Raw genomic sequence first — 57,671 nt, 5'->3', positions numbered from 1 at the left:
AATCAACTCTAACGCTTCACCAAATAATACGATATCTCCTGCCGTTTGACGTACCATTTTTAGCGTACTGTCTACCTGCGCAAACTCTTCAAACAACTTTATATTCAAATCAACCGTTTCGACATCAAAGCTTGGTTTTTTATAGTCCTTTAGGTTGATTTTACTCGGTGCTTGCGGTGGCACGTCTGGCATATCAGCATTGATGATTTGAGCATCAGTTTCAGCAGTAGACATATAAATTCCTATTATTTTTTATGATATAAATATACAAATGGTATTGGTACAAGAGCTTGTTAGACTTATAACTAAATTGACCTGAACGGCCAAATTTCAAGTGCAGGTCTAAAGATTATAGCATTCAGAAGAAATGCAGATGTATATGTGGTACTTCAAGCTAGGTTAAGACAACTTGTGTTAATCAACCATTGGATAATGATGCTTAAAATGATTTAATAGATTCACTACTGATCACTATTTAATTAACGGCCTATTATATGACAAAGCATACTGCCCGTCGTTCAGACATTACTTTACCATTACTTATAGATTACGTTGATGCCCTACTACCATCGTTAGTAACGCAAGAAGACACACCGGAAATGATTGAACAGCTCAACGATATCACTGAGTTATTATGGGTGGTACAAGACAAAAATGCACGCATGGCATTAAAGACAGAACTAAAAGAATATCTCAGTAATAAAGACAGCAATAATGAAATGGAACAGGTTGAAGCGCTACAGATAGTAACGTTATCAGAGCTTACACAGCAGCAACTGCCTGAACGGTATGAGCTCGCCTGTTTTTGGTTACCTGCATTGTCATCCGAGCTACTACAGCAATATATTCCACTACTGATGCGCTATCGTGATCTGTATGCTGCGCATCTGCTCATCGCACTTGAGAGCAGCATAAACCTACAAGCTTATGGCTTTACACCATTTGATATTTTGAATGAGCAACCTTCAGATATTAGCTTAATGGACCAAAAAAATTCGCCCGTAGCAACAACAGCCACTCTCTGGCAGTTTAATTTATATGACTATAAACAGCTACCAAATTGGCTCAATGCTGATTACTGGGCTAACCCTGAAAACTGGGGTAAGCATCGGTGGTAGTAAGCCTCATATCTATATGTAAATTCTAGAATTATTTACAGTAAAACTAATTACATAAAGTAACATTTAGTATATTATAGATAGCAATTGCCCAAGTTTTATCCTAAGCAGTTTAAAAAAACAATTTAATTAAAATTTTAGGAGCTCAGCATGTCAACTAACTTTTCTAAGATCGCCGTTCTAACTGTATTAGCAAGCGCAATCGCCATTACTACAGGTTGTGCTACCAAACGCACAAACTCTGAAGTTGTGGTTGCCCCACTAGGTATCCCAGGTGGTCAAGCTGGATATAATGGATCTGTTTCTATGAATAACTCTAGCGCAGTTATTGCTGGTGCTGAAAACCTACAAGCCGTTGTATATTTCGGCTATGATAGCAGCGAAATCACCGCACAATCAGCCAGTGTTTTGAATCAACATGCAAGCCTACTTAGCTCAAACCCATCAGCGGGTGTCGTTATCGCTGGTCACACTGATGAGCGCGGTAGCCGTGAATACAACATCGCATTGGGTGAGCGCCGTGCTCAAGCAGCGCGTAACTATCTTGCGGCCCAAGGTGTGTCTACAAATAACATCCGTGTCATCAGCTATGGCGAAGAACGCGCTGCTGCTGCTGGTAACACTGAAGCTGATTATGCACAAAACCGTCGTGCTGAGCTGTCTTACTAAAAGTCGTACAACCAATCAGAATCAGACAAGCTTAACTTGATTCATAAAAGCCCAGTAATATTGATATTGCTGGGCTTTTTACGTATTACTAAACCAAAAAACTCACATCAATCGATATAACTCATGATGCCAACCTTACGCCTGACGCATATTCAATTTACTCAGCTACAGCCTATGACGTGGTGTGCCACCGCACAGGTGAGTGAGTATCCACGCCTCAAACATCAAGATTTATGGGGCAAGTCGTTGGGGAGACCCATTGATCACGCTACATGTATAGGTACTGATGAATGGTACAAACGTAGTTGGCAATACCGCATACCACCAGATGATTTATCAGTGCGTGATATCGCTCGTGCCCAACGTCAGCGACAGCGTCAAGGCGTGCGTCTGTTGTTACAGCAGTTTCTGGATAAGCTAGCGCTCAGCGATACGTTAGATGAATCCGCATTCCCGTATCGCCTTGTCAAAAGTGGACATTACGTATGCTTCAGTCATACAGGTGGCAAAAGCAAGGCAGTCAATAAACTGTTAAGCAGTATCGTCACCGTGGTGATTAGTCCTCATCGCCCTATAGGTGTGGACGTAGAGGTCAATAATGTTGCATGGCATGTGGCAAAGCGATTTTACTCAGACAATGAGATTATGATCTTGCAATCATTACCCGTGATTCAACGTGACACGATCGCCAAGTTGCTATGGCAGATAAAAGAAAGTTTTATTAAAATCCATCAATACAAACTGGCTCAAGGTCTAGGAATAGATTATTCCTATCTTATTGATGACTTAATAGATGCCAGTAGAGAGCCGTCAGCTTTAACCGTCATAACTGACCATAAGTCACCTTATCAAATTGCCATTTTATCTATACAACAGACGGTCGTTATTTTTTAGATAAGTGATAATTATATTAATTTAGATGGCGATTACTGTTTTAAACAACGACTGCTACTTTATTTTAGACAAAAAAACGACCCTAAAAAGGGTCGTTTTTTTGTGCTTACTTTTCTTCTAATGACAGTATTTAAACTGTGATTAGATTAGAAACGGTAAGTTGCACCAACTTTAACAATTGGTAACCACTCTAACCAATCTTTATCTTCAAGCTCTTGCTCAGCTTTTTTAGCAACATCGCCTGCAGTAGTTGTTTGAGTATCACCATTTGAATCTGTATAGCTAACTACACTGTCTGCATTCACAGCTCGAACAGTTGCGTCAGTTTTACCCATGTAAGCTGCGCCGATTTCACCAAATAGACCGAAGTTATTTGTGATGTTAGGACGGAAACCGATAGTACCATAAGGCGCTAGCTTGTTACGGTGCTCGATAGTACCTTCAAGAGTACCAGTTTGAGCAGCATTGTATTGCTGGCCGTCAACTTTAAAGAAACCACCATCTGCATTAGCAGTTACATCAATATCGTTATCAGGTACGATGATACCAGCACCAACTGTGAACCAGTTACCAGTAGGACGTAATTGTACGCCTAGGTAAGGGTTGCTGAAGTCTGCGTCAACATCATAGTTAACATCGCCAGCATCGAAATCACCGCCGAATAGGTCAGCGACATCGCCACCTGCCCAACCAGCTTGCAATTCAGTGTTCTCATTTAGTGACCAACCGATGTTAGCACCATAACCTAAAGTACCAGCTTCAGCACTTACAGATGCTGGGTTAATAGCGGTGTTGAATAGCGTTTTAGTGCCACCAACGACAGCGCCAGTAGTATTACGGACAGCACCAGCAGTTTTACCGATAACACCAGTGTTAGTAGGTTCTGCTTCATAGGCGACAGCAACTGGCTCAGCTTCATAAGCAACAGCAGCTGGCTCTGCTTCATATACCATTGCATCAGCTTCATCAACAACGATAACTGGTTCAGCAGCGAAAGCAGCAGTTGATGCCATGACAGCAGCAGAGATAGCCGTTAATTTAATAAATTTCATCAATATTCTCCTAAAGAATGGGATAACTCGCCCGTAAAAAAATGATAATTCAGATTTTGATATCAATCATTTTTGTTGAGGAGATTAAAACAATTTTGGCCTTAAAAGTCATCCCTATAGATGCGCTTTTTATTTGCCATTATGTAAAGATTGCATAGGTATTGTAATAATTACTACACCAATCCGTAAAACTTTGAGTTTCTGTTACACAATACTCTTATAGCTACTAAGTAGCGTAAACATTGATATCGAACAGCTTAATGTTCATGTAAGGGTATTACAAAATATGTCATTATAGTGAACGACCTTTCCATTAAACTCAGTAGCGGTTATATAGCTTATTACTACGGTTTGTTGTACTTTGTGAGTTGTTGTAGCCACTGTTGCTTTAGATAGGTTTTTAGACACATGCGTTTATCATGCAAATGTTTCTATATAGTATGAGAAGATAGCGTGCCTAAGACTTGTCTAAGCTTGATATTGTGCTAAATTAGAAGTAGTTAAGAATGTGTGACAAGTCTACGTATTCTCAACTACCTGTCTGATTGATTAAAACTTTGTGATATTTCCTACTGTACTATTTTTATTATTGAGCCATCCATATGCCTAAAGTATCGTCGATTACCCGTGTGTTAGAGATTATCGAAGCCGTGTCTTATGCTTCTAAGCCTCTCTCTCCACTTGAGCTGTCACAGGAATTAGACATTCCTAAACCAACCATGCATAGATTGATCCAGAATTTGGTTGATGAGGGTTTTGTGACCGTCGATATTGGAGGTGGCATCATCCCTGGCAAACGAGTACGCAACTTAAGTGTTGAGCTGTGGCAGCAGCGCCAGTTCTTTAATGAACGACAAATGGTTTTGCACAAATTAGTAGAGGAAGTAAAAGAAACGTGCGGGATTGCTATTCCCTATTATATGGACATGCTCTATACCAACCGTGCACAGACCGCTCTACCGCTACAGATTTATCTGCCCGTAGGTGCCAAGTCACCAATGTGGTGTACCGCTACCGGTAAGCTGTATTTGAGTCAGTTATCTGCTACCAGTCGCAACAAGATACTGCAAAGTCTGCCGCTAGATAAGTTCACAAAAAATACCATCACCGATATCGATGCGTTAAACAAAGAACTGGATCATATTGCTGAAATGGGTGTGGGTATCGACAACGAAGAGTTTATCTCTGAAATGGTAGCTGTGTCCGTCCCTATACTGGATAAAAAGTCGCGCTATCTGGCCTCGCTATATATTCATGCGCCAACCGTACGCCTATCTTTGGACGAGCTACTGACACACGTGCCACGATTACAAGCAGCGGCACAAGATATCCAATCGCTAGTATATGAGCTACAAAGCTAAAGCCGTGACCGTTAAATGACTATCATTAAACGGCTATAATTGAATAACTATAAAAAGGCCTGCGCTAATATCTTAGTGCAGGCCTTTTTATATGGTTGAACACATCTCTTATAATGTATAGTCAGTGAACTACTAAACCGCTAAGGTGTTACCCTCCTTAGATGTACGACTTGTACAATCTGCAGTCGGCTGCCTTGTACCCATTTTAGAGTTCTTTAACTATATTAAACATACTATTTTGAAGCTAATACCATTCACAAAAATTAGAGTAGCAAAGAAAACGAGTGCAAGTACTACGCATTGTAGACTAAACAAGTTTGATACCGCTAATCGTACTTTTGGGGATTGGTTCTAAGACAGTACCGAACTGTCATGACGCGCCATGATACTAGAAAAATCTCTATCGCCATTTTCAACTGTATGCGCTTCATATAACTCCGCAGCTTTAGCGCCCATCGGCGTATCAACGTTTGTATTCTGAGCGGTTTGCAAGGCCAGATTGAGGTCTTTTTGCATCAGCTTACTCATAAAGCCACCTTGATAACCATTGCTCGATGGTACGTTCTCCATGACTTGCGGGTAAGGATTGTACACTTCTAATGTCCAGTTACGACCTGAGCTTTGTAGCATAATATCTGATAGCACCTTGGGATCTAAACCATTTTTGACGCCCAAATTAATCGCCTCTGCTGTCCCAGCCATGAGAATACCTAACAGCATATTATTGCAGATTTTTGCGACTTGTCCGGCACCATGCTCGCCAGCATGAAAGATGTTTTTTCCCATGACCGCTAGTATTGGCTCCGCTTTTGCAAACGCATCAGTACTGCCACCCACGATGAAAGTCAAACTGCCTGCGATAGCGCCGCCCGTACCACCAGAGACTGGCGCATCTAAGAAGTCTATACCCAGCTTGCTTGCTGCCTCTGCCACGGTCCTTGCATCAGCAGCAGCGATGGTACTGCTGTCAATCACCAATGTGCCCTGTGGTAACTCTGCCAGTAGACCATTGGTGCCATCTTCACCTAAATAGACAGAGTGAACATGCTTGCCAGCAGGCAGCATGCTGATGACGACTTGTGCATTGCTTGCAGCAGCTTTAGGACTGTCTGCCACACTGGCACCTGCTTGCTGTAGACGCTGGGTCGCATCCTCAGACAAATCATAGACAGACAATCCATAACCTGCTTTTAACAAGTTCTCCGCCATTGGCGCGCCCATATTACCTAGCCCGATAAAAGCAATATTTGGCTTCGCACTGCCATTATCCGCAGTATTTACATCCTTTGTATTCATCTCATCATTCCTTGATGGTTATATAGTCAGCATGACGCACGCTTGTGTTTTGTGTACGTCATGCCATTATGTCTTTCAGTGTTGTATGTCTAATTAATATAAATAAACTGGTTAATTTAAATTGTTAGCGCACAAACTGGTTGCCTGCTGCTTCAGTACCCAACCAATCATCTAATGGGTGCTCACCGGTCGCATAAGGGTTCACAAAATGCTGTTGGATATATGCCTGCCCCTCTGTATTGAGACAATCGGCTAATGAACGCGACCACTGAGGATTTCTATCTTTATCAATCAACAGCGCGCGTACGCCTTCTTTAAAGTCGGGGTTGGCTGCACAATGTACTGCCACATTGGTTTCTAGATATAAAACTTGCTCTAGCGACAGGTCAGCAACTTTGTGATAAAGCGCATAGGTCAAAGCGACGGTAACGGGACAACCATGTCGATAAGTGGCGACTGCTCGCTGCGTCCAACTGTCTGCTGCAAAGTCTGAATGTAAGGTTGCTAATGACTCATCATTTTGCAATATGGCATCGATATCGCCCAAGCCACCACTATTCATCAACTGCTGGATAGGTTGCCAATATTTTGCTAAATTGCTGGCAGGCAACTCAGCAACTGATTGCGCGGCGAGTACGCGGCTAACGATACTATGCGCACTATTGTTATCGCATTTGTCCATACTATTAACGGCTGATTGCCAGTCACTCTGTTTTAAACTTTGTATGACGGCATCATAATCACTACTAACGACGGCATACTCTGCTAAATTGGCCAATAGCGCATCATTACCATTACACATCGCACCTGTTAGCCCTAAGAACAAACCTGTTTTGGCAGGCATATTCTGCAAAAACCAACTGCCAGAGGCATCAGGGAATAGTCCGATAGTCACTTCTGGCATCGCAAAGCGGGTACGCTCAGTGACCAAACGATGGCTACAACCTGCCATCAATCCCATACCTCCGCCCATGATGATACCGTCACCCCAAAGTATTAGCGGCTTAGCGTAAAAATGCATCTGCCGATAGAGGCTGTACTCATGACTGAAAAACTCTGTCGCATAAGGATTCGGTAACGGTGCACTGGTCGACATACTGTCATACAGCTTACGAATATCACCACCCGCACAAAAAGCCTTATCGCCTGCGCCTTTTAATACCAGAGCGACTATCTGTGCATCACTTGCCCACGCATCTAGCTGCTGTGATAATAGTTTGCACATATCAACACTCAGCGCATTGAGGGATTTTGGCGTATTGAGCGTCATGACGCCAATCAGATGACCACAATTTGTCGGTTCAGTGTTGAACAATACTGGCGCTTCTTGCTCTGTGACTTTTTGATTATTATCTGTTGTTGTAACTGATGTCATGGCGGCTGTCATAAAAAGTACCTACAAAAATTAAAATGAATAAAGTGACTGTTAGCGCATCTTACCTGCAGCCTATTTATTTTGCCAATTCGGTTTGCGCTTCTCTAAAAACGCTTGCACGCCTTCGCGCTGATCGTTGGTATCGAACAACTTAACAAACGCTTCGCGCTCATGGATGAGGTTTTGTGCAGGTGGGGTATTTCTGGCGGCTTGGATAAGTGCTTTAGAATAACTGACGGCAACAGGAGACTGTTTAGCAACTTTTTGCGCTAATGCTTGCGCCACTTTTAACCCTTCTCCTTTGACAGCAACTTCTTCGACAAGACCAATACGTAATGCCGTCTCTGCATCAACGCGCTCACCGCATAAAATCATACGCTTTGCCCAACCTTCGCCTACTAACATAGTTAGGTTTTGTGTACCACCCGCACATGGCAATAATCCCACACCAGTCTCCGGCAATGCCATCTGTGCGTGCGCTTCTGCGATACGAATATCACAGGCTAATGCACACTCAAGTCCGCCACCCATCGCATAGCCGTTTATGACAGCAATACTGACACCACGATACGCTGATAGCGCCTCAAACGCTTCGCCAAAAGCAATCGCCATGCTGATTGCACGACCTTTATCACCATCTGAAAAATTGTTTAAATCTGCACCCGCTGAAAAGAACTTCTCACCATCACCACGAATAATCAAAGAATAAATATCATCATTGGCATTGAGGTCAGTCACCAGCTGTTTGAGTGCAGGTAGACTCTCCATCGTCCATGTATGGGCTGGTGGGTTATTCAATGTCACGGTAGCAGTATGACCGTCAATCGATAACTGAAGATTGGTATAATCCGTCATAAATAATCCTTTATTTTATCTGAATTGGGTATGGTTAAATGGTTAGCCGTTAGGGCGTGTCTTCAATTAAATTGAGAAAATACCCTAATACAATTAACGTAATTGATCCAATGCATCGTCCTGTAATAGCTGACGCGAGACAATCACTCGCATAATCTCATTGGTGCCTTCCAAAATCTGATGCACACGCAAATCTCGTACATGACGCTCAAGTGGATACTCATTTAGGTAGCCATAACCACCGTGTAGCTGTAGCGCTTCATTGGCGACATCGAAGCACAAATCAGTGGATAGACGCTTTGCCATTGCGCAGTAGGTAGACGCTTGGACATCATTGTTATCAACTTTGCTCGCTGCTAGATAAAGCATTTGTCGCGCGCTAATAGTCTGGGTCAGCATATCAGCAAGTTTAAACTGTACAGATTGTAAGTTAGCAATCTGGCTGCCGAATTGGCTACGCTCTTGCACATAATTGGTCGCTGTCTCTAATGCTGACTGCGCTGTACCAACCGCACAGATACCAATATTGATACGACCGCCATCTAAACCTTTCATCGCAATACGAAAGCCTTGACCCTCATCGCCTATCAAATTCCCTACTGGAACTTTGACATCTTTAAAGCTAATCGTGCGTGTTGGCTGCGCTTTCCAGCCCATTTTATGCTCATTTTTACCATATTCGATACCTGCACTATTCGCATCTACCACAAAAGCCGAAACGCCCTTTGCGCCTGCGCCGCCTGTACGCGCCATGACGACTAAGACATCGGTAGACCCTGCGCCTGAAATGAATGTTTTCTCTCCAGTTAGTACATAATGCTCGCCTTGCTTATCCGCTTTGGTACGCAGAGAAGCTGCATCAGAGCCAGCATTGGGTTCAGTTAAGCAATAACTACCCAACCACTCTCCACTTACCATGTTGGGTAGATACTTTTTGCACAAAGTATCACTACCATATTCACCTATCATCCAAGCAGTCATGTTATGAATACTCATATAAGCAGCAACGGCAGTATCACCCCATGCAAGCTCTTCAAATACCATGGCAGAGTCTAAGCGTGGTAATCCCAAGCCATCATATTCTGGATTGGTATACAACCCTAAAAACCCAAGCTCGCCTGATTTTTTGATGACATCGACTGGAAAATGTGATGTGCGATCCCATTCTGCTGCGTGTGGTTTTAGCTCTTTTTGGGCAAACTGCCGAGCGGTTTGGCGGAAGGCAATTTGGTCTTCGGTCAATGAAAAATTCATGAGGTCATCCTTGTGCGTGCATAGCAAATATGGTGTAGAGAATTTTATAAATCGTCAGTCTAATATTGTTCATATAGTATTGGCTATACAGTATAGCAGCGACATAGCGACAATCATAAGATCAGGCTTGGCTGAAATATACCCTAAGCAGGATTGTCGCTATACCGCAAACATGTCGAACGAACGATTAAATTGAAATAGTGGTATTGACACCACGGCTCGCCTCATCGTCAAACCATCGCGCAGTGACGGTTTTGGTTTGAGTATAGAACTGCACGGCTTGCTTACCATAAGGACCGAGATCGCCGAGTTTACTGGCACGTGAACCTGAGAATGAGAACATTGGTAGTGGCACAGGAATCGGTAAGTTAATGCCAATTTGACCGACTTGAATGTCTTGCTGGAATTTATGTGCGGCGGCACCTGACTGAGTAAATATCGCCGTGCCATTACCATGTGGATTGGCATTGAGCATTTCAATCGCTTCATCAAGGTCGGCTGCACGCATGATACACAATACTGGCCCAAAGATTTCTTGTTGGTAAATCTGCATATCGCTTGTGACATTATCAAAGATAGTCGGGCCGACAAAGTTACCTTTCTCATACCCTTCAACAGTAATGCCGCGACCATCTAGAATTAAACTGGCGCCCTCTTCTACCCCAGTACCAATCAAGTGCTCGACACGGGCTTTTGCGGCAGGAGAAATCAGTGGGCCTAGGTCTTTATCATGCTTACCTGCTGATACGACCAATTTTTCTGCTTTGGCTTTAATGTCATCAATCCACTCACCTGCAGCACCGACCAATACCACCACTGACAGCGCCATACAACGCTGACCGGCAGCACCAAAGGCTGCGCCTGCTAGCTGATTAAGCGTTTGTTCTTTGTTAGCATCCGGCAAGATAACACCGTGATTTTTTGCACCCATCATGCACTGGGCACGCTTACCAGATTGACTGGCACGCTCATAGACGTGTTTGCCAACAGCGGTAGAACCTACGAAAGAAACGGCTTTGATATCAGGGTGATCACAAATAGCATCGACGGTAGCTTTTCCGCCATGTACAACGTTTAGCACGCCTTCAGGTACGCCAGCTTCAATCGCTAGTTCAACCAAACGCATGGTGACCATCGGGTCTTGCTCCGACGGCTTAAGAATAAAGGTGTTACCCGTAGCAATTGCCATTGGGAACATCCATAGCGGAATCATCGCTGGAAAGTTAAATGGTGTGATACCAGCGCAAACGCCGAGTGGCTGCCAAATGCTATAAGTATCGACCCCTGACGCAACGTTTTCAACGAAGTCACCAATCTGCAAATTCGCAATACCTGCTGCATGCTCGACCACTTCTAAACCACGGAATACGTCACCGCGAGCATCTGCAATGGTTTTGCCTTGTTCAGCGGTCAAAATCCCTGCTAGCTCATCCATATGCTCGCGTATCAATGCTTGATACTTTAAAAAGATACGGGCACGTGTGGTGATAGGTGTTTTGCGCCACGTTTGGAAAGCGGTCTGGGCAGCGGCAACTGCTTGATTAATTTCATCGTCAGTCGTTTGCGGGACTTTTGCGATAACTTCTTGCGTAGCGGGATCAGTGATATCAATCCATTCGCTGGTATTAGAATCGACGAATTGACCATTGATGAGCTGCTGAACGTGGTGCATAAGATATCCTTATCTTTTTTGCAAAACTACCATATATTTGTATTGATAAAAAATGAAATATTCATCAATAACTACCAAACATGGATAATTTTAAAATGATTTATTATGTATCGTTATTGACTATAACAATAAATCAATTTTAGGGTCAAGCGCTTTATTAAACTTTTATGTTAGGTTATAGCCACCAGTAAATATTATGGAAATTTAAAACCAATACCAATACCAATCCCAAAAAGTACGATTAGCGGTGTCAAACTTGTTTAGTCTACAATAGGTAGTACTTACACTCGTTTTCCTTGCTACTCTAACTTTTGTAAATGGTACAAAAAAGCCCATGATGATTCATGAGCTTTTTACAAAATCGAGTGTCGTTATTGGTCAGCAATCAATAAAGTCACATTCCGCATTGATTAATAATCTTTCATAGACTGCTTGATCGCATCAATCGCGGGTGGATTATCGAGTGTCGACATATCCCCTGTTTCCTTGCCTTCTGCTAATGCACGAATGGCACGGCGTAATATTTTTCCAGAGCGGGTCTTTGGCAACGCTTGCGGGAAATAAATGGCCGCCGGCCTTGCAATACCGCCAAGGGATTTGACCACGGCACCGATGATTTGCTGCTCAATACGGAACCGATTTTCAGTTGTTGCCACCTGTTCATGATCTCTCAGCACACAGAATGCAATGGGCAACTCTCCTTTTAACTCATCCTGAATACCCACCACCGCACATTCTGCCATCTCTGGATGCATGCTGATCGCCTCTTCAATCTCTTGCGTACCAATGCGATGACCAGCGACGTTAATCACATCATCTGTGCGCCCTAAGATATAAAAATACCCATCCTTATCAGTCACCGCATAGTCGGACGTTGAGTATTGTTGTCCATCAAACAAGCCAAAATAACTACTGATGAAGCGCTCGTCATTGCGCCATACGGTAGTGAGACAACCCGGTGGTAGAGGCGCCTTGATTGCAAGCAGGCCTTTTTCGCCAGCAGCACAGGGCTCACCCGTTTCTTCATTGATAACTTGCGCATCATAGCCATACATTGGATAACCAGGCGAGCCTTGCTTATGCGGTTTATGATTGAACTTTGGCGTATTACTTAGAATAGGCCAGCCAGATTCTGTCTGCCAATAGTGATCTAAAATAGGGACACCCAGATGCTTAGTTAGCCAATTGGCTGTTGATTCATCGAGTGGCTCACCTGCCAAAAAGAACGACTTAACGCTTGAGACATCGTAGCGTGTCATCCAAGCTTCATCTTGTTTTTTGAGCATGCGCACACCCGTCGGTGCGGTGAACAAAATATTGACCTTATTGGCTTCGACAATCCGCCACCAGATACCTGGATTTGGTCGATGTGGTAATCCTTCATACATGACACTGGTCATGCCAGCTAGCAATGGCGCATAGATCGTATAAGAGTGTCCAACGGCCCAGCCAATATCAGATATCGCCCAAAACGTTTCACCTGCCTTACCGTCATAAATATAATCCATCGATGTCGTCAGTGCTACGGCATGACCGCCTGTATCACGTTGCACACCTTTTGGCGTACCCGTCGTTCCAGAAGTATAGAGAAGATACGATGGCGTATTGGACTCAAGCCAAACAGGCTCAACAATCGCATTGGCTTCACAACTGACACGGCGCTCGGTTGCATAGTCCACATCGATATCCTGTGGTGCAAATGGCAATACGCCTCGGTTGACGACCAACACATGCTCCGGCTTTGTTGTTGCTTGCTCAACCCCTTGATTGACGAGGCTTTTATAGTTAATGACCTTACCACCGCGCAAACCTGCATCCACCGTGATGACCATTTTAGCTTCGGCATCATCCATACGGATCGCCAAGTTATGTGCAGCAAACCCACCAAACACGACCGAATGCACCGCACCGATACGAGCACAGGCCAACATGGCGTAAGCCGCTTCCAGAATCATCGGCATATAAATAATGACGCGATCGCCCTTGCCGATACCATGACGTTGCAATACATCCGCAAAATAATTGACTTCTTTATATAAGTCATTGTACGTCAAACGGCGCTTGGTATAGTCTGTATAAAACTCGACGTTGTTGCCCAGATCTTTAAACGAATCAACGACGGCGGGAAAGGTTTCGATCAACTCTTGATTAATCTCTGATGACAACCAAATGAATGCGTCCTGCTCTGCGCGCTCTTCGAGGTGGCGATCTACACAGTTATAACAAAGATTGGTCTCACCGCCGACGAACCACTTAGCGAATGGCAGATTACTGTCATCGAGGATTTGCTCAGGCTCTTTATGCCAGTAGATACGCTTGGCTTGCTCAGCCCAAAACTGCTCACGATTATTAATGGAGTCGTGATAGATATCAGCAAAATTCTGAGTGGTATCAGATGGCGCTTGAGAGTTTTGAATAGAGACGTGATTGCTGCTTTGATTAGTACTTTTATTGGTGGCTTGCTCGCTCATAATGGCTGTCCTTAGCGTAAACGATGAGTAATAAGATACTGCTTTATAATATAATACCATTCACAAAAATTAGAGTAGTAAGAAAAACGAGTGCAAGTACTACCTGTCGTAGACTAAACCAGTTTGACACCGCTAATTCTGCTTTTTTGAATCGCAGTTTTTGGAATTAGTATAAGCTCTTATATTGCATATTCTCATAATACAATACTGGCTGTCCTTGCCAAAACTAAAAAACCGATACATTACGTATCGGTTTAAAATGTATCAGAGCTAATGATAAAGGTCAACTACATAAAATTATACTTCAGTCTGATCAGCATACATCTTACGCATGACTTTTTTATCATGTTTACCGACAGAGGTTTTGGGCAGGTCATCCACAAACTTAAACTGACTGGGCACGCCATACTTAGGAATCATACCTCGCTCAACCGCTTTTTCAGCAATGGCTTTGATATCATCAACATTCGTGTCTTGCGCATCAGGTTTTAAGACAATCAAGGCCAATGGGCGCTCGCCCCACTGTTTATCACGAACACCAATGACTGATACATCCGCCACGGCTGGATGCAGTGATAAAATGGTCTCAATCTCTAATGATGATATCCATTCACCACCTGATTTGATCACATCTTTTAGGCGATCGGTAATACCAATGCAACCATCAGGGCGTATGTAAGCGATATCTTGGGTATGCATGTAGCCATTTTCCCATAGCTCCTTACCCGCATCCTCATTTTTCAAGTAGCTTTGGGTCAGCCAAGGTGCCCGCAATACCAACTCGCCTGTATTTTCTTTACCGGTGCCAACTGATTTATTGTCTGTGCCCCAAACTTGGGCATCGACCATCAGCACAGGCTTACCAGTCATACAACGGCGCGCGATATCTTCATCATCAGACATTTCAGGCTCATTAAGACTAAATTCGGTCAAGCTAATAAGCGGCGCGGTCTCTGACATGCCATAACCAGTATAAACTTCGATACCTTGATCCATGGCTACTTTTGCCAAACCTTCTGTCAATCGTGAACCACCAATGATCATCTTTAAACCGTTAAAGCTCGCACCACGATCCTGTGCTTCTTTAAGCACCATTTGTAAAATTGTTGGTACGCAGTGGGTGATACTGACTTTTTCATTAATAATCAAATCGAGCAAACTATCAGGGGCATAACGTCCTGGATACACTTGTTTTAGACCTACCATCGTTGCGGTGAACGGAAAACCCCACGCATGGACATGGAACATCGGCGTCATAGGCATATAGACATCACCATAGCTAACGCCCTGCTTATCAGGAAGCATACCTAAGGTTGCGGCTTCTGCCAAACTGTGCAATACCAATTGACGATGGCTAAAGAACACGCCCTTTGGATCGCCTGTCGTCCCTGACGTATAAAAAGTCGTCGCAATAGTATTTTCATCAAAGTCAGGAAACTCAAACTCACTATTGGCGGCTTCTAATAATGTCTCATACTCACCTTTTACACGATTTTGACTACCACCAAAAACACCTTCATACGATACCCCATCATCATCGAGCCAAATGATGTGCTCGATGCTAGAGTTCTCAAACTGATAGTCTTTAACCAACGGCGCAAACTCAGAGTTCAGCATCAGTACTTTAGGCTTGGCATGATTGATGGTGTAAAGGATTTTATCTGGTGAAAGGCGAATATTAACGGTTTGCAAAATATACTCTGACATCGGTACCGCAAAGTACGACTCCAGATAACGATGACTGTCCCAATCCATCACTGCCACCACATCACCAGCGTCAAGCTTTAAATCAGCTAAAACGTTGGCTAAGCGATTGATACGGCTAAACAGCTCTTTATAAGTGAAGCGTTTTTTATCTGCATAAACGATTTCTTGATCTAGCGATACCGTCTTCGCACGGTTTAATAGTTGCTTTACCAATAGTGGATAATCGTAAGCGGACGGTGCACTATTATAGATATTTGACATAAAATTGACTTCCTTGTTGATCAGAGATAAAGCGTTAACGACTCTCGTTGTTAAAATCTTCTAACAAATTATATTTTTATGAGCAGCCATTACTGTTGCTCCATTACTATTACTAATAGTATTTAAAAAATGCCATCATCGATAGTAAGAAAAAACCCACACCATGTAAAGTATACACGCATAAACACCATGACATTGAGCGTTCGTTTATTCTGGTTTCACGCCTTATCACGTTATGTTAGCGAGCCTTTAGGTTAGTAGCCCTTAGATTATCAGCCTTTATATTAAGCGACACGTGATTTGGTCTTTACCATACCAAAACTGGCAACGAGCAAGGCTAAAATCTGTACAAACACTAGCAGCCATACCGTTAGCGACCACTGCCCACGCGCATAGACGATGCCGCATAGCCATGCCCCTAAAGTCCCACCCGTATAATAGCCTAGATAATACAAACCCGATGCGAGTGAGCGACCTTTCTTCACATTGACCGCAATATAGCTAATAGTAGCCGCTTGGGTAACGAATACACCGGAGGACATAATAGCAAGCCCTACCACCACCCCCCATAATGGTGTCACGAGTGTCAACAACACGCCTATCATAGAGATGAAAATAGCGACTCGAACGGTACGTGCTGACCCGAATCGGCGTAACAGGTTGGTCGATAACGGTGTAATAACGACCCCTATCAGATAGACTGCAAAAATATTGGCCAGTGCCCCCGTACTCAGCTCATAAGGTGTATTGGCCAGATGTAGATTAATAAAGGTAAAACAGCCCACTAGCGAGAACAACACACACGCCCCAAGCAGACAGGCCGTCACGACATAGCGGTTAGTCAAATGCTCTCCAAGCGTCTGTATCGCTGCTCGAAAATTGGGATTGGCCACAAATTGCCGTGAGGACGGTAGCATTTTTCCAACCCACATCGCGCCGACTAGCGTCATCGCTGCCATCACATAATACCCAGCACGCCAGCCAATGAGCTCGTGTAAATGCCCGAGCAAAAACCGACCAAGGAACCCGCCTAATACACAGCCTGACACATAGAATGACATCAGGTCCGTCACTGCTCGCCCTTCAAACTCCTCACCGATATAAGCAATCGTCACGACTGTAATACCTGGCACTGACAATCCTTGCATGAATCGCCAGAGCCCTAGCCAACCAATACTCGGACTCTGCGCGATTAACGCCGTAGGTATCGCCAAAAACAACAGCGCCCCAACGATAAATGGCTTACGCCCCACTGCATCAGAGAGCATGCCTAAAAACGGTGACATAATAGCAATCGCCATTATCGTCGCGCCAACGATCATACCTGCTTGCACTTCGGTCGCCGAAAAGTCCACCATTAGCACAGGTAGCACGGCTTGAATAGAGTACACCTGCAGAAAAGCAAACATACCAATTAGGCCAATTGTGAGCTTTAGCACCCACGATGGCGAATTGGTTTGAGGAGATAGCAATGGGGCGTTATTTTGAGTCTGACTGACAGTATTGTTCACAAGGATGCTGACTATATTAGGCGTCATATGGCTGACGTGAGTGATAGAATTAAAATAGAGTCAATTCATTATAAACAGGTTACAGCGTCAACTTAGCTTGATGTATGAAAACTACCTCTGCGCTCGGTTGCCTTGTACCACTGTTAAATTGAATTAACCATATAAACGTCAGCAATGATAATTGCTTTAGGTTTGTAACGGCAAGCACGTTATGGTATCACAGCCAATCACGCGTGCTGATATCAAAACCTAATACAAACAAAAAACGCCATTAATAACAACGTTAGGGCATGTCCTCAATTCAAACGACATTCATCTAACTGGGCTAAAAATGTCTAAATTTTGCCAAACATCGTCAAATAGTTAGTCAATATCTCGATATTATCTACACTATTTTTCTCGTTTGACGGCAATTTATCTCATTTTTATCTCCATTTTTGAAATCAGGACACACCCTAATCAAAGTTTCACCTTTGTAACAGACTTTGAGTGAGCAAATTGCCATAATCATAAAGCGCTATATAAAGTAGCTGTATAACAATAATCTTATAAATTTAAAAACTAATCATTTAAGGAAGTATATCGATGAGCGATAAAATTCATGATTTAGGGTCGGGTTTTTGGAACATACGCGGATCATTTCGCATTGGTGGTGTACTAAATATCGGTACGCAATGCTCACTAATAAAGCTAGCATCAGGACGCTTTATCTTTTTGGACAGTTATGCCTTAACAGGTGACGTTCGAGACGAAGTGATGGCATTGACCAATAATGGGGAAAATGTCGAGGCTGTACTGAACGTACACCCATTCCACACGGTACATTGTGCACAGATGGCAAAAGACTTCCCAAAAGCAACTTTTTACGGCAGTAGCCGACATCATAAAAAAATATCAGAAGTACAATGGGCAGATGACTTGGTCGAGAGTGATGCGGTCGCTGAACGCTATCCTGAGCTTGAGTTCTCTATGTCAGAAGGCGTCTACTATATCTCGCCTAATGAGATGATTCATGCCGGTTCATTATTGGCCTACCATCCTGCCAGCAAGAGCTTGCACGTCGATGATACCTTTATGAGTCCACCAACTAAATTACTAGAGGCGATATTGCCTGAGCTGATACTACATCCTACGACCAAAAAAGCATTGAAAAACGAACCCAGTGCTGGCAAGGAATATTGTGACTGGGCTACCAATCTCGCCCATGAATGGCGTGACACTCAGAACTTTTGCGCGGCGCATTCATATTTGGTCCAATTCAAAGAAGGCCAGTTTGAAAAAGCACTACTAAAAGCGATTAATAAAGCACGTCCTAAGTTAGAAAATGCTTAGTCGACCACATACTTTAAGAAAGTAAAAACACAAAAGAGGACTACCGTAATAGTAGCCCTCTTTTATTTTGACCTGACACTGTTATTAACAGCACTATCGAAACGATTATCTAAACAACAAATCTTTCAGCTCGTCTTCATTATTAATGATATCTGCCAATGTATAGCGCTCAAGGACGGTAATAAAAGCCCTTAATGCTTCAGAGAATACACTTTTTAGTTGGCATACTGGCGTAATCACGCAGCCTATCGGTTTATCTGTCTTTTCTTCGATAAAGGTAACTGGCAAATCTTTTGATTGAGAGCCTTTATCCTTACTCACTGGTACGGCAAAGCACTCTACCAAATCAAAATCAGGCTCTATTTGTTTAATCAATACACCCAAATTAATCTCTTTAGGTGCACGTGCCAGTCGTATGCCTCCATTTTTGCCACGCACACTTTCTATATATCCTAACTGACCCAGCTGATGAATAACTTTGGTCAAATGGCTTTTGGAAATGTCATAGCTATTGGCAATGTCACTGATATTAGCGAGCGTGTGCGGCTCCGGTTTGACCGCCAGATAAATCAATGAGCGCAGTGCATAATCACTATAATTGGTCAATCGCATTTACGAACACTCCCATTCTAATTCTCATTATTAATCATTTAACCACTAGCTGCTTAACCACTATCTACTTAACCAAACAGGCCATCCGGTCTAGGGCGTGCCAGCATCGGTACGTAGCTGATGCAAAATAACATAAAGCAGGCAATCCATGCACCTTGAGCAATCATAATCCATAATAAGTAATGGCTCATATCTACCAAAGGCAATAGCACGCGACTGGCAAACACTAGCACCATCAAACCATACATCAAAGTTGTCGTTTTAGGCGGACTATGAATACTGCGGCCAGTATGCCCAAGCGATACCCGTGTCATCATCGCTACCGTCATCATGCCAATACCCGAAATCGCGAGCCCATGTACCGCCAAACTATGAGAATAACCCAACCACGGTTGCAATGCGTACAGCATAAAACTCAAACACATGCCTAAAAACGCAATATACAATGACCAAAGCAACGGCTTTTGCCAAATGCCACGATGATACCAACCGACTAGACGAATGATGTTAACGATTGCCACACCGAGCGCCGTTATAGTCAGTAAATATGGATGAGGATAAAGCAGATCAACGATAAAAAAGGCTAAAAATAATAATAAGCTTGCGATATCTTGTACTTTACTATTATACAAGGTAATGGTTTCCGCAACGCCTTTAGCGTTAGTCGTACTAAGACCTCGCTCAATAAAGAATGGTACCACGCGGCGACCAATGGTCAATACTAAGCCAATGATTAAATAAAATCCCAGATACATGCCTATCTTCATGATGCTCATGTCTGCATTGATAATGCCCCAATAGCACAGTCCATTACCTAGCATTAATAACACCAACTTTGCTAAGATGCCCATCTGCTTATATTGCTTTACTTGCCATACTGCTCGGAAAATAGCGAAGGCCATCGATGCAATAAACAAAAAATCAAACACTGCGGCGACGTATAACAACAATGTGCTATTGCCCGCCACCACTATGCCCATCCCAAAAGCAATCCAGCTGAGACGTGCTAACAACCAACAGACAAAGATACCTAACAGTTTGTAGCCGTGCGGCATCATCACCCCTGTCCAAGTCTTGACCGCTGTCAGTAAAAACCCTGCGACCACTGCCAATGCATAACCATAAATCATCTCATGGCCGTGCCAATACAAGGGATTTAATACCTGCGCGTCTATATCTGTATGCCCAGTGAACACAAAGGCCCATAACACCATCGTGACTACCGCGAATAATGCAGCAGCACTGAAAAACAGACGGAAGCTCAAATTAAGAATTGGGTGTGGCGAGCTTGGCGGCTGACTGGGTAGGTTAATAGATTGCATAGTGATCTTCTTAGAGAATATTAATAAAACCGACCTTAAAGATTCATTTTATATGAATGTTATGTGTTAAGCAACGTACTTAGCCAGCTATAGTCGGTGAACGACTAAACCGCTACGGCGTTACCCTTCTTAGATGTACTACTTGTACACTCTGCAGTCGGCTGCCTTGTACCCATGTTAGAGTTCTTTGACTAGGGTCTGTTGAAAAATAGTTTTCAGAAATAAAAAAGCCACCCATATGGTCGCTTCTTATTTTTGGAATACTTAGGATATACTGAGCGAGAAAGGCTATGACAAAATGACTCAAATTCATCAGTGAATTTAAGGTGAGCTCAGTACATAATCATCAGTATTATCACCTTGCCATTTATGAATAAAGCTACCACTCGGATCATATTGCTGGGTTTGTTTGGCCAAATTAAACTGTCGGCAGCCTCTTGGATCAGCACCCACTCCCGCCAGATACTGCCAATTACCCCAATTGCTAGCGACATCATAATCGATAAGGTACTGCTCGAAATGAGTCGCCCCATAACGCCAGTCCAAACCCAACTCATGGATGAAACAGCTGGCAACTATTTGTCTGCCACGATTGGACATATAGCCCGTTTGCTTTAGCTGATTCATGCAGGCATTGATGATAGGATATGGCGTAGTACCCTCTTTCCACTGCTCCAGACGCTCTTTATCAAACTCTGTCGTTGGTGATTGTTCAGCAATGCCTTTGAACCAAAACAGCTTTTGCTGATGGGTCATGGCATACCAATAAAAATACTCACGCCACAGTAGCTCAAACCATATCCAGTAAGTAGACTCATTGGCCACCACTTCACGCTCATAATGACGCAAGCGGTTCAACAGCACCTTGACCGAGAGTGTGCCATTTGCGAGCCACGCTGAAAATTTAGTAGAGTGTGTCCAGTCATCCAAAGCATTGCGCGTGGTTTTATACGTACTAGGCGCATCAGAATTGAAATAATTGTTCAAATGGCTGATAGCATTAGTCTCTCCACCTTTAAACTCAGAGGGCAGTTGCACATCAAGATGATGTTCGTTGAAGAATAACGAATGGTTATCTGCTGTACCATTTATCAAATTGTCTGGCATGGGTGGCAGAGATTTTGGCGCTGGACTAATAACTACGTCTGTTTCGGCATTTAGTAAATCATGATCTGATTCGACTTGTTTACGAAACTGCGTGAAACTTTTAGGCAATTCTTCCATCGGTAAAGACGCAAACAACGTATTGGTTACTTGCTCATGCCAGCGTACCTGTGGGTACTTACGTTGCAAGAAACCATAAGCTTGGTTTTGGTTATAATCTGCCGTTTGACTGACACAGATATCAGTGACCTGTTGCTGCTCGATAAGCTGACACAGCTGCGTAAAGGTATCCAATGGAGCCGATGATGTATGCGGCGTTAGATGCAATAATCTATTGCCAAGACGTTGTAGCGATTCATTCAAATCAAACAGACTCTCAGATAAGAACTGCTGACGAGCATCGCCTATTCGATCGAAGTCGTAAGCTTGATCTTTGTGTGCCTGACCGATGCCATCTGCTAAAGCATCCGCATAAACAAGTAACAACTGCCTATGGTTTTCTTGGGCCAGCATTGCTGCTTTTGCCAATGTTGCATTATCATCTATACGCAAATCATTATAAAATAGTACCAACACCGCTTCTTTATCTATTGGCATCTTTGTTAAACTATCTAATTGCGGATTTAACATGTTTACGACTCCCTAATTGTACTCATACACTTATTAGCTCAGTCTGAACTATAATATTTTAGAATATGATATACGGTACAAGGTATGTTAAATATCTCACTTAAATGTTTGTTATAGTCAAATTCATATAAGTCCGCTATATCGTTGACCGCGCCAGCTATATTAACGTATCAATATCACTGTAGATTGACGATACTTATCTGCGTTATTCTAACCATAAGCCTGACTGCCTACATGATTTATTCCTAGGAGAATAATATGACTGAAGAAAACGCACCAGAAGAAAAACGTAAGCTCATCAACAAGTTTTTGATGAGACTAACGAAAGATCAACCACAGATGTATTACGCCACGACATCCGAAATCTCTCGCAGCATACATACCATGATAAAAGAGCATACCAATCGCCTATCTGTAGAAGAGCAAGCACTTGTCAGACGCATCACGATTGAAGAGATTGAGGCCCTACTTGGTTTTCATCATAAACAGAAAATTTAAAGAAACGCGTGGTGTCTCAATAACATAAACATTAATACCTGCTAATTTTTAGACAGTACACCCATAAAAAAGACCGCTATATAAGCGGTTTTTTTATGGTTCAAATATCAGTTTACAACATTTAAAAGTTAAGCTTTTAGAATGGATATTCGCGTGGCTGATGCTGTACAGATATCCAATGCAATCTGGTGAACTCTTCTAGTACCCACTCGCCATTGAAACGACCGATACCTGAGTTTTTCTCACCACCGAACGGCGCATTACTGTCATCATTCACTGAGATATCGTTGATATGCGTCATACCTGCTTTGATACCGCGAGCGAAACGCATGCCTTTAGCTAAATCTTGCGTAAATACCGCACTCGATAGGCCATACATAGAATCATTAGCAATAGACAACGCATCGTCTTCATCTTTGGCACGAATGATACCAACCAACGGGCCAAATACTTCGTTACGTGACAAATCCATCTCACGCGTGACGTCGGTGAAGATATGTGGTGGCACTACTTGACCGTCTATCTCACCACTTAAGATCATTTTTGCGCCTTCTTCTTGCGCTTTGGCGATTTTATCTTTTAGTGACTTGACTTGTTTTTCGTTAATGATTGGACCGACTGCTGTTTCCATTTTGTCAGGGTCGCCGACTTGCAAGGTTTTGACATGCTCAAGGAAACGCGTCACGAAGTCATCATATAGTGCGTCTTCGACAATAATGCGGTTAATCGCAATACAGATCTGACCTTGGTGCAGAAACTTACCAAAGGCAGCTGCTTTTACTGCTTGATCGATATCAGCATCTTTTAGTACGACAAATGGGCTATTACCACCCAATTCAAGGGCAACTTTTTTGATATAATCGCCGCCATTGGCCAGCTCGCCGATGTGCTTACCGACTGAGGTTGACCCAGTGAATGATACTAGGCTTGGCGTTTTGTGTTCAACAATCGCATCACCTATCTCGCTACCTGAACCGACGACTACGTTGAGCAGACCTTTTGGCAGACCTGCTTCTTCAAATACTTTTGCCAGTAGCAAACCACCTGTCACAGGCGTGTCGCTAGCAGGTTTGAGCACCACTGCATTACCAAGTGCTAATGCAGGCGCAATAGAGCGCTGGGTCAAATGCAATGGGAAGTTCCACGGGCTGATGACTGCAACAACACCAATTGGCTCACGGTAAATGAAGTTTTCTTTATCAGGGGTATTAGATGGACGAATCTCACCATGCACACGGTTAGGGAAAGTCGCAGCTTCAAGGGTAATCGCCCGCGTTGCACCAAACTCGACCATGGCTTTGATACGGGTGCTGCCCGACTCTTTGATTAGCCAATTAACAATTTCTTCTTGACGCTGGTCTAATATGTTAACAGCGTTGTACAGTACAGCAGCACGTGCCGCTGGTGTTTGCTTGGCCCACTCTTGCTGCGCCTGACTAGCAGCTTCATAGGCTTCATTGAGCTGCTCTTCCGTCGCTTGTTGAATTTTTACAAGCTCGTCGCCGTTGTATGGGTTTGTATTGGTATTGACGCTATCGTCTTTACCTTTTTGCCATTCACCTGCGATATATTGCAAATGAAAGTCACTGTAAGCACTGGTGTTGGTATTATTCGCTGACATAATGATCCTTATTTTTACTTAGTTATGTTTAAAATTTGGTTTTAAAGATAGTTTTAAAATTATTATCGAAATATTGAATGAGAAACTTACTTATAAAAGCTTATTTATAAAAAATCGCTTATAAACAGCTTCTTGTAAACAGTCTCTTGCAAGAAGTGCCTCTAAACTCATTGTTAAGCGATATATCAGTCTAACGATTTGACTAATAAACGTCCTAATGACTAGCGAGCCTAAAACGTACCTTGATAGACGACTGGTCTAATGCTACCATAGCTATTAATAAAACAAGACTACTTTACCCGTAAATATTGTTGATGAAACGTAACGCATATAAATAAATACTATTAGAATACGTCCTCAATATGACGCTTAAATGAATATTAATCACTCTATTACTATGAAGTTCCAAGGAGAACATCACCTCTATGTCTACTATTACAAATGCACCACCCATACCTATTGCTACATCAGATACTAGAGCTCACTTGCTCGAAACTGGCTATCAACTCATCGCCAAAAAAGGCTTTACTGCCGTTGGTCTTAAGCAAATACTAGACACAGCAGGTGTACCTAAAGGCTCTTTTTACCATTACTTTGCGTCCAAAGAAGCGTTTGGTGAAGCGATTATTCATCATTACTTCAGCCTATATAAGACACGCCTAGACATCATCGGTGCGCAGAATGTTAGTGCACAGCAAAAGCTATATAACTATTTTCAAAACTGGTACGACACTCAGCAAAACGGCTGCGATCATGAAAAATGCTTGGTGGTTAAGCTCAGTGCTGAAGTAGCGGATATGTCAGAGCCTATGCGCATCGCGCTAAATGCAGGCTACCAACAAACCGTCAACTGGCTTGGTGATCAAATCAAAGCTGGTTGGATAGATGGCTCTGTACCACAGCCTGATAACATCGCTGCTGAGAGCATCGCAAAACGCTGGTACTTTGCTTGGTTGGGTGCCAGTTTAATTGCCAAAATCAGCCAAACCAATACCCCACTCGCAGAAGTTTGGCAGATGACGACGTCACAACTCGGACGCTAATGCTCTAGACGCGTATTCTCCATTCTTAAATGGTTATTACTGCATTAAAACTCTACGTTAGATAAATCATTGGTGTCTTAAAAAGCACACCAATGATAATCGCCAGCAATGAATCACTCTTAGTCTCTTGTCATTCTAGTCTTTTGACTGGTTTCTTGACTGCCTCAAGCTATCAAGGGTCTAAGAACGATTCACGTTCTAATACACAATCCTCATAACTCTTAAACCCCTACTTAATAATCAAGTTATGAGAGACTTTTGTAAAAAACACTAGACGACTGGTCTAATTGATGTACAATGCACGCAAATGTAATAAATGAACTCGCCAATAAATAAATTTGCAGCTCGCACACCCAATCAATATTTAACAAAGTTTAGGAATATTATGAACAACTTCCAATATTACAACCCAGTACGTATCGTTTTCGGTGAAGGTCAAATCGAGCAATTATCAGATCTAGTCCCTACTGATGCCCGCGTCCTTATCACCTATGGTGGTGGCTCAGCGCAACGTAATGGTACATTGGACGAAGTAAAAAACGCCTTGGCAGCAAACGGTAATCGTACCGTATTTGAATTCGGTGGTATTGAAGCCAATCCAGAATTTACCACGTTGCTAAAAGCAGCCGACATGGTAAATGAGCACAACATCGACTTCTTACTAGCTGTTGGCGGTGGTTCAGTGATTGATGGCAGCAAATTTGTTGCATTGGTATCGTCACTGACTGAAGAAGATGGCACTGTGTCACGTGAACAAGCGTGGGATGCATTGACTAGCTATTGTAGAGACATCGATTCTGCGGTTGATTTGGGTGCGGTACTAACCATTCCAGCAACTGGTTCTGAGATGAACTCGGGCGGCGTTATTAACTATAGTGAACGTCAAGCAAAACTACCGTTTGGTAATGCACTTGCCTTCCCTAAATTCTCAATTCTAGACCCAATCAAAACACTTACATTGCCTGAACGTCAAGTAATGAATGGTGTGGCTGATGCATTCGTTCATGTGATAGAACAGTATCTAACCTATCCTGTGAATGCTAAAGTCCAAGACGCTTTTGCTGAAAGCCTGCTCAAAATCCTTATCGATGAAGGCTTGGTTGTTAAGCAAGATCCAGAGAACCTAGAAACCCGTAAAAACATTATGTGGACGGCGACAATGGCATTGAATGGTCTGATCGGTACTGGTGTACCACAAGACTGGACAACTCATATGGTTGGTCATGAGCTGACATCGCTACACGCGATCGATCATGCACGTACCTTAACTATCTTATTGCCATCAGTGATGCGTGAGCTAAAAGAAAGCAAAAAAGAAAAATTGCTCCAGTATGCACGTAACGTATGGAATATCACTGATACTGATCAAGACGACGACGCCATCATTGAGACCGCGATTGTTTACACTGAAAACTTCTTCCGCGACTTGGGCTTGCCTGTTAGCCTAGAAGATGCCGATTTGACTGAAGCAGCGATTGATCCAATCATCAAGCAGCTTGAAGTGCATGGTATGGTCAAACTTGGTGAGCACGGCACAAACGACTTAGAAGTATCACGTCGTATCCTACAACGTGCCGTTACTAGCAAAGCGTCTTAATAAGTAACATCGCCGTAATAAGAAATACATATAGTTATGCTATTTATAGTAGCTACTCAGCAATGGGTAGTTACTACATTCAACATCAGATTCAATATCAGATTAGACATCACATCAAAGATAAAAATCTTTAAACAAAGAATTTTGTACAAGAAAAACCTTTCATCGAAAGGTGCAAAGAGTATAAAGATAGACATTTAAAATCAATAATTAAAAAGGATAATAATATGAGCTTTGATAATACTCAAAACCAACAACAAAATCGTCAAATCAAACTGGCAAGTCGTCCTCATGGCACACCAACCAGCGACAACTTTGAGCTTGCTACTAGCGATACCCCTACCCCTAACGACAAGCAAATGCTCCTACGTACCGTTTACCTATCACTTGACCCTTACATGCGTGGCCGCATGAGTGATGCAAAGAGCTACACCGATCCACTACAAATTGGTGACGTCATGACGGGCGGTACAGTGGCACAAGTGGTCGAATCTAATGTCGATGGCTTTGCTGAAGGTGACTTGGTTGTATCAAATTCTGGCTGGCAGGACTATAGCGTCAGCGATGGCGAGGGTGTCCTAAAACTAGATAAAGATATGCCACATCCTTCTTATGGTCTTGGTGTACTTGGTATGCCTGGTTTTACTGGCTACATGGGCCTAACTGATATCGGTAAACCACAAGAAGGCGAAACTTTAGTAGTAGCCGCAGCAACTGGTCCTGTCGGTGCAACAGTCGGACAAGTGGGTAAAAAACTTGGTGTACGCGCAGTTGGCGTAGCAGGTGGTGCTGAGAAATGTGCTTATGCCGTCAATGAATTGGGTTTTGATGCTTGTATCGATCATCATGCCGAAGACTTCGCCGAACAACTAAGCAATGCATGTCCAGATGGTATCGATATCTATTACGAAAACGTTGGCGGTAAAGTGTTCGATGCAGTATTACCTCTATTGAACGCGCATGCCCGTATCCCAGTATGTGGTCTAGTATCACAATACAACGCCACTGACTTACCTGACGGCAAAGACCGTTTAGGTATGCTAATGGGTCAAGTATTGGCCAACCGTCTGACGGTTAAAGGTTTCATTATCTTTGAAGAGTATGGCGACCACTACCCTGAATTCTTAAAAACCATGGGTCAATGGGTTGAGTCAGGCGATATCAAAACCAAAGAGCATCAAGCAGATGGCTTAGCACAAGCACCGCAAGCGTTCTTTGATATGCTAGAAGGCAAGAACTTTGGTAAAACAGTCGTTAAGGTTGCTGACGTTAAATAGTTTATGGTGAATCATAATCGCTATAACTACTTAACAACATAAATACTGACTTTAACAACTGACTATTAAGTCTCAAACATAGATACTGTTAGCAGTCATCATTTGCTATTACAATTTTAAGATGGTTGCTACTTATCTGATAACAGAATTTTTTCTCTATCCACACTAATTTTTAACACTAATGAATAATAAATAAGGATAACTATGAATATTTTAATGGTACTAACGTCACATGACCGTCTAGGTGACACTGGTAAAAAAACAGGTTTTTGGCTAGAAGAATTCGCAGCACCTTACTATGCATTTATTGATGCAGGTGTGAATGTCACGCTAGCCTCTCCTGCTGGCGGTCAGCCACCACTCGATCCTAGTAGTGACAATGAAGACACGCAAACCAAAGACACATTGCGTTTCAAAGATGATACTGATGCTCAAGAGCATCTTGCTACTACTAAAAAGCTCGCTGACATGAAAGCAGAAGACTTTGATTCAGTATTCTATCCTGGTGGTCACGGCCCATTATGGGATTTGGCAGTAGATGAAAACTCTATCAATCTTATTGAGACATTTGTTAAACAAGACAAACCTGTTGCGTTTGTTTGTCACTCTCCAGCAGCGCTCAAAAACGTGAAAATTGATGGCGAATACTTGGTTAAAGGCAAAAAAGTGACTGGTTTTACCAACTCAGAAGAAGACGCTGTTGGTCTTACCGATGTCGTGCCATTCTTAGTAGAAGATGCAATGATCGCCAATGGCGGACATTATGAGAAAGCAGCTGATTGGGAATCATTTGTGGTAGAAGATGGTCTATTAATCACCGGTCAAAACCCAGCCTCTTCAGAAGAAGCCGCTAAACGCTTACTCGCTAAGCTTAAAGGTTAATACTATGATTCGTTTGCATCATCTTAACCAATCACGTTCATTGCGTATTTTATGGCTCCTAGAAGAATTAGGCGAACCTTATGAGATCGTGAGTCATCAACGTGATGCTAAGACGCATTTGGCGCCTGATAGCTTAAAAGCGGTACACCCTCTTGGTAAGTCACCGGTCATCGAAATGGATGGTCAGACATACTCAGAGTCCGGTGCCATTACTGAGCTATTGATCGAACGCTTTGCGCCAGATCGCTTGCGTCCTGCACCCGACAGTACTGACTATGGTCATTACTTGCAGTGGATCGACTTTGCTGAAAGCTCGCTCATGTTGCCACTTATGCTTGAATTGTTTACCAAAAAAGCAGGCATCGAGGATAACGAGTTTTTGAACGGTTATATCGAGATAGAAAAGACCAGATTGTTTAAGTATCTAGATACGTCGGTCGAGGGTAAGTCGTTCATCGTGGGTGACCAACTCAGTGGTGCAGACTTTATGCTATCGTTCGATTTAATTATTCTTGCTCAACGTCAGAAACTAGACGATTATCCGCATATTAAGCAATATGCAGAGCAGTTGGCGAGCCTTGATAGCTATCAGCGTGCCATGCGCCTTGAAGCTGAATATGACGAATCAAAACAAGCCTAAACGCACGCCATAGTAAATGTTTTATAAAAAACATGATAAAATAGCTCAAGTCTATCTTGGGCTATTTTTGTTGTTTGTTACTATAGTCGATTCAATTTAAAAGTAGTACAAGGCAACCGAGTATAGATGTATATGTGATACTTCAAGCGAGGTTAACGCTGTCATACTTTGGTAGTGGAATGACTATACCTATAAAACATATTCTATTGTACGACTATACCGTTGACAGGCTTTGTTAATCTAAGCAGCCTATACAATCAACCGTCCACCCTCAAAGACAGTCATTCATCCATGAGTACTGAGTATCAATTCAAGCCCCACGAACAGCCAATGATGGTGGGCTCTCCAGCCAATCCTGATCATCCTGCACGCCGCAAGGTTTTTTACCTGATTATTGGTATTATTATTGGGGTGACTGCCAGTTTTCAAAATGGTTTGCTGGTCGCGAACCTGACTCAAATTCAAGGTGACCTTAGCCTAACGCCTATGGAAGGCGGATGGATATCGGTTGCCTACAATATGACCAATGCTTGTATCACCGTATTGTTATATAAGATTCGTCAGCAATTTGGCATGGCATTATTCAGTAAAATTACCCTGTTTTTTTTGCTACTAGCAACCAGCATGCAATGGTTTGTAAGCAGTGGCTTGATGACGGCTGCTGATGGTATGTGGCTTGACCCGTATTATTTAGAGATTATAGCGCGTGGTTTAAGCGGTATGGTGGCCAGCGGTATGACCATCTTAGGATTGTTCTATTGTTTACAAGGCATGCCAACCGTCAAGCGTACTAGCGGTCTAATTTTGGGGTTTGGCTTGGTGCAGTTTGGTATTCCATTGTCACGAATCATCTCGCCCTACCTCACCATCGATGGTCAGCTTGAAAGCTTATTTCTATTTCAATTTGGTTTGGCACTGATTTGTTTTGGATTGATTAATATATTAGAGCTACCACCAGGTAATACAGAGAAAGTATTTGAAAAACTGGATTTTTTAAGCTTTGGATTTTTTGCAAGTGGTCTGGCTGCATTGTCTGTCGTTTTAGTACAAGGTAGGATTTTATGGTGGACGACACCTTGGCTTATCTATCCACTCATAATTGCTATCGTCGGGATTAGCATCGCGCTATGGATTGAAACCCATCGCAAAAATCCAATGCTACAAGTGCGCTGGATGCGTAGCCGCAATATTATTGCCTTTATGATTACCGGCGCTATCATGCGAATTTTGCTATCTGAGCAAAATGTCGGTGCGGCAGGATTACTTGCCAACTTAGGCTATGGTGGCGATCAGCTGATTACTTTTTATGCTGTCATATTAGCCGCCAGTGTATTGGCCTTGGTCATTAGTATTTTTAGTACCAATCCGATAGATTTACGCCGACCCGTTATTTTTGCGGTGGCGTTGATTGCCTTAGGTTCTTGGATGGACACTAGCGTGTCTATTAATTCAGCACCTTATATGTTTTATATCAGCCAGTTTTTGATTGCATTTGCCGCCGTGTATTTCATGGGGCCTTTGGTTTTTGAAGGGTTTTTGCGTGCTATTGCCAGCGGCCCTGCCTATATTATTAGTTTTTCCGTTATTTTTGGCATTTCACAAACGGTAGGCGGATTGGCGGGTGCAGCCGCTATTCAAGCATTTACCACGGTTCGTACGCAGGTTTATTATGCAGATATGGTCAGCTCACTCAATTTTGGTGATCCTGAGCTAGTCGGACAGATAGCTGCTGCACGCAGTACTATATCTACACAAATGACGGATGCCACTCAAACCAATACGGCTGCTGTGTTGCAAGTACTGCAAGGTATTCAGCGCCAAGCCACTGTGTCTGCTTATGGTGATTTGTTTTTCATCATGGCTCTTCTATCGACTGGTGCTACCGTTATTTTACTGCTCAATTATTTCTACTATCGTTATCATAAACGTAACCCATTGGCTAAAGAGCTGGCCGTTATCGCCAAAATGCGTGAACCAAAATAAGATATTTTTAACATCGCTAAAATATAAACAACACGTTTTTGTACCCATATCAAATTATCTATTATATTGATCTAACCCTTTAGGAGCGCGTCATGAGCCAAGAAAAATCCAATGACCCTGACCAAAAAACTCAGACGCCAGCCGACATCCTGTCTTCTAACAACCTATCTTCTAATGACTTGTCTTCTAATACCGTTGAGATAGCAAGTGCTGAAGACAATGAGACCCAAGTTGCAGAAAAGGTAATGGAGAGTGACGCTGATAATGAAACACCCATGCCACCAACCGAACCTATTCCTTCCGCTTCAGGATGGAACCCTAAGAAAAAAACGTTCTTTAATATAGGGCTTTTTATTATCCTCATCATAATTGGTGTATTTCTGATTCTTTATGCTTGGAAACTGCCACCCTTTACCCCAACGGTGCAGCAAACCAACAATGCCTTTGTAAAAGGTCAAACAACCATTATCAGCTCACAAGTATCTGGCTACGTGACCGATGTCGCCGTAGAGGATTTTGCTAATGTGAAAGCTGGTGACTTACTGGTAAAAATAGACGATCGCACTTTTCAGCAGCAGCTTGAACAAGCGCAGGCCAATATCGAAGTGGCGTTAACCAATCGATCCAGTAATGCGCAAGACACCCAGTCTAGCCAAGCTCAGATAGAAGCGCGTGAAGCCGATTTATACAGTGCAAAAGTCAGTGTTGATAGTGCACGCGAAGATGTCAAACGCTATCAAGGACTGGATGCGATTGGTGCAGTGTCAAAAGCGGAGGTGGCACATACCAAAGCAGAACTTGCCCAAGCGCAGGCAGGCGTACAACAGGCTGAAGCCAATCTACAAGCTGCACAGCAAGCTAGCAAAAAAACCAGCGGTAGCCGTTCATCACTTGATGCCAATATCCAAAATGCTGAGGCCGGTGCCAAGCAAGCCAAAATCAATTTGGACAATACTATTATCACAGCTCCCGAGTCAGGTCAGTTAAGCCAAGTCAGTGTAAAATCAGGACAATACGTTAGTGCTGGTACACAGCTCATGTATATCGTACCGAAGGGCGTGTGGATTATTGCCAACTTCAAAGAAACACAAATCGCGAATATGACAATAGACGAACCTGCGACCATCCATGTGGATGCACTGGGTGGTGCTAAGTTTTATGGACGTATCAATAATATCTCGCCAGCAACGGGCAGTGAGTTTAGTTCATCAGCAGCAAACCCGACTACTGGCAACTATATTAAAATTGCTCAGCGGATTCCGGTACGTATCGATTTAGATGAAAACCAACCGGAACTGGCCAAACTGCGACCTGGTATGTCAGTTTCTGTCGACGTGGATACTGAAGCAAAATAAATTCCCGCATTTACTATTCGACACTTACTATAAGTGCGAAAAAGCCCCGCTAGCAAATTGTTTATAACAACTGCTAGCGGGGCTTTTTATTATCGTCAAATTACTTATGGTAATAAGCGTTTGGTATTCCAACTATCGCCATTTTCTTGAGTATATACAATGCGGTCATGCATACGATTGGCGCGACCTTGCCAAAACTCAATCTCATTGACCGTAATCTCATAGCCACCCCAAAAGACTGGCGTTGGCACTTGAGTGTCTTCTGGATAATCTGCTTGTAGCTGCTCAAACGTTTGCTCCATAACGGCACGATCAGCAACTTCACCACTCTGTGGCTGGCTAACCCATGCACCCACCTGACTATCGTGTGGACGCTTTTGGAAATATGCTGCAGATTTTTGAGCATCTATCTTAGCAATGCTGCCACTGATACGGATTTGACGCTCAAGCTCATGCCAAAAAAACAGCACCTCAGCATTAGGATTCTCGGCAATATCTTGTCCCTTAGCACTTTCGTAATTGGTATAAAAGACAATACCAGTATCTGTAATTTCACGCATGAGCACGATACGTACACTAGGTTTATTATCAGCACCGCAAGTAGCCAAACTCATCGCATACGGCTCTTGCACTTTCTGCTCTATCGCTTCATTCATCCAAGTATTTAACAACTCAAATGGTGATGTAGGTACTGACTGTTGATCAAGCGCGCCCTTTTCATATGACAGACGTTGATCGGTAAAATCCATACTCATGGTCATTCCTTATTTTAATATTGTTGCCTTATTATATGAACTGATCTTAGCCCAATACGGCTTTGATATGATCAGCCAAGTCATTTGCGAGCACATCACATTCTATTTCATCATCTGATTCGACCATCACTCGAATCATAGGCTCAGTTCCTGACTGACGAATCAGTAGACGGCCTCTACCTTCTAAAGTAGCCTGCGCTTTCTCAAAAGCGGTAACCAACTCCTCATGCTCAAACGGATCTTGCATTTGCGACAGACGCACGTTGACCAGTTTTTGTGGCAACACTTCAAACCCCTCGACGAGATCACTGAGCGCGCGCCCACGTGCTTGCATCACAGCCAGTACTTGTAAGCCTGCAATGATAGCATCGCCAGTACGGCTCTTATCTAAGCATAAAATGTGGCCAGATGGCTCACCACCCAATATCCAACCATTCGCTTCAAGCTCATGCATCACGTAGCGATCGCCTACTTTGGCACGCGTAAATGCAATGCCATCTGCTTTTAGTGCTAGCTCTAAGCCCATGTTACTCATGAGTGTACCAACCACGCCTTTAGCCTTGGACTGACCTTGGGTAGCAAGCACATATAAGATGCCATCACCGTCGACCAGATTACCAGCCTCATCGACCATCACAATACGATCACCATCACCGTCTAATGCGATACCAACATCTGCCTCGTGCTCAACTACTGCTTTTTGTAAGCCCTCAGGATGAGTAGAACCACAATCAGCATTGATGTTGAGTCCGTCTGGTGTATTGTTGATGGCAATCACGTTAGCGCCCAATTCACGCATAACTCTTGGTGCCACACTGTAGCCTGCACCATTGGCACAATCTACGACAACTGTCAGATGGCTCAAATCATACTGATAAGGAAAGCTGCCTTTACAGAATTCGATATAGCGACCTTTGGCATCGTTGATTCGATTATTTTTACCCAACTGTGCTGGATCAAGAATAGGCATGACCAAATCATTGTTATTATCACTAACATTGCCACCGATACTCATAATAATTTTTAGCTTATCGTTAATAGCATTTTGCATCTCATCAGTCAGCTTTTTGCCATCCCCTGAAAACAGTTTGATACCGTTATCATAATAAGGATTGTGTGATGCAGAAATCACTACGCCCGCATCAGCGTTAAAACTACGAGTTAAATGAGCAATGGCAGGCGTTGGTAATGGGCCAAGCATATGAACATCGACACCAGCGGCGTTAAATCCTGCTTGCAACGCCCCTTCGATAACGTAGCCTGAAAGACGAGTATCTTTACCGATGACCACACTAGGTCTACGCGCAGGATTGTCATTGTTCTCTATCAATACCTGACCAGTGACATAGCCTAACTTCAAAATAAAATCAGGCGTAATCGGCAACTCACCAAACTTTCCACGGATACCATCGGTGCCAAAGTAGCTCATTATATATGCTCTCCAAGTCTAAAAATTAAAGGCCCAACGTATACGCAGGCGATAATACTATTATAATAATCTGTTTATGTATTTTACAAAAAAAACAGCCAACAATAACAAGGTATTGTTGGCTGTTTCAATCTCAAAGTCAAGGCAGCTCTGCAAACCAGCTTTCGCTAACGTAACACAAAACTGTCAAAAACCTTCTAACTTACTCGATAGTTTGGTGCTTCTTTAGTGATTTGAACATCATGAACGTGCGATTCTTTCATACCTGCCGACGTCACTTTAATGAACTGTGGATTGGTACGCATATCTTCGATAGTTGCAGAGCCCGTGTAACCCATTGATGAGCGCAAACCGCCAACCAACTGATTAACGATACCAGCGACTGGACCTTTATAAGGAACACGGCCTTCGATACCTTCTGGTACCAGTTTTTCCACACCATCTTTAGCATCTTGGAAGTAACGGTCTGATGAGCCATTTGACCCTGACATCGCCCCAAGACTACCCATACCGCGGTAGGCTTTGTAGTAGCGACCTTGGAACAGTTCAACTTCACCTGGCGCTTCTTCTGTACCAGCCATCAACGAGCCTACCATGATACACGAGGCACCAGCGGCGATGGCTTTGGCCATATCACCTGAATAGCGAATACCACCATCAGCAATCAATGGAATGCTGTCTTTTAATGCACTAGCGACGTTATCAATCGCTGAGATTTGTGGCACACCAATACCTGCAATGATACGCGTGGTACAGATAGAACCAGGGCCAATACCTACTTTCACGGCATCGGCGCCTGCGTCACGTAACGCAAGTGCTGCATCGCCTGTTGCAATATTGCCACCGATGACTTGTACATTTGGATAGTGCTTTTTGATCCAAGCAACTTTATCAATCACGCCTTTTGAGTGACCATGTGCGGTATCAACAACGATAATATCGACGTCTGCTGCAACCAATGCTTCAACACGCGCTTGAGTATCTGCACCAGTACCAACAGCAGCGCCAACACGAAGACGGCCTTGCTCATCTTTACAAGCATTTGGATTGTTTTCAGCTTTTGCAAAATCATTAACGGTGATAAGACCTTTTAGGCGGAAATCATCATCAATAACGATCACTTTTTCGATACGGTGTTCATGTAGCAAACGTTTGATATTTTCGTTGCTCTCACCTTCATGTACCGTGACTAGCTGACCTTTTGGTGTCATGATTTGGCTAACTGGCAGTGACAGATTTGTTTCAAAACGCCAGTCACGATGCGTGACAATACCAACAACTTTATCCGTACCTTTCTCTACGACAGGTACACCTGAGATATTATTGTCTTGAGTCAAGCGTAGTAATTCACCGATGGTCATCTCTGGATGCACAGTGATAGGATCAACGACTGTACCCGCTTCAAACTTTTTGACGCGGCGTACTTGTGTGGCTTGCTTGGCGATATCCATGCTCTTGTGCAAGATACCCATGCCACCAAGCTGTGCCATAGTGATGGCCATTTCAGACTCAGTGACCGTATCCATAGCCGCAGAGATTAGCGGTAGATTTAGCGTAATGTTTTTGGTCAAACGGGTAGAAAGATCGGCAGTTTTTGGCAAGACTTCAGAATAGGCTGGCAACAATAAAACGTCATCAAAGGTTAAGGCTTCATCGACAATTCGCAACATACAGACCCCTAGTGGTGGTTATTTTGATGGGTGGGATTTTAGCAATAAACCAGCGAAACAAAACGCTCGAAAACTGCAAGTGATTGACGGATCATAAGTTTGCACAAATATAGTGCAGTCTCACGCTTAACCACTTATTTATCCCTTAAAAATAACGCCATATTATAACAAATAATGAGACAAATCGCATGCTATATTTGTCAGTTTGTTTTACACAAGTAAGTCTGTGTTGATGACGATCACGCTTTGTATGGCTAGTAGCTCTATTTTGATATCAATAACTTTCTTTTACGGCTTACAGCTCTCTTTGGTAGCTATAGTTGATTTAGTTTAAAAGAGAATCACGGCAATCGAGTGCAGATGTATATGTGATACTTCAAGCGAGGTTAACGTGGTCACTCTTTTATAGAGGATTGACTAGATTGGCTTTCTGTTAAAGTAAAACGCTCTGTCGGTAGATACTTATTTTGCTGCTTATACAAGTAACCAAGCATCTGCTCACGTATCTCACAGGCTAACGTCCATGCTTCTATGGGACCTACCCCTGAAACAGCACCGCGCAGTTGAATGGTATTTTCTGTCACTTCTACGACGAATATTTCAGGCTCCGTTTTGTTATCCCAAAGCTTGTTATCTTTGACCATCGAGATGAACTGTTGACGAATAGCATCAATATCTGCACCATAATCAATATACAAAAACACAGGACAGGTCTGATGTACTTCTGTATGTGACCAGTTCTCCACTCTATCAGTGATTAATTCACGCATTGGCACGATTAATCGACGCTCATCCCATGTTTTTAGTACCGCATAAGTGTAACGCAAGTCTTCCACGGTGCTAAAATTGCCATCCATTATCACACTATCGCCAATCCGTACTGGCTGAGTTACTGCCACTTGTACCCCTGCGATAATGTTACCCAATATTGGCTGGGCGGCGATACCAATGACCACACCTGCGATGCCTGCTGAAGTCAATAAAGTCTTACCAAGGCCTTCCATATTGGCAAACTCACTAAGTCCTATCCAAAAGCTCCCCAAAATCATAACAAAGATAAAGACACGGCGGAATATCGAGACATAAGTACGGCGGCGACGTTCCTTATCGAAATGCTCTTCAGCCAAATTCTCAATCTGCATGTTTTGATAACGGTTGGCAAAGAAGTTAATGATACGAATACCTAACCACATGGTACTGAATACCAGTCCAATCCAAATAAGGGGACGAGTGGATGAGGCAACTGCATCTAAGTAAGGAAAACCGCCAGAAACTAAGGTGAAAACGAGTGAAAAACTGATCGTAAAGGTCAAAGGTACCGTCAGTTTATTAACCAAATCTGCTACGCCATTGGTGCTACCAACATACATGCTGTACTTTTCATCATCGATATAATGATTGATGATTTTTTCAGTGCCTTTACTGAGTAGCCAGCCCACACCCATGGTTAATAAGAAAAACAGTATGAGCGCTGAAAACTCCCATAGCGCAATCCCGAATATCTTTATTTTTAACCAAGTGGGTAAATAACGTTCAAACTCAGCGGGATGATATTGCTCATAGAGATTATCAATATTGCCAACGGTCTGCGCAGAAAACACCCAAATAGGCGCTTCCTCACCTACTCGTACTCGCTGCAAATAGATAGGAACACGGCGCTCTCGATAATCAATGTATCCAAGCTGAAGAGACCGTCTAGCAATGCCCATGACACTGCTAGTATTACCAAGTGGTGGCTCAATCAGACCGTCGGGACGATCTGGCATGTCGTCGAACACGTACAGCTCTTTTTCAGATAACAAAAAGTCCAATCGCTTTGTTAGATCAAGCGCACGGCCACGCTGGCTTTTCTCATCAATCAAGTTCATGTTTAGCGCATAAGCGGCCAAGTCGTACTGTTGCTTCATTACTGCTGATTGAAAAAACTCTAAAGCTGCAAGCGGCGTTTCTAAATTGGGTGGCTCAGATAATGGCGGTAATCCGGCATTTAGCTTATCGAGTATGTAGTAGCTCTCATTATACTCTCCTGTCAGTGCTGAGTCCCCTTGCAATCTACCTGCCTGCTCGACGGCGCTACGCTCAGTAGGATCAAATATTTCTTCTACTACACCAGAGAGACCAACACTATCCTCTCTCATATCATTGACTTTTTGAGAAGCATATTCAGCGAAATTGTCAGGTGTACTTGATGACTGGGCGCTATCTTGCTCACTTGCGCCTTGTTCGCTTGCAGCCTGCTCATTGTCATTAATTGCTGCATTAACAGGTAGGCAAACAGCGCTAATCACAAGAATGGAAAAAGTGAGTAGCAATGACCGCAGGTTATAAACCTTCACGTCAGACGCGGCATTGTTATGCTTATTAACATCCATACTGACATCAGTATTAGCAAACACATCAGTGGCTATACTATGGCTACTAGTAGCTCGATTTTTGAGGGTATTCATAGATTAACGGCCAGTAATTTATGTGTGAGTCGCATACAAAGGCTGTCCTTCATGAAGATGATTCTTATATTTTGTTAAGTCTACAAAAAAAGCCAGCGTAAAGCTGACTTAGTTTGTGACTATCTGTATGGGTATTCTGTAACAGAATTACCTTAAGCGCGGCGCCATGTCGTACCAGCACGGCTGTCTTCGAGCTCAATACCAGCGTTTTTTAATTGTTCACGTATCTCATCAGCACGGGCAAAGTTTTTGTTGGCTTTAGACTCTGCACGTTCAATGATTAAATTATCAATAACAGCATCCGTTAAACCATCATCTGCCTGTTCACCAATCACAGCTTGCAAGAACTGCTGTACTGGTTGCTGCAAGATATTAAGCACTTGCGCCAATGCCTTTAATTGCTGAGCTGACTGCCATGCGGTGTCTATCTCTTCAGCTTTAATGGCTTTGGTGATGTCACGTGCCAGCCCAAACAAGACACTAATTGCGGTTGAGCTATTAAAATCATCATTCATCGCTTTGATAAAATCTTGCCCAGCTTCACTACTGTAGGCTTCAGTAGTCAACGCTTCATCAATTATGAGCATCTCACCCTTTAACTGTTCTGCCAATTTTAGAACGTTATAGAGCCTGCTTAGGCTATTATGTGCTTCGTCTAATGCACTGTCCGAGAAATTGACTTGGCTGCGATAATGACTTGATAGTAAGAAAAACCGTACTGTCTCAGGTAGGTACTTTACCATTACATCGCGAATGGTAAAAAAGTTACCCAATGACTTGGACATTTTTTCGCCATCGACGTTAATAAATCCAACGTGCATCCAGTTGCGTGCATACTCGCAGCCAGTTGCAGCTTCAGACTGAGCAATTTCGTTTTCGTGATGCGGGAACTGTAAGTCGTGACCACCGCCATGAATATCAAAGGTGCTACCTAGGCATTTAGTCGACATCGCAGAGCATTCAATATGCCAGCCTGGTCGTCCTTGTCCCCATGGTGACGCCCACTGCGGCTCATTAGGCTTTGCGGATTTCCATAGTACAAAATCAAACGGATTGCGCTTGTCATTTTCGACATCGACGCGTGAGCCCGCCTGCATATCATCGAGGTTGCGCTTGGATAATTTGCCATAATCGGCAAAGCTATCGACAGCGTAGTAAACATCACCATTGTCGCCAGCGTACGCATAGTCGCCTGTGACTAGCGTTCCAATCATTTGCTGCATCTCATCAATATGATCCGTCGCACGTGGTTCAGCGTCTGGCATCTGGCAACCAAGCGCCGTCGCATCTTCATGCATGGCTTCGATAAAACGCTGCGTCAGCGTACCAATCTCTTCCCCATTTTCGCTAGCACGCGCGATAATTTTGTCATCGATATCCGTAATATTACGCACATAATTAACGTTATAACCCAACTGTGCTAGCCAGCGGACAGCCATATCAAAGCCGACCATCACCCGCGCATGACCAATGTGACAATAATCATAAACGGTCATACCGCACACATACATGCCTACTTGCCCTGCTTTGAGTGGTACGAACTGGCGTTTTCCGCCAGTCAATGAGTCATAAATCGCAAGCTGAGACATCGCATCGGCAAGTGGTGTGGTCATAGTAAAAAAGCCTTTTAATATAAATAAAATTGATTAAATAAAAAGTAAAAACATTGCCTGCGTTTGATTAACAGGCAATATAAACCACTGTCGTCATAAATATAACGACCGTGATATAAAACTTAACCCATTATCTTAGCGAAAACAGCCATAAAATACTACAATGGGCGCGCAACTAACACTATTCCATCACAAAAATGATTAAGGATTTAGATATGGGCAATCGCTTGAGCAAAATATACACACGTACTGGAGATGACGGCAGCACAGGTATGGCAGATGGTAGCCGTCTCAGTAAAGCTGACGACATATTCAACGTCATGGGTGATATTGACGAGCTTAACTCACACATTGGTCTGGTGCGCGCCCAGTTACAACGCAATAAAGGCCAATCTATCGCAAAGGAGTTTTCTGAAGGCTTAATCATTATTCAGCACTTACTATTCAATATCGGTGGTGAACTTGCCATGCCAGAATATGAAGGGGTCAGTGCCACTCATATTGAATGGTTAGAGCAACAGATCGATGCTATGAATACCACCTTGCCACCGCTAAAAGATTTTATCTTACCGACAGGTTCCGTATTGGTTAGCCAATTACATGTCGCGCGTAGTGTGTGTCGCCGTGCTGAGCGTCAAGCTGTACTATTACAGCAACAACGTCCAGAAGCCATTCGCCGCACCGCAGTAAGCTTTATCAATCGTTTATCTGACTGGTTGTTTGTCGCTGCTCGTTTTTGCACCGACCCCAAGCAAGTCTCTGAAGTACTATGGGACAGTCAGGTATTAAAAGATTTCGCTGATAAAAAATAGCGGTATGTGATTATTAAAATATAAAGAAAAGCCCGCAACCTTAACGCTGCGGGCTTTTTTGTATTTATCATCTAATCATTTTTTTGAGCTGACTGACTAATTAGTAAATAGCTTAGTAAGTGGCCGTGCTATCTTCGATGATTATCATATCAATAGATTCATCTTTAGGTACTTCTTTTGGTTTTGCTGGCGTTTTAGGCTCAGACGACGCCGTTTGATTGTTCGCTGCTGGACTGCTCTGACTTTCTGCTGGCTTATTGATGGTTGGCGGCGTCGCAGGCTCAGCAGGACGAGTCGGCTCAACGGGCGTGACTGCTCTAGGCTCACGAATCTGTGCTGGCTGACTGTTGTTTTCCTGAGTAGCAGCACGTTGGGCGCGTTGGCTTTCCACTGCTGACTGGAACACAGAGCCTGCCATTACATCAGCAACGATAGTCATTAATGCTGGTTGTCCGGCGATACGTGTACGTACCTGGCCACCTTGAGTGCCTACGACATAAGTGAAAGCGTCATCAACGAGCATGTTGTTATTAATACGAATATTGTTTTGTGCTAAACGTGACTGCAAGCTTGGCTGATTATTGGCCGCTTGTACTTGACTAGCTTGATACAAATCAGCACTTGGTAGCGTCATGCTAACGCTTGCCTGACAAGTCGTCATACCATTTGCATTGGCTTGTTGTAATACTGCTGCATTCTGTACATCAATCACAATACCGTTCATTTTGTCCGTGATGGCACCGCTAGCAAGATTGATCTGAGCATCGTTTGCGTAGTTGGCAGCCAGCGTTTGCGCTTGCTGATTGAGCGTATTCTTTAGAGCCGATTTGAGACGATCTTGTACCATTGGATCATCACAGCTAACGGCAGTGGCTGATGTGTTTTCAGTAGCGGTTGAATCTTGTTCTGTGAGCTCTGCGGCCTCAGTGCTGTCTTCTTTCTCTGAGCGATCACAGCCTGCAAGCGCCAAACTACATACGATACCGATTCCAGCGACTTTCTGCCACTTGCTTAAACTCTTATTTGCTACGCTCATATTGATTCTGCTCCCAATTTACTAATTCGTACCGCCACTGAAGGACAGTGATTGATGTTCAAACCGCAACTCTAGCTGCCATAGGTCTGAAAACCAGATTATTATACGGTGTTTGGAGGAAATGGTCATTAGTGTAGCCCATGGATATACAAATAACGCCCCACATAATGGGTAAAACCTACACTTGGTTGCAAAAACATAACAAATAGATGCCCATGAACTCAATATAAGTGCTTTTTTAAATTATTATCGCTGGTAAACAAAAGAGAAAAAACCTACCAATTGTCTGTTTTACAAATTTTATTAGACGCTGCTTATATGAGGCGATATCATTGCTCATAAAAACAGCTGATCATATAAATAATGATAAATATAAAGAACACCCGCTTACTCGGTCATCGAGGCGCTCGTGGCGAAGCATTAGAAAACACTTTTATGGGATTTCAGCATGCTCAACGTCTAAATGCTCATGGTTTAACAGGGGTCGAGTTTGACGTGCAACTGAGCGCTGATGGTTATTTAATCGTGTTTCACGATGATGACTTGGCACGGATGTGTCGTCAACAGTCACGCATTGATCAGTTGAGTATGGTAGAGATTCAGCGCCAACGACAGTTTGAACATCAAATAATTCCATTAGCCAGCATAGCGTCTTTGCTGAGTAACTTTACGCACATTGAGCTTGAGATTAAGACCCACAGCCGCACCGATTACCCCAAGTTAATGAGAGCTTTGACACATAGTTTAATTGATAGCCCATTTGCCAATCTTCCTATTGCACTAACCAGTTTTGATATGGAATTGCATGCTCGACTGCAACGCAGTAAGCTATTGATGCATATACCGCGTGGCCTATTAATTGAAACACCTAAAGCGCTAACAACCGCAACCAATACTGCGCTGCAACTTGGCTGTAGCCAATTGGGTATTTATTATCCTTTAATCAACCAGTCTATCATTGAACGTAGTCACCGTTACGGCTTGCCTGTAAGTGCTTGGACAGTCAATGACACAGATATAATTGAACAGCTAGTCAAATGGCAAACCGATGTCATCATTACTGACTTTCCAAGCCATTTGTTATTGAATTCATAAATCTATTTCTCATTTCATTCATTCAAAAAACCTACATATATTTAGTCTTACTTACACTTCTCCTTAATGCCTGATAAGTCACAGGTTATTTCTACAAATACATTCTATAAGCCATACAAGTTGTTGTTATTTAGCAATATTTTTATAGTGTATAAGTGTTCACTTTGTTAGGTTTTTAAGGTACTATAGAGACTTAAATTAATACCGTTAGGGATATTATATGATCGCAAAAAAAGCACTTGGCTTACCGCTGAAAGGCTTACGTTTCGCTATCAAATCTGGTGATACGCTTGTGAAAGCTGCCAGCACTCAAGTCACACGTTTTAAAACGCGTTTTGATGAGAGTAACTCGTTTAATGAGCAGCCAGTTGCAAAGCGCAACTATGCTGACACTGCCGTTCAAATTGATGCTCCTGAAGATAGCAGCATTGATATGCGTGAGTTTGAGTTTACAAAAGCGCCAATCAATTGGATTCCAGCGTCTATATTGGTAGCCACGCCTATTGCTGCTGCTATCATTACGCCATGGTATCTGTTGACTCATGAAGTTAGCGCGCCAGTTTGGGGTGTATTTGGTGCCTTTATGGTATGGACAGGTATCAGTATTACTGCTGGTTATCATCGCCTGCTATCGCATCGTGCTTATAAAGCACACCCGATTGTCAAAAACTTTTTATTGCTAGGTTCTACCTTTGCAGTACAAGGTTCAGCGTTTGATTGGGTTTCTGGTCACCGTACGCATCATCGTCATGTCGATGATCGCTTAGAAGACCCGTACTCAGCAAAGCGTGGCTTTTTCTTTAGCCACATGGGCTGGATGCTACGCAATTATCCTAGTGGTAAATTTGACTATAAAAATATCCCTGACCTAACCAAAGATAGAACGCTGCAAATTCAGCATAAATATTACGGTTTATGGGTTGCGGCATTGAACATCGGTGCAGTCGCCGCGATCGGTTGGTTATTGGGTGATGTTTGGGGTACTTTGGTCATCGTAGGCTTACTACGTCTGGTACTGACGCACCACTTTACCTTCTTCATCAACTCGTTATGCCATATGTTTGGTAGCCGTCCTTATACTGATACCAATACTGCTCGTGATAACTTCTTCTTAGCTATCTTTACGTGGGGTGAGGGTTATCATAACTACCATCACTTCTTCCAATACGATTATCGTAATGGCGTAAAATGGTGGCAGTATGACCCAACTAAATGGTTGATTGCTGGCCTATCAAAGCTGGGCTTAACCAGTGAGCTACGTACCGTTGATGACACTACTATCAAGCATGCCGAAGTACAAATGCAGTTTAAGGCAGCTCAACAGCAGATTGATACGGCAGCCAGTACTGGCCTTGATCTTCCTCATGCGATGAAGAGCTTCCAAGATCGTATTAAGTTTGAATACGATGCATTTATACAAACTGTCGAAGAATGGCAAGTACTGAAAGCGCAAACCATTGAAATGAAAAAGACAGAATATGCTGATCGCTTGCACGAAGTTGATGATAAGCTAAAGCATGACTATGCCAAGATTGAGCAAAAAATACTTGAGCATAATAGCAATCTAAAAACAGCGTTTCGCTCTATTGGATTAAACAAGAAAGCCGCTTAATTACCTATAATATAGCGCTGATTTATTTTGATAATTGCAAAGCTTCTCCTTCCCTCTATCCGTCATGGATAGGGGGATTTTTTTCTTTAGTATTACAAGAGATGGACAGAGCGACACGATGTCATATGACGGCTATGTTATAGTAATCCCTTTACTCTGATATTCAAATGGGAACGGCTCACATGCGTTATCAAAACACCTATGTCAACCTAGACACACGCCTCTATCATGAGCAACTGCCAACGGCATTAGACAATCCACGTGCGGGTCATTTCAACACACAAGTTGCACAGCAATTGGGCTGGTCAGAAGATGACGACTTGATGACTCGTTGGGTTGACATACTCGGTGGTCAATACGTGCCAGCCGAGTTCCAACCGTTGGCTATGGCGTATGCCGGTCACCAGTTTGGACAGTGGGCAGGACAATTGGGTGATGGACGTGGCCTATTGATGGCGCAAGTACTCGATAGTAATAATCAACCGCAAGATTTACATCTCAAAGGTGCTGGTCTCACGCCTTACTCACGGATGGGCGATGGACGCGCTGTACTGCGCAGTACTATTCGTGAATATTTATGTGGTCATGCGCTTACGCAATTGGGTATTCCCTCCTCTAACGCTTTAGGATTTGTGGTCTCTGATACGAGAGTACGCCGTGAGCGCATCGAGGCTGGCGCGGCATTGATGCGTGTGGCTGACAGTCATATTCGCCTTGGTCATATCGAATGGATCGCTAGTTTTGCCCCTGACTTACTTGCTGAATTTACCGATTATATGATCGACACTTATTATCCAGAGTGCCGCGATAGCGAAAAACCTGTATTGGCATTTTTGACCGCTGTGGTTGAGCGTACCGCACGGATGATCGCTGACTGGCAATTAATAGGCTTTGCTCATGGTGTCATGAATACAGACAACTTATCTATTACGGGTAGCACCTTAGACTTTGGGCCTTTTGGCTTCATGGAACGATTCAACCCTGCTTGGATCAACAACCACTCTGACCACACAGGTCGATACGCTTATCAAAACCAGCCTGCTATCGGTCATTGGAATCTCAATGCTTGGTTACCACACTTTATGCGTCTAGAGGGTGTCACTCGGGAGGCATTAGCCGATTGTTTGGCGCCTTATGAGGCGACCTTTATGCAGCATTATCAGCAAGGATTGTGCTGTAAACTTGGGTTACCGCACGAGTCCGATAGTCTGAGATTGGCTTTTGAGTGGTTAACGTTATTAGAAGATAACTTGCTCGATTATACCAATAGCTTCCGCGCGCTACTGGGATTAGTCGCACCAAGCGCTCATCCATATGAGCAGCAGCTACTGGTGACCATGACTGCTGAGCTTAACGATGAGGCAACACAAGTATGGCAAGCGTGGTCGACACGTTATGTGGCTCAAATACAGCAACTGCCACTTGAGCAAGTCATCAACGAGATGACCGGTAATAATCCTGTTTATATATTGCGTAATAGTATGGCGCAGCGTGCCATCACAGCGGCAGAGCAGGGTCAGTTTGAAGAAGTCAATCGAGTGTTTGAGTTATTGGCCAAGCCTTATCATGTACAAGATATCGCCACCGATTTGGATATTGCACCCCCTCTTCCTCATACGCCACAAGAGCCGATTAGTTGCTCATCTTAATCTAGGGCATGTCCTCAATTCAAACGATAGCCATCTAACTGGGCTAAAAACGGCTAAATTTTGCCAAACATCGTCAAATAGCTGGTTAATATCTCGATATTAACCAGCTATTTTTCTCGTTTAACGGCAATTTATCTCATTTTGATCTCCACTTTTAAAGTGAGGGCATACCCGAGTCTATCATTCTGTAATATTTTGAAACATTATGGAGTTAAGGTTGGTATTTGGCTCTGTTTTTTGGCATCATCAATGAGATAAATAATGAATATCATTTTATTATATTGTTCCGACAATTCACGGCTGTTGACTAGGCGTGAATTGTCAATAGTGCTAGAATGATGGTTTTACTAAATTACATTTTTAAGCTTGTCTTTAATCATTGGTTACTATGTCTGTAATCATTAGTTTTTAATGTCAATGTACCCTTAGATTATGATCATTCCATGATTTTTTGAGGGTAAAACGTTATTTTTTATCTCCATTTACTTTATTCCAATTTATTCCAACCATGGCAATTATTATGAATGACGATACCCATTTGAATACGGATCACCTTACGACAGAAAAAGAGCAGTTTGAACAAGCTGCCTTGCATTACCATGAATTCCCGCGCCCGGGTAAAATCTCAGTCACGCCTATTAAGCAGCTGGCTAACCAGCGCGATTTAGCGCTTGCCTACTCACCTGGTGTAGCGGTTCCTTGTCTTGAAATTGAAAGAGACCCGACGCTAGCAGCTAAATATACAGCTCGTAGCAACTTGGTAGGCGTCATCACTAACGGTACTGCGGTACTGGGTCTAGGTAATATTGGTCCATTGGCATCAAAACCTGTCATGGAAGGTAAAGGCGTTTTATTCAAAAAATTCGCAGGTATCGATGTTTTTGATCTAGAAATTGCACAAAACGATCCAGATAAATTCATCGAAGCAGTCGCCTCTCTTGAGCCTACTTTTGGTGGTATTAACCTAGAAGACATCAAAGCACCAGAATGTTTCAAAATTGAGCGTGAACTACGTAAGCGCATGAACATTCCAGTATTCCATGATGATCAACATGGTACGTCAATCATCGTTGCTGCAGCGATGCTCAACGCGTTGTTGATTACTGGCAAAAAAATCGAAGAAATAAAAGTGGTTTGTTCGGGTGCCGGTGCCGCTGCTATTTCTTGTTTAGACATCATTTGCGCACTTGGTGTGAATAAAAACAATATCTTTGTTTCAGATTCACGCGGTATCATCACCACCATTCGTGAAAATCTTGACGAAACCAAACAGCGCTATGCACGTGAGACGACTGCGACCACTATCGAAGAAGTCATGGACGATGTCGATATGTTCTTGGGCTTATCTATGCCTGGTACATTGTCTGAAGACATGGTTCGCCGTATGGCCAAAGACCCTATCGTCTTTGCACTTGCCAACCCAACACCTGAAATCATGCCAGAATTGGCACATGCCGTACGTCCAGACGTCATCATGGCAACAGGTCGCTCAGACTATCCAAACCAAGTAAACAACGCACTATGCTTCCCTTATATCTTCCGTGGTGCACTAGATGTTGGTGCAACCACTGTCAACGAAGAGATGAAAGTGGCTTGTGTAAAAGCAATCGCTGCGATGGCACACGTTGAAGCAACGCCAACTGCAAGCGTTAGAAACATCGAAAAAATGCAAAGCTTCGGTCGTGACTATTTAATTCCAGGACCTCTAGAGCCAAATCTAATCATTGAGATTGCTTCTGCCGTTGCTCAAGCTGCCATGGATTCAGGCGTTGCCACATTGCCTATCGATGACATGCAAGCCTATCGTCAGCGTCTGTCTGAGTTCGTCTATAACTCTGCGTTTGTGATGAAACCAATCTTTACGCGTGCCAAATCTGATCCAAAACGTATTGTTTACTGTGAAGGCGAAGACAACAATATCTTGCTCGCTGTGCAAGTAGTCGTTGATGAGAAACTAGCGAAGCCTATCTTGGTTGGTCGTCCTTCAGTGATTGAAGCCAATATCGAAAAACTGGGCTTGCGTCTAAAAGATGGCGAGAACATTACCATCGTCAACGTTGATGATGACCCTCGTTATAAAGACTACTGGCAGGGCTACTACGAGCAAAACAAACGTCGCGGTGTCAGTATTGAGCTTGCGCGCCGTGACGTTCGTCGCAAGACCACATTGATTGGCTCGTTATTGGTCGAAAATGGTGCGGCAGATGGTATGGTATGCGGTACGTTTGGCCATTACCAGTTGCACCTAAAATACGTTGAAAGCGTCATTGGCAAAAAAGAAGGCATGAACGATTTCTATGCTATGAATGCGGTACTCATGCAAGATCGTAACATTTTCATCGCGGATACCTATATCCACGAAGATCCAACGGCTGAACAATTGGCTGAAATGACAGTGTTGGCGGTTGACCAATTACGTCGCTTCGGTATCACGCCACGTGTCGCGCTAGTGTCTCATTCTAACTTTGGTGCATCAAACCGTACCAGCGCTGTTAAAATGCGCAAGGTATACCAGATACTAACAGATATGAATGTAGACTTTGAGTTTGATGGCGAGATGCAAGGTGATGCGGCTCTAAATGAGCATATCCGTCTAAACGATATGCCATCAAGTCCGTTAAAAGGTGCAGCGAACTTGCTCATCTTACCAACACTTGATGCGTCGAACATTGCCTTCAACTTGCTTAAAACAGCAACTGGTAGTGCTTCTATTGGTCCTATCTTATTGGGTACTAATAAGCCAGTACACATCATGACACCATCAGCGACTGCACGTGGTATCGTCAATATGACTGCACTGACAGTGACTGAAGCGCAAGACTTAGAAAGCGAAAAATAGTCATCTATCATATGCAATATGATTAAGGCGGGTTCTATCATCCACTGACAGAACTCGTCTGCTATACTAAAACCAGTCAATGCGACTTATAAAGCATTGGCTGTTTTTTTTGATCAATGAAAACTGAGCTAATGGTGCTTTAATCAGTACAGCGATGATAAGTACAATGACATTTTGCTAAATAAACAGAGGCTTTTATGCAAATATACCTTGTGGGCGGAGCGGTTCGCGATCGACTCCTAAAGCGTCCTATCAAAGACAAAGACTTTGTCGTCGTTGGTGCAACCGTTGCAGAAATGATCGATGCAGGATTCCAGCAAGTCGGTGCAGACTTTCCTGTGTTTTTGCATCCTAGCAGTCATGAAGAGTACGCACTGGCACGTACGGAACGAAAGCAAGGGTTAGGCTATCAAGGCTTTAGCGTACATGCCACTCCTGATGTAAGCCTAGAAGATGATTTGCAACGTCGCGATTTGACAATCAATGCCATGGCAATAGAAGTCACCAGCCTAAATGATGACACCCCTATCAATGGTGATGTCATTGACTATTATGGTGGACTGGCTGATATAAAAAGCAAGACATTGCGCCATGTATCAAGTGCATTTAGCGAAGACCCACTACGGGTGCTGCGAACGGCTCGTTTCTATGGTCGTTACTACGATTTGGGGTTCAGTATCGCAGAGGACACCTTGAACCTAATGCGCCAATTGGTTGACTCTGGAGAGCTTAGTCATCTAAGTAGCGAGCGCATTTGGCAAGAGTCGAGTCGCGCAACCATGCAGTTATCGCCACAAGTCTACTGGCAGAAGCTGTTCGAAATCGGCGCGTTGTCGGAGTACTTTGAACCATTACATCATGCTTGGGCTGATACTCAGATACGAGAGACCGTACAAACTGCGCTATATTTTGCAGGGCAAATGCAGCTTAATTTGTCACAGCGTTGGGCACTGCTAATGAGCAGCCTTAATCCATCTTTATTTACCTCAGAGCCTACAGACGAAAACGCTAATGCAGCAGTTAATTTAAAAGCGATCAATAACATAGGTAATATCGCCAAAGTACCAAAAGCACATACCCAATTTGCCAACTTATTCGTGCAACAAGCCGAAAATCTCAGCAAGATAAATAGCCTGAGTGCTGCTGAAAAAATCGACCTTATACAAACTTGCGGCGCTCATAAAGAGCCTGATAAACTCTCGCAATTACTCGTATGCAGTCATGTCCTACAACTGGCAGTGCAACATCGTCAGATGATGATAGCGCTAAATAGCTTTCATGCTATCGGCATGACAGATATAGCAGCAGACCTCAAGGGCCCAGCCATTGGTGCGGCATTGCGGCAGGCTAGAATTGAGCACTTACAAGTACAGAACTCACATAAAAAACATTAGAGAGCAGATAGTATCTTAGCTATGAATCAAACCATCAACGCCCTCCAATCAGAAAACATCAATGCCAAAGCGCCAGTGATGCTCGTCACAGGAAGTGCTAAGCGTATTGGCGCAGCGATTATTAAAGCCGCTCACAGCCAAGGCTACCGAGTCATTATTCATTGTCATCATAGTGAATCAGAAGCCCAAATATTGGCCACACAGCTGAATAGTCTGCGTGCAGATAGCGCAGCGCTTATCATCGCCGATTTAGCCGTCGTTGATGATAACAACGCTTTGAGTACACTCGTCAAAAATATTGTAGAGACCTTTGGCCAGCTCGATGTATTGGTACACAATGCTTCACGCTTTTACCCTAGCCCACTTGGCAGTATTAATCACGCACAGTGGGACGAGCTATTTTTGACCAATGCCAAAGCGCCTTTATTATTGAGCCAAGCACTATTTCCTTACCTTAAAAACCAGCAAGGTTGTATTATTAACCTACTGGACATTCACGCGCATGATAAGCCGTTTAGCAATTATACTGTCTACAATATGGCAAAAGCGGCTCATCGTATGATGGTACAGTCTTTAGCACTTGAGATGGCACCAGAGGTACGGATCAATGGCGTCGCACCTGGCGTCAATATCTTACCTGACGCTGATAGCGACCAAGCATTGGATCATGATCAGCAACGAAGTATCATCGGCTCAATCCCTATGCAGCGCATAGGTCGACCTGATGAAATTGCCCATAGTGTGCTGTACCTTGTGCAGGCCCATTATCTCACTGGTGAGATTATTACTGTTGATGGTGGTCGCAGTTTAACCCTGGCTGGCGGTCAGGTTTGATAGAAAATAGCACTTCATATAAAATATCTTAATAATGGCCCATTTTTTGCTTGAAAAATTCAAAAAATCAGGTATCATTGTCCGTCTAGCGTTAGGGCCCATAGCTCAGTTGGTTAGAGCAGAGGACTCATAATCCTTTGGTCGTAGGTTCAAGTCCTACTGGGCCCACCAAATTCGAACCCTTACAGTCATTGACTGTAAGGGTTTTTTATTGCTTAAATTTAGTAAAATATAGTCAGTTCAATATAAAATAGATACAGCTCATGTCAGATAACAATTTATCTAGGGGCTATCCTAGATAAATTATTCAGTTCCTTTTTAACCCATCGTTTTGGCTGATGTAATTGACGTTTTGGATTACTGTCGTTAAAATGCCATTCACATTCCTTTAAAAATAGATAGAAATGCTCTTTTAGCATGCCATTATATTTACGCACATGTCTCTTGGCTTGGCCTCTTCGACAGTGCTGAATATATTTTTCTGAATATAATTACCTTACAAACTCGAAAGCAAAACACTTGTTTCGCTATTAAGAATGCCATCAATTTCTCTTACTTGACGCAGTACTTCATCAAATTCTCTCAAGCTTGTAGTATGTATCTCCCCTACCAAGTCCCACGCCCCATTGGTCGTATGTAGCTTAATCAGTTGCGGGATACCTCGTAATTTCCTGATTACTTGTGACGTAGATTTTCCTGTTACTTCAATCATCATCATCGCTTTGACGGTTTCTTTATCTAGTGCCTCATGCACTCGAATCGTAAATCCTAAAATAGCGCCGTTATGCATCAGTCTGTCTAACCTGTTTTGGACAGTGGCACGAGAAACTTTGAGTTTTTTAGCAAGGTTTGAGATGGTTGCTCGACCATCTTGTCGCAGTTCAGATATCAGTTCGCTATCTAAAGAGTCATAAGTGTAATACGCCATAAAAATGCTTCCTTCATTGAATTTTGACATTATGCTAAGCAGCACTTAACAATATGTCAAAAATACGTCCATATTTAGTAAGTTATTGACATTTTAACTGACAATTATAATTGGTAGCATATTAATTGTCGGTTCAACAAACAATATTCATGAAAAGGAACAGCATTAATGTCTAAGTTTATCGTATCACCCAAGGAAGGCGTGCCATTCGTTAGTGTACAAGCAATGGCTAAAATGATTCATGATTATGGCGTTGAGCAATGTATTACAGATCTAGTGGATGCTTTAGAGCAAGACTATCTTCGTTGGGATCAATTTGAGAAATCTTCTCGCTTTGCATCGCACTCAAAAGACGGTGTCATCGAGTTGATGCCAGTCAGCGATGGAGAGATGTTTGCTTGCAAATATGTCAATGGTCACCCAATCAATACCACACGCAATCTACAGACCGTAGCAGCGATGGGTATCTTGTCTGACGTCGAAAATGGCTATCCTATTTTGCTGACAGAGATGTGTATCCTGACGGCATTGCGTACGGCTGCCACATCAGCTATGTTGGCCAAACATTGTGCGCCAAAAGGCGTTACAAAACTGGCGCTAATAGGAAACGGCGCTCAGTCTGAATTTCAAGCATTAGGCATGAAAGCCATAATGGGTATCTCTGAAGTTCGTTTGTATGATATTGATCCAGCGGCATCACAGAAAACAGCTGATAACCTTGCAGACTCAGGTTTGAACATCATTGTTTGTCGCACGTTAGAAGAAGCTGTTTTAAGTGCAGAGATCATTACTACCTGTACGGCTGACAAAACCAATGCCACTATCTTACGCGACGATATAATCACAAAGGGTGTTTATATTAATGCGATAGGCGGTGATTGTCCTGGTAAGACAGAGCTGGATAGCAATATATTAATGCGAGCAGATCATGTGATTGTAGAGTTTGAGCCTCAGACACGCATTGAGGGGGAGATCCAAAATCTATCAAGCGATTTCCCTGTTACTGAATTTCATCGCATCCTCAAAGGTGAAGTGCAAGCTCGAAAGTCAGCTGATGATCTCGTCGTGTTTGATGGCGTTGGTTTTGCATCAGAAGACTTTACGGCATTAGTATTTTTACGCGACTTGATCAAAAAGCAGGGCGGGTATGAGATTTTAGATCTGATACCTCAGCAAGCTGACCCTAAAAACTTATATTCGGTAGTGAAAGGCCATAGCAAAAATCATAGCCTAGTGACGAATGAAGCTGAATCTGTGGCTATGTCGTAAGTGATTAATACAATCGCTATTCATATAGCAGTAATTAATACAAAAAATGATAATCCTTTCTCATTTTTTATAACGTTTAAAACCAACATTATTTTTTAAATTTTTTCTATATTTAGTATGGCTCTTGAACAGTTATGGATATGTTTATTTTTTAAATGTACCTGCTAATTTTCAAGAGCTTTACTATATAAAAATGAATTTAACTTAAATGATGTAAAAATTATTTTATTTGATAGAGATAAAACCATGACTGATGTAATGAAGAATATAAGAATAGTAGAAGTTTATTCAGATATTGCAGGCTATAAAAAAGGCGCTTCTCTAGGCATTGATGCATTAAAAGCGTCATCAAAAGAGCTTAATGCAGATTATTTTGAAAAATTGCAATTCGACAGTATTGAGGATGATAGCAACAGTGAGGGGGAATCACAATTTGCGCATGCAAAGTATGCTGATGTGATTGAACCGATTATCTCTAAGTTAGCACATAAAATAAAAGATATAAGAAATGAGAATAAATTCCCCATTGTCTTAGCTGGAGATCATTCTAGCTGTGCAGGAACGATGCATGGCCTAAAAATGGCGCATCCTGATGCTGAAATTGGTGTGGTCTATATAGACGCACATGCTGACTTTCATTCACCCTACACCAGTGGATCAGGCAACATGCACGGCATGCCTTTGGCCATGGCGTGTGCCATTGATAATCTAGAATGTCAGCGCAATGAGCTTTCTGAAAAAGAAAAAGAGTATTGGGAAAAATTAAAATTTATGGCATCTGATGAACCCTCTATCAAGCCAGAAAACGTGGTCTTTTGTGCTGTCAGAGATTATCAAGAAGAAGAGATGGATTTAATTAGAAGACATAAAATCCCTTTATATAGTGTTGCTGAGATAACTCAAAAAGGCATCAGTTCTACAGTAGAGGAAATCTTCAAGAAGCTGGAATATTGTGATCATATTTATGTCTCGTTTGATGTTGATAGCGTTGACCCTTTATATGTGCCAGGAACCGGTACGCCTGCAATGAATGGTCTGTCATACGAACAAGCCATGCAACTTAACATAGAGTTAATCAAAAATAAGAAAGTATGCTGCTGGGAAATGGCAGAAATCAATCCTTTGTATAATAATTCAAAAGATGACTCAAACAGAATATTTAAAATTTTAGAAAAAGTGACGCAGTCCCTTTTAAAGAATTACTAATATTAAATATTTAAAATGAGTTAAAACATCTAGCCTAAATGTATTTATTGCAAATATTTATTTAGGTTAGTTAAAAAATGGACTGCGAGTAACAATAATATGGACATTATTAAATCTAGTTCTTCAAGTCAAGATGTTAGCAGTATCAGTACCAGACAGTTTTTAAAATTCTTTATACCCTCTATAATAGGTCTGTTACTTTTCGTATTTCCAATCCCCTATGTAGATGGTAAGTTTGTATCATATGCAGAAGGATTTACCATTCCTATCTCTGTGTTAAAGGATTATATACAGGGTTATATGGGTGATGTTTTACCATTGCTTGTTGTAATCTCCATTATGATTACACTGTGTTGCACGCTATATACTAAAATCATGAAGCCTTCATTGATTTTGAATAATGCATTTTTAAACAACTTACTGAACGTCACAACACCTTGGCTTATTATTAGAATGCTTGGTGCATTTTTCGTTGTCGTTACCTATTTTAAATTTGGGCTTGAGGCAATATATTCAGATAATATTGGAGGCTTAATATTATATGAATTAATGCCAATACTTTTTATTGTATTTTTCTTAGCTGGGTTGTTGCTACCACTACTGCTCGATTTTGGCTTATTAGAGTTTTTTGGTGTGTTATTAAGTAAAGTAATGAGACCTTTATTTGGTTTGCCCGGTAGGTCCTCTGTAGATTGTCTGACATCATGGTTGGGTGATGGTACTATCGGCGTATTACTAACTGATAAACAATTGGAAGGCGGGTTTTATACCAAAAAAGAAGCAGCCGTTATTGCGACCAGCTTTTCAGCAGTCTCGATTACGTTCTGTTTGGTTGTCATCTCTCAGGTTAAGCTAGAAACCTACTTTCTCAATATGATTGGGGTGGTTGCTTTATGCGGGATTGTTTGTGCGTTAATCGTACCAAGACTATTACCTTTATCTAGAATTGAAGATACGTATGTAGTAGAAAATAGTGATAGAGATCATGAAACCATCCCTGAAGGAAAAACGTTATTTACCCACAGCTTACATAAAGCGGTTCACAAAGCAGAAAAGAGTCCAAGCTTTTCTACTTTCTTAAATGATGGGTTAAAGAATATTTTAGATATGTGGATCGGAATATTACCCGTCGTTATGGCAATCGGGACGATGGGCTTAATCGTTGCAGAAGAAACCCCTGTATTTGATTATTTAGGTATGCCGTTTATTCCATTCTTAGAATTATTGAATATACCTTTTGCAGCAGAGATGTCAAAAACCATTATGGTGGGTTTTGCCGATATGTTCTTACCTGCGATTATCGGTTCTTCAATAGAATCAGAACTAACTCGGTTTGTCATCGCTTGCTTGTCAGTATCTCAGTTGATCTATATGTCGGAAGTGGGTGGATTGATCTTGGGAACCAAAATTCCAGTGAGCTTTTTTCAGTTATTAGTCATTTTCCTATTAAGAACCATTATCTCATTACCGATTATTGCGTTATGTGCTCATATGATTTTCTAATAATATTAAATTGCAATTTTTGCTTTGCAAGAGGGTTTTCTGAAAGCCAGACTCACCAATCCTGAAAAAATCAGCAAAAAAAACCACCTGTTATGAGCTGAACCCCATAAGTTGGACACAACTTCTGGGGTATTTTTATGCGTTACGATCTAGACTTTAAGCTCAAAGTGATTGCATACTACAGGCAA

The 57,671-nt window shown here is 42.7% G+C and carries 44 protein-coding genes, 1 tRNA gene and 1 pseudogene (1 of these 46 running past the window's edge); 24 read left to right on the top strand and 22 right to left on the bottom strand.

Annotated elements, in window-relative coordinates:
• A protein-coding gene (gene pepN, locus DFP82_RS10875) for an aminopeptidase N (protein ID WP_110923757.1) crosses the window boundary here: on the bottom strand, positions 1-234 show its start. Its footprint begins 2,409 nt before the window's first position; 234 of the gene's 2,643 nt are visible here — the first part of the coding sequence; the start codon lies at positions 232-234; the stop codon falls past the left edge of the window.
• Between the two features lie 260 nt (positions 235-494).
• Here pepN and DFP82_RS10870 point away from each other — a divergent pair, with 260 nt between their 5' ends.
• The 3 genes from DFP82_RS10870 (at position 495) to DFP82_RS10860 (ending at position 2,681) form a co-directional block, all read left to right on the top strand.
• A complete protein-coding gene (locus tag DFP82_RS10870) occupies positions 495-1,118 on the top strand; it encodes a DUF6231 family protein (RefSeq protein ID WP_110923756.1) in 624 nt (207 codons plus the stop codon).
• Between the two features lie 150 nt (positions 1,119-1,268).
• The gene (gene pal, locus DFP82_RS10865) at positions 1,269-1,787 is read left to right on the top strand and encodes a peptidoglycan-associated lipoprotein Pal (protein WP_110923755.1); all 519 of its coding nucleotides are present in this window, start codon (positions 1,269-1,271) and stop codon (positions 1,785-1,787) included.
• A 123-nt stretch (positions 1,788-1,910) separates the two neighbouring features.
• Positions 1,911-2,681 (top strand): 4'-phosphopantetheinyl transferase family protein, encoded by a 771-nt coding sequence (locus tag DFP82_RS10860; RefSeq protein ID WP_110923754.1) that lies wholly within the window; start codon positions 1,911-1,913, stop codon positions 2,679-2,681.
• A gap of 146 nt (positions 2,682-2,827) precedes the next feature.
• On the opposite strand, the gene DFP82_RS10855 is transcribed toward DFP82_RS10860, so the two are convergent.
• On the bottom strand, positions 2,828-3,733 hold the full coding sequence (locus DFP82_RS10855; protein ID WP_110923753.1) for a hypothetical protein: 906 nt from the start codon (positions 3,731-3,733) through the stop codon (positions 2,828-2,830).
• Between the two features lie 602 nt (positions 3,734-4,335).
• On the opposite strand from DFP82_RS10855, the gene DFP82_RS10850 reads away from it, so the two are divergent.
• A complete protein-coding gene (locus DFP82_RS10850; RefSeq protein WP_110923752.1) occupies positions 4,336-5,094 on the top strand; it encodes an IclR family transcriptional regulator in 759 nt (252 codons plus the stop codon).
• Between the two features lie 351 nt (positions 5,095-5,445).
• On the opposite strand, the gene mmsB is transcribed toward DFP82_RS10850, so the two are convergent.
• The 8 genes from mmsB to DFP82_RS10805 all read right to left on the bottom strand — a co-directional run bounded on the left by mmsB (position 5,446) and on the right by DFP82_RS10805 (position 17,523).
• Entirely contained in the window at positions 5,446-6,390 is a 945-nt protein-coding gene (gene mmsB / locus DFP82_RS10845) for a 3-hydroxyisobutyrate dehydrogenase (RefSeq protein WP_110923751.1), read from the bottom strand.
• Positions 6,391-6,514: 124 nt separating this feature from the next.
• Complete coding sequence (locus DFP82_RS10840) at positions 6,515-7,765, bottom strand: enoyl-CoA hydratase/isomerase family protein (RefSeq protein WP_245905708.1); 1,251 nt, start codon at positions 7,763-7,765, stop codon at positions 6,515-6,517.
• A gap of 72 nt (positions 7,766-7,837) precedes the next feature.
• Positions 7,838-8,620: an enoyl-CoA hydratase gene (locus DFP82_RS10835; RefSeq protein WP_110923749.1), complete on the bottom strand. Its 783-nt coding sequence runs from the start codon at positions 8,618-8,620 to the stop codon at positions 7,838-7,840.
• 93 nt (positions 8,621-8,713) lie between these two features.
• A complete protein-coding gene (locus DFP82_RS10830) occupies positions 8,714-9,874 on the bottom strand; it encodes an acyl-CoA dehydrogenase family protein (RefSeq protein ID WP_110923748.1) in 1,161 nt (386 codons plus the stop codon).
• Between the two features lie 187 nt (positions 9,875-10,061).
• The gene (locus tag DFP82_RS10820; RefSeq protein WP_110923746.1) at positions 10,062-11,546 is read right to left on the bottom strand and encodes a CoA-acylating methylmalonate-semialdehyde dehydrogenase; all 1,485 of its coding nucleotides are present in this window, start codon (positions 11,544-11,546) and stop codon (positions 10,062-10,064) included.
• A 410-nt stretch (positions 11,547-11,956) separates the two neighbouring features.
• Entirely contained in the window at positions 11,957-14,017 is a 2,061-nt protein-coding gene (locus tag DFP82_RS10815; RefSeq protein WP_245905707.1) for a propionate--CoA ligase, read from the bottom strand.
• A 297-nt stretch (positions 14,018-14,314) separates the two neighbouring features.
• Positions 14,315-15,985 (bottom strand): fatty acid--CoA ligase, encoded by a 1,671-nt coding sequence (locus tag DFP82_RS10810; protein ID WP_110923745.1) that lies wholly within the window; start codon positions 15,983-15,985, stop codon positions 14,315-14,317.
• A gap of 284 nt (positions 15,986-16,269) precedes the next feature.
• Positions 16,270-17,523: an MFS transporter gene (locus tag DFP82_RS10805; RefSeq protein WP_181416302.1), complete on the bottom strand. Its 1,254-nt coding sequence runs from the start codon at positions 17,521-17,523 to the stop codon at positions 16,270-16,272.
• A gap of 558 nt (positions 17,524-18,081) precedes the next feature.
• On the opposite strand from DFP82_RS10805, the gene DFP82_RS10800 reads away from it, so the two are divergent.
• The gene (locus DFP82_RS10800; RefSeq protein WP_110923744.1) at positions 18,082-18,828 is read left to right on the top strand and encodes a hypothetical protein; all 747 of its coding nucleotides are present in this window, start codon (positions 18,082-18,084) and stop codon (positions 18,826-18,828) included.
• A 105-nt stretch (positions 18,829-18,933) separates the two neighbouring features.
• Here DFP82_RS10800 and DFP82_RS10795 read toward each other — a convergent pair whose 3' ends face one another.
• From DFP82_RS10795 to DFP82_RS10785, 3 genes are all read right to left on the bottom strand, one after another.
• The gene (locus tag DFP82_RS10795; RefSeq protein WP_110923743.1) at positions 18,934-19,440 is read right to left on the bottom strand and encodes an Rrf2 family transcriptional regulator; all 507 of its coding nucleotides are present in this window, start codon (positions 19,438-19,440) and stop codon (positions 18,934-18,936) included.
• A 68-nt stretch (positions 19,441-19,508) separates the two neighbouring features.
• The gene (locus DFP82_RS10790) at positions 19,509-20,762 is read right to left on the bottom strand and encodes an NnrS family protein (RefSeq protein ID WP_110923742.1); all 1,254 of its coding nucleotides are present in this window, start codon (positions 20,760-20,762) and stop codon (positions 19,509-19,511) included.
• 321 nt (positions 20,763-21,083) lie between these two features.
• Positions 21,084-22,496: a DASH family cryptochrome gene (locus DFP82_RS10785; RefSeq protein WP_220034742.1), complete on the bottom strand. Its 1,413-nt coding sequence runs from the start codon at positions 22,494-22,496 to the stop codon at positions 21,084-21,086.
• Between the two features lie 258 nt (positions 22,497-22,754).
• Here DFP82_RS10785 and DFP82_RS10780 point away from each other — a divergent pair, with 258 nt between their 5' ends.
• On the top strand, positions 22,755-22,994 hold the full coding sequence (locus DFP82_RS10780; protein WP_110923741.1) for a hypothetical protein: 240 nt from the start codon (positions 22,755-22,757) through the stop codon (positions 22,992-22,994).
• 136 nt (positions 22,995-23,130) lie between these two features.
• Here the strand turns inward: DFP82_RS10780 and DFP82_RS10775 are convergent, their stop codons facing one another.
• Positions 23,131-24,615: an aldehyde dehydrogenase family protein gene (locus DFP82_RS10775; RefSeq protein ID WP_181416301.1), complete on the bottom strand. Its 1,485-nt coding sequence runs from the start codon at positions 24,613-24,615 to the stop codon at positions 23,131-23,133.
• Positions 24,616-25,040: 425 nt separating this feature from the next.
• Here DFP82_RS10775 and DFP82_RS10770 point away from each other — a divergent pair, with 425 nt between their 5' ends.
• The 7 genes from DFP82_RS10770 to DFP82_RS10740 all read left to right on the top strand — a co-directional run bounded on the left by DFP82_RS10770 (position 25,041) and on the right by DFP82_RS10740 (position 33,392).
• The gene (locus tag DFP82_RS10770) at positions 25,041-25,658 is read left to right on the top strand and encodes a TetR/AcrR family transcriptional regulator (protein WP_110923739.1); all 618 of its coding nucleotides are present in this window, start codon (positions 25,041-25,043) and stop codon (positions 25,656-25,658) included.
• A 385-nt stretch (positions 25,659-26,043) separates the two neighbouring features.
• On the top strand, positions 26,044-27,255 hold the full coding sequence (locus DFP82_RS10765; RefSeq protein ID WP_110923738.1) for an iron-containing alcohol dehydrogenase: 1,212 nt from the start codon (positions 26,044-26,046) through the stop codon (positions 27,253-27,255).
• Between the two features lie 227 nt (positions 27,256-27,482).
• The gene (locus DFP82_RS10760) at positions 27,483-28,532 is read left to right on the top strand and encodes an NADP-dependent oxidoreductase (protein ID WP_110923737.1); all 1,050 of its coding nucleotides are present in this window, start codon (positions 27,483-27,485) and stop codon (positions 28,530-28,532) included.
• 204 nt (positions 28,533-28,736) lie between these two features.
• Positions 28,737-29,414 (top strand): type 1 glutamine amidotransferase domain-containing protein, encoded by a 678-nt coding sequence (locus DFP82_RS10755; RefSeq protein WP_110923736.1) that lies wholly within the window; start codon positions 28,737-28,739, stop codon positions 29,412-29,414.
• Between the two features lie 4 nt (positions 29,415-29,418).
• Positions 29,419-30,054 (top strand): glutathione S-transferase family protein, encoded by a 636-nt coding sequence (locus DFP82_RS10750; RefSeq protein WP_110923735.1) that lies wholly within the window; start codon positions 29,419-29,421, stop codon positions 30,052-30,054.
• Between the two features lie 291 nt (positions 30,055-30,345).
• Positions 30,346-32,037, top strand: coding sequence for an MFS transporter (locus tag DFP82_RS10745; RefSeq protein WP_110923734.1), 1,692 nt, complete (start codon positions 30,346-30,348; stop codon positions 32,035-32,037).
• Between the two features lie 92 nt (positions 32,038-32,129).
• Complete coding sequence (locus DFP82_RS10740; RefSeq protein ID WP_110923733.1) at positions 32,130-33,392, top strand: HlyD family secretion protein; 1,263 nt, start codon at positions 32,130-32,132, stop codon at positions 33,390-33,392.
• 104 nt (positions 33,393-33,496) lie between these two features.
• Here DFP82_RS10740 and pdxH read toward each other — a convergent pair whose 3' ends face one another.
• The 5 genes from pdxH to cysS all read right to left on the bottom strand — a co-directional run bounded on the left by pdxH (position 33,497) and on the right by cysS (position 41,306).
• The gene (gene pdxH, locus DFP82_RS10735) at positions 33,497-34,141 is read right to left on the bottom strand and encodes a pyridoxamine 5'-phosphate oxidase (RefSeq protein ID WP_181416308.1); all 645 of its coding nucleotides are present in this window, start codon (positions 34,139-34,141) and stop codon (positions 33,497-33,499) included.
• A gap of 52 nt (positions 34,142-34,193) precedes the next feature.
• Positions 34,194-35,576: a phosphoglucosamine mutase gene (glmM, locus tag DFP82_RS10730; protein WP_110923731.1), complete on the bottom strand. Its 1,383-nt coding sequence runs from the start codon at positions 35,574-35,576 to the stop codon at positions 34,194-34,196.
• Between the two features lie 197 nt (positions 35,577-35,773).
• Positions 35,774-37,246 (bottom strand): IMP dehydrogenase, encoded by a 1,473-nt coding sequence (guaB, locus tag DFP82_RS10725; protein WP_110923730.1) that lies wholly within the window; start codon positions 37,244-37,246, stop codon positions 35,774-35,776.
• 395 nt (positions 37,247-37,641) lie between these two features.
• Positions 37,642-39,693, bottom strand: a complete 2,052-nt coding sequence (locus DFP82_RS10720) for a mechanosensitive ion channel family protein (RefSeq protein ID WP_245905706.1) — start codon at positions 39,691-39,693, stop codon at positions 37,642-37,644.
• Positions 39,694-39,845: 152 nt separating this feature from the next.
• Positions 39,846-41,306: a cysteine--tRNA ligase gene (gene cysS, locus DFP82_RS10715; protein WP_110923729.1), complete on the bottom strand. Its 1,461-nt coding sequence runs from the start codon at positions 41,304-41,306 to the stop codon at positions 39,846-39,848.
• 215 nt (positions 41,307-41,521) lie between these two features.
• On the opposite strand from cysS, the gene DFP82_RS10710 reads away from it, so the two are divergent.
• Entirely contained in the window at positions 41,522-42,118 is a 597-nt protein-coding gene (locus tag DFP82_RS10710) for a cob(I)yrinic acid a,c-diamide adenosyltransferase (protein WP_110923728.1), read from the top strand.
• Between the two features lie 112 nt (positions 42,119-42,230).
• Here DFP82_RS10710 and DFP82_RS10705 read toward each other — a convergent pair whose 3' ends face one another.
• Positions 42,231-43,154 carry a hypothetical protein gene (locus DFP82_RS10705; protein ID WP_110923727.1) on the bottom strand — a complete coding sequence of 308 codons (924 nt, stop codon included), beginning with the start codon at positions 43,152-43,154 and terminating at the stop codon, positions 42,231-42,233.
• Positions 43,155-43,517: 363 nt separating this feature from the next.
• Between DFP82_RS10705 and DFP82_RS10700 the strand changes: the two genes are divergently transcribed.
• From DFP82_RS10700 to DFP82_RS10670, 7 genes are all read left to right on the top strand, one after another.
• Positions 43,518-44,249, top strand: coding sequence for a glycerophosphodiester phosphodiesterase (locus DFP82_RS10700; RefSeq protein ID WP_110923726.1), 732 nt, complete (start codon positions 43,518-43,520; stop codon positions 44,247-44,249).
• 433 nt (positions 44,250-44,682) lie between these two features.
• On the top strand, positions 44,683-45,861 hold the full coding sequence (locus DFP82_RS10695) for an acyl-CoA desaturase (RefSeq protein WP_181416307.1): 1,179 nt from the start codon (positions 44,683-44,685) through the stop codon (positions 45,859-45,861).
• Between the two features lie 182 nt (positions 45,862-46,043).
• Positions 46,044-47,510 carry a protein adenylyltransferase SelO gene (locus DFP82_RS10690; protein WP_110923724.1) on the top strand — a complete coding sequence of 489 codons (1,467 nt, stop codon included), beginning with the start codon at positions 46,044-46,046 and terminating at the stop codon, positions 47,508-47,510.
• A 520-nt stretch (positions 47,511-48,030) separates the two neighbouring features.
• The gene (locus DFP82_RS10685; protein WP_110923723.1) at positions 48,031-50,349 is read left to right on the top strand and encodes an NADP-dependent malic enzyme; all 2,319 of its coding nucleotides are present in this window, start codon (positions 48,031-48,033) and stop codon (positions 50,347-50,349) included.
• Positions 50,350-50,546: 197 nt separating this feature from the next.
• On the top strand, positions 50,547-51,743 hold the full coding sequence (locus tag DFP82_RS10680) for a tRNA nucleotidyltransferase/poly(A) polymerase-related protein (RefSeq protein WP_110923722.1): 1,197 nt from the start codon (positions 50,547-50,549) through the stop codon (positions 51,741-51,743).
• Positions 51,744-51,764: 21 nt separating this feature from the next.
• Positions 51,765-52,577, top strand: a complete 813-nt coding sequence (locus DFP82_RS10675; RefSeq protein ID WP_110923721.1) for a pteridine reductase — start codon at positions 51,765-51,767, stop codon at positions 52,575-52,577.
• Positions 52,578-52,671: 94 nt separating this feature from the next.
• Positions 52,672-52,748: transfer RNA gene (locus DFP82_RS10670), tRNA-Ile, on the top strand.
• A 107-nt stretch (positions 52,749-52,855) separates the two neighbouring features.
• Here DFP82_RS10670 and DFP82_RS14830 read toward each other — a convergent pair.
• Both DFP82_RS14830 and DFP82_RS10660 read right to left on the bottom strand, forming a co-directional pair.
• Positions 52,856-53,029 (bottom strand): annotated as a pseudogene (locus DFP82_RS14830) (IS1595 family transposase); the annotation flags it as partial.
• A gap of 44 nt (positions 53,030-53,073) precedes the next feature.
• Entirely contained in the window at positions 53,074-53,505 is a 432-nt protein-coding gene (locus DFP82_RS10660) for an Lrp/AsnC family transcriptional regulator (RefSeq protein ID WP_110923720.1), read from the bottom strand.
• A gap of 168 nt (positions 53,506-53,673) precedes the next feature.
• On the opposite strand from DFP82_RS10660, the gene DFP82_RS10655 reads away from it, so the two are divergent.
• The 3 genes from DFP82_RS10655 (at position 53,674) to DFP82_RS10645 (ending at position 57,483) form a co-directional block, all read left to right on the top strand.
• On the top strand, positions 53,674-54,774 hold the full coding sequence (locus DFP82_RS10655; RefSeq protein ID WP_110923719.1) for an ornithine cyclodeaminase: 1,101 nt from the start codon (positions 53,674-53,676) through the stop codon (positions 54,772-54,774).
• 246 nt (positions 54,775-55,020) lie between these two features.
• Entirely contained in the window at positions 55,021-55,980 is a 960-nt protein-coding gene (locus DFP82_RS10650; RefSeq protein ID WP_110923718.1) for an arginase, read from the top strand.
• A gap of 99 nt (positions 55,981-56,079) precedes the next feature.
• Entirely contained in the window at positions 56,080-57,483 is a 1,404-nt protein-coding gene (locus tag DFP82_RS10645; protein ID WP_110923717.1) for a YjiH family protein, read from the top strand.
• The last annotated feature ends 188 nt before the right edge of the window (positions 57,484-57,671 follow it).

This window comes from Psychrobacter fozii, assembly GCF_003217155.1.
GTDB classification, from domain to species: Bacteria; Pseudomonadota; Gammaproteobacteria; order Pseudomonadales; family Moraxellaceae; genus Psychrobacter; species Psychrobacter fozii.
Note: the sequence above shows the minus strand (reverse complement) of the source record. Positions and strands in the feature narration are given on the sequence as shown.

What these genes read in the sequence shown, in the direction of transcription:
- DFP82_RS10695 (WP_181416307.1), top strand. Translation starts at nt 44,683, where the DNA reads ATGCGTGAGTTTGAGTTTACAAAAGCGCCAATCAATTGGATTCCAGCG.
- DFP82_RS10780 (WP_110923741.1), top strand. Translation starts at nt 22,755, where the DNA reads ATGACTGAAGAAAACGCACCAGAAGAAAAACGTAAGCTCATCAACAAG.
- DFP82_RS10685 (WP_110923723.1), top strand. Translation starts at nt 48,031, where the DNA reads ATGAATGACGATACCCATTTGAATACGGATCACCTTACGACAGAAAAA.
- DFP82_RS10745 (WP_110923734.1), top strand. Translation starts at nt 30,346, where the DNA reads ATGAGTACTGAGTATCAATTCAAGCCCCACGAACAGCCAATGATGGTG.
- DFP82_RS10660 (WP_110923720.1), bottom strand. Translation starts at nt 53,505, where the DNA reads ATGGCGTATTACACTTATGACTCTTTAGATAGCGAACTGATATCTGAA.
- DFP82_RS10835 (WP_110923749.1), bottom strand. Translation starts at nt 8,620, where the DNA reads ATGACGGATTATACCAATCTTCAGTTATCGATTGACGGTCATACTGCT.
- DFP82_RS10805 (WP_181416302.1), bottom strand. Translation starts at nt 17,523, where the DNA reads ATGACGCCTAATATAGTCAGCATCCTTGTGAACAATACTGTCAGTCAG.
- DFP82_RS10690 (WP_110923724.1), top strand. Translation starts at nt 46,044, where the DNA reads ATGCGTTATCAAAACACCTATGTCAACCTAGACACACGCCTCTATCAT.
- DFP82_RS10855 (WP_110923753.1), bottom strand. Translation starts at nt 3,733, where the DNA reads ATGAAATTTATTAAATTAACGGCTATCTCTGCTGCTGTCATGGCATCA.
- DFP82_RS10800 (WP_110923744.1), top strand. Translation starts at nt 18,082, where the DNA reads ATGAGCGATAAAATTCATGATTTAGGGTCGGGTTTTTGGAACATACGC.
- DFP82_RS10650 (WP_110923718.1), top strand. Translation starts at nt 55,021, where the DNA reads ATGACTGATGTAATGAAGAATATAAGAATAGTAGAAGTTTATTCAGAT.
- DFP82_RS10645 (WP_110923717.1), top strand. Translation starts at nt 56,080, where the DNA reads ATGGACATTATTAAATCTAGTTCTTCAAGTCAAGATGTTAGCAGTATC.
- guaB (WP_110923730.1), bottom strand. Translation starts at nt 37,246, where the DNA reads ATGTTGCGAATTGTCGATGAAGCCTTAACCTTTGATGACGTTTTATTG.
- DFP82_RS10790 (WP_110923742.1), bottom strand. Translation starts at nt 20,762, where the DNA reads ATGCAATCTATTAACCTACCCAGTCAGCCGCCAAGCTCGCCACACCCA.
- pdxH (WP_181416308.1), bottom strand. Translation starts at nt 34,141, where the DNA reads ATGGATTTTACCGATCAACGTCTGTCATATGAAAAGGGCGCGCTTGAT.
- DFP82_RS10740 (WP_110923733.1), top strand. Translation starts at nt 32,130, where the DNA reads ATGAGCCAAGAAAAATCCAATGACCCTGACCAAAAAACTCAGACGCCA.
- DFP82_RS10870 (WP_110923756.1), top strand. Translation starts at nt 495, where the DNA reads ATGACAAAGCATACTGCCCGTCGTTCAGACATTACTTTACCATTACTT.
- DFP82_RS10675 (WP_110923721.1), top strand. Translation starts at nt 51,765, where the DNA reads ATGAATCAAACCATCAACGCCCTCCAATCAGAAAACATCAATGCCAAA.
- DFP82_RS10700 (WP_110923726.1), top strand. Translation starts at nt 43,518, where the DNA reads ATGATAAATATAAAGAACACCCGCTTACTCGGTCATCGAGGCGCTCGT.
- DFP82_RS10705 (WP_110923727.1), bottom strand. Translation starts at nt 43,154, where the DNA reads ATGAGCGTAGCAAATAAGAGTTTAAGCAAGTGGCAGAAAGTCGCTGGA.
- glmM (WP_110923731.1), bottom strand. Translation starts at nt 35,576, where the DNA reads ATGAGCTACTTTGGCACCGATGGTATCCGTGGAAAGTTTGGTGAGTTG.
- DFP82_RS10850 (WP_110923752.1), top strand. Translation starts at nt 4,336, where the DNA reads ATGCCTAAAGTATCGTCGATTACCCGTGTGTTAGAGATTATCGAAGCC.
- DFP82_RS10795 (WP_110923743.1), bottom strand. Translation starts at nt 19,440, where the DNA reads ATGCGATTGACCAATTATAGTGATTATGCACTGCGCTCATTGATTTAT.
- DFP82_RS10815 (WP_245905707.1), bottom strand. Translation starts at nt 14,017, where the DNA reads ATGAGCGAGCAAGCCACCAATAAAAGTACTAATCAAAGCAGCAATCAC.
- pal (WP_110923755.1), top strand. Translation starts at nt 1,269, where the DNA reads ATGTCAACTAACTTTTCTAAGATCGCCGTTCTAACTGTATTAGCAAGC.
- DFP82_RS10830 (WP_110923748.1), bottom strand. Translation starts at nt 9,874, where the DNA reads ATGAATTTTTCATTGACCGAAGACCAAATTGCCTTCCGCCAAACCGCT.
- DFP82_RS10765 (WP_110923738.1), top strand. Translation starts at nt 26,044, where the DNA reads ATGAACAACTTCCAATATTACAACCCAGTACGTATCGTTTTCGGTGAA.
- DFP82_RS10720 (WP_245905706.1), bottom strand. Translation starts at nt 39,693, where the DNA reads ATGAATACCCTCAAAAATCGAGCTACTAGTAGCCATAGTATAGCCACT.
- DFP82_RS10860 (WP_110923754.1), top strand. Translation starts at nt 1,911, where the DNA reads ATGATGCCAACCTTACGCCTGACGCATATTCAATTTACTCAGCTACAG.
- DFP82_RS10750 (WP_110923735.1), top strand. Translation starts at nt 29,419, where the DNA reads ATGATTCGTTTGCATCATCTTAACCAATCACGTTCATTGCGTATTTTA.
- DFP82_RS10785 (WP_220034742.1), bottom strand. Translation starts at nt 22,496, where the DNA reads ATGTTAAATCCGCAATTAGATAGTTTAACAAAGATGCCAATAGATAAA.
- DFP82_RS10770 (WP_110923739.1), top strand. Translation starts at nt 25,041, where the DNA reads ATGTCTACTATTACAAATGCACCACCCATACCTATTGCTACATCAGAT.
- DFP82_RS10680 (WP_110923722.1), top strand. Translation starts at nt 50,547, where the DNA reads ATGCAAATATACCTTGTGGGCGGAGCGGTTCGCGATCGACTCCTAAAG.
- DFP82_RS10755 (WP_110923736.1), top strand. Translation starts at nt 28,737, where the DNA reads ATGAATATTTTAATGGTACTAACGTCACATGACCGTCTAGGTGACACT.
- mmsB (WP_110923751.1), bottom strand. Translation starts at nt 6,390, where the DNA reads ATGAATACAAAGGATGTAAATACTGCGGATAATGGCAGTGCGAAGCCA.
- DFP82_RS10710 (WP_110923728.1), top strand. Translation starts at nt 41,522, where the DNA reads ATGGGCAATCGCTTGAGCAAAATATACACACGTACTGGAGATGACGGC.
- cysS (WP_110923729.1), bottom strand. Translation starts at nt 41,306, where the DNA reads ATGACCACACCACTTGCCGATGCGATGTCTCAGCTTGCGATTTATGAC.
- DFP82_RS10760 (WP_110923737.1), top strand. Translation starts at nt 27,483, where the DNA reads ATGAGCTTTGATAATACTCAAAACCAACAACAAAATCGTCAAATCAAA.
- DFP82_RS10840 (WP_245905708.1), bottom strand. Translation starts at nt 7,765, where the DNA reads ATGACATCAGTTACAACAACAGATAATAATCAAAAAGTCACAGAGCAA.
- DFP82_RS10820 (WP_110923746.1), bottom strand. Translation starts at nt 11,546, where the DNA reads ATGCACCACGTTCAGCAGCTCATCAATGGTCAATTCGTCGATTCTAAT.
- DFP82_RS10655 (WP_110923719.1), top strand. Translation starts at nt 53,674, where the DNA reads ATGTCTAAGTTTATCGTATCACCCAAGGAAGGCGTGCCATTCGTTAGT.
- DFP82_RS10810 (WP_110923745.1), bottom strand. Translation starts at nt 15,985, where the DNA reads ATGTCAAATATCTATAATAGTGCACCGTCCGCTTACGATTATCCACTA.
- DFP82_RS10775 (WP_181416301.1), bottom strand. Translation starts at nt 24,615, where the DNA reads ATGTCAGCGAATAATACCAACACCAGTGCTTACAGTGACTTTCATTTG.